The sequence below is a fragment of the Massilia sp. 05N420 genome, assembly GCF_056397205.1.
This window is the reverse complement of sequence record NZ_JBFTMX010000037.1, coordinates 1-55,473: the sequence shown is the minus strand read 5'-3', so window position 1 is coordinate 55,473 and position 55,473 is coordinate 1. Positions and strand designations below refer to the sequence as shown.

47 protein-coding genes and 1 pseudogene are annotated in these 55,473 nt (G+C 66.4%); 18 read left to right on the top strand and 30 right to left on the bottom strand.

Translation table 11 applies throughout. The features are described from left to right. Together AC1DIX_RS20945 and AC1DIX_RS20940 are read left to right on the top strand one after the other, a co-directional pair. On the top strand, positions 1–965 hold a 965-nt coding region (locus AC1DIX_RS20945), incomplete at its 5' end, for an RHS repeat-associated core domain-containing protein (protein WP_477327083.1). 2 nt (positions 966–967) lie between these two features. Next, positions 968–1,441: a hypothetical protein gene (locus AC1DIX_RS20940; RefSeq protein WP_477327081.1), complete on the top strand. Its 474-nt coding sequence runs from the start codon at positions 968–970 to the stop codon at positions 1,439–1,441. Positions 1,442–1,812: 371 nt separating this feature from the next. Here the strand turns inward: AC1DIX_RS20940 and AC1DIX_RS20935 are convergent, their stop codons facing one another. After that, a complete protein-coding gene (locus tag AC1DIX_RS20935; RefSeq protein WP_477327079.1) occupies positions 1,813–2,358 on the bottom strand; it encodes a helix-turn-helix domain-containing protein in 546 nt (181 codons plus the stop codon). Positions 2,359–2,361: 3 nt separating this feature from the next. On the opposite strand from AC1DIX_RS20935, the gene AC1DIX_RS20930 reads away from it, so the two are divergent. From AC1DIX_RS20930 to AC1DIX_RS20905, 6 genes and pseudogenes are all read left to right on the top strand, one after another. Continuing rightward, positions 2,362–2,964: an EndoU domain-containing protein gene (locus AC1DIX_RS20930; protein WP_477327077.1), complete on the top strand. Its 603-nt coding sequence runs from the start codon at positions 2,362–2,364 to the stop codon at positions 2,962–2,964. A gap of 11 nt (positions 2,965–2,975) precedes the next feature. Further along, on the top strand, positions 2,976–3,197 hold the full coding sequence (locus AC1DIX_RS20925; protein ID WP_477327075.1) for a MafI family immunity protein: 222 nt from the start codon (positions 2,976–2,978) through the stop codon (positions 3,195–3,197). Between the two features lie 256 nt (positions 3,198–3,453). Then, positions 3,454–4,074: a polymorphic toxin type 50 domain-containing protein gene (locus AC1DIX_RS20920; protein WP_477327073.1), complete on the top strand. Its 621-nt coding sequence runs from the start codon at positions 3,454–3,456 to the stop codon at positions 4,072–4,074. After that, entirely contained in the window at positions 4,061–4,363 is a 303-nt protein-coding gene (locus AC1DIX_RS20915; protein ID WP_477327071.1) for a MafI2 family immunity protein, read from the top strand. The genes AC1DIX_RS20920 and AC1DIX_RS20915 overlap by 14 nt, the downstream gene beginning before the upstream one ends. 138 nt (positions 4,364–4,501) lie before the next feature. Further along, positions 4,502–5,430 (top strand): annotated as a pseudogene (locus AC1DIX_RS20910) (IS5 family transposase). Positions 5,431–5,694: 264 nt separating this feature from the next. After that, the gene (locus tag AC1DIX_RS20905; protein WP_477327069.1) at positions 5,695–7,305 is read left to right on the top strand and encodes a L,D-transpeptidase family protein; all 1,611 of its coding nucleotides are present in this window, start codon (positions 5,695–5,697) and stop codon (positions 7,303–7,305) included. 52 nt (positions 7,306–7,357) lie between these two features. Here AC1DIX_RS20905 and AC1DIX_RS20900 read toward each other — a convergent pair whose 3' ends face one another. The 3 genes from AC1DIX_RS20900 to AC1DIX_RS20890 form a co-directional block, all read right to left on the bottom strand. Next, entirely contained in the window at positions 7,358–8,038 is a 681-nt protein-coding gene (locus tag AC1DIX_RS20900; protein ID WP_477327067.1) for an NAD-dependent epimerase/dehydratase family protein, read from the bottom strand. 183 nt (positions 8,039–8,221) lie between these two features. Continuing rightward, entirely contained in the window at positions 8,222–11,803 is a 3,582-nt protein-coding gene (locus AC1DIX_RS20895) for a M1 family aminopeptidase (protein WP_477327065.1), read from the bottom strand. Between the two features lie 9 nt (positions 11,804–11,812). Further along, positions 11,813–12,736: an ABC transporter ATP-binding protein gene (locus AC1DIX_RS20890; protein WP_477327063.1), complete on the bottom strand. Its 924-nt coding sequence runs from the start codon at positions 12,734–12,736 to the stop codon at positions 11,813–11,815. A gap of 210 nt (positions 12,737–12,946) precedes the next feature. Between AC1DIX_RS20890 and AC1DIX_RS20885 the strand changes: the two genes are divergently transcribed. Next, positions 12,947–13,390 (top strand): nuclear transport factor 2 family protein, encoded by a 444-nt coding sequence (locus AC1DIX_RS20885; protein WP_477249406.1) that lies wholly within the window; start codon positions 12,947–12,949, stop codon positions 13,388–13,390. Between the two features lie 12 nt (positions 13,391–13,402). Here AC1DIX_RS20885 and AC1DIX_RS20880 read toward each other — a convergent pair whose 3' ends face one another. From AC1DIX_RS20880 to AC1DIX_RS20870, 3 genes are all read right to left on the bottom strand, one after another. After that, positions 13,403–15,037, bottom strand: coding sequence for a Na+/H+ antiporter (locus AC1DIX_RS20880; RefSeq protein WP_441934145.1), 1,635 nt, complete (start codon positions 15,035–15,037; stop codon positions 13,403–13,405). 66 nt (positions 15,038–15,103) lie between these two features. Next, positions 15,104–17,359 carry a hybrid sensor histidine kinase/response regulator gene (locus tag AC1DIX_RS20875; RefSeq protein ID WP_477327061.1) on the bottom strand — a complete coding sequence of 752 codons (2,256 nt, stop codon included), beginning with the start codon at positions 17,357–17,359 and terminating at the stop codon, positions 15,104–15,106. Positions 17,360–17,362: 3 nt separating this feature from the next. Continuing rightward, complete coding sequence (locus tag AC1DIX_RS20870) at positions 17,363–18,508, bottom strand: pyridoxal phosphate-dependent aminotransferase (RefSeq protein ID WP_477249411.1); 1,146 nt, start codon at positions 18,506–18,508, stop codon at positions 17,363–17,365. A 215-nt stretch (positions 18,509–18,723) separates the two neighbouring features. Here AC1DIX_RS20870 and AC1DIX_RS20865 point away from each other — a divergent pair, with 215 nt between their 5' ends. Both AC1DIX_RS20865 and AC1DIX_RS20860 read left to right on the top strand, forming a co-directional pair. After that, positions 18,724–19,059: a hypothetical protein gene (locus tag AC1DIX_RS20865; protein ID WP_477327059.1), complete on the top strand. Its 336-nt coding sequence runs from the start codon at positions 18,724–18,726 to the stop codon at positions 19,057–19,059. A gap of 135 nt (positions 19,060–19,194) precedes the next feature. Further along, entirely contained in the window at positions 19,195–19,800 is a 606-nt protein-coding gene (locus tag AC1DIX_RS20860; RefSeq protein WP_477327057.1) for an isochorismatase family protein, read from the top strand. A gap of 4 nt (positions 19,801–19,804) precedes the next feature. Here AC1DIX_RS20860 and AC1DIX_RS20855 read toward each other — a convergent pair whose 3' ends face one another. From AC1DIX_RS20855 to AC1DIX_RS20845, 3 genes are read right to left on the bottom strand one after another with little or no spacing between them, the layout of a single operon-like run. After that, positions 19,805–21,307: a tetratricopeptide repeat protein gene (locus AC1DIX_RS20855; protein ID WP_477327055.1), complete on the bottom strand. Its 1,503-nt coding sequence runs from the start codon at positions 21,305–21,307 to the stop codon at positions 19,805–19,807. Between the two features lies 1 nt (position 21,308). Then, positions 21,309–23,597, bottom strand: coding sequence for a xanthine dehydrogenase family protein molybdopterin-binding subunit (locus AC1DIX_RS20850; protein ID WP_477327053.1), 2,289 nt, complete (start codon positions 23,595–23,597; stop codon positions 21,309–21,311). Next, complete coding sequence (locus tag AC1DIX_RS20845; protein WP_477327051.1) at positions 23,594–24,082, bottom strand: (2Fe-2S)-binding protein; 489 nt, start codon at positions 24,080–24,082, stop codon at positions 23,594–23,596. Before AC1DIX_RS20845 ends, AC1DIX_RS20850 begins: the two co-directional genes overlap by 4 nt. A 101-nt stretch (positions 24,083–24,183) precedes the next feature. On the opposite strand from AC1DIX_RS20845, the gene AC1DIX_RS20840 reads away from it, so the two are divergent. Beyond that, the gene (locus AC1DIX_RS20840) at positions 24,184–25,026 is read left to right on the top strand and encodes a hypothetical protein (protein ID WP_477327049.1); all 843 of its coding nucleotides are present in this window, start codon (positions 24,184–24,186) and stop codon (positions 25,024–25,026) included. On the opposite strand, the gene AC1DIX_RS20835 is transcribed toward AC1DIX_RS20840, so the two are convergent. The 8 genes from AC1DIX_RS20835 to AC1DIX_RS20800 form a co-directional block, all read right to left on the bottom strand. Further along, the gene (locus AC1DIX_RS20835) at positions 25,008–26,336 is read right to left on the bottom strand and encodes an erythromycin esterase family protein (protein ID WP_477327047.1); all 1,329 of its coding nucleotides are present in this window, start codon (positions 26,334–26,336) and stop codon (positions 25,008–25,010) included. The two genes, AC1DIX_RS20840 and AC1DIX_RS20835, sit on opposite strands and share 19 nt — an antisense overlap. Positions 26,337–26,352: 16 nt before the next feature. After that, positions 26,353–27,615 (bottom strand): SRPBCC family protein, encoded by a 1,263-nt coding sequence (locus AC1DIX_RS20830; protein WP_441934162.1) that lies wholly within the window; start codon positions 27,613–27,615, stop codon positions 26,353–26,355. After that, positions 27,566–28,306: a phosphoribosyltransferase gene (locus AC1DIX_RS20825; protein WP_477327045.1), complete on the bottom strand. Its 741-nt coding sequence runs from the start codon at positions 28,304–28,306 to the stop codon at positions 27,566–27,568. Before AC1DIX_RS20825 ends, AC1DIX_RS20830 begins: the two co-directional genes overlap by 50 nt. Positions 28,307–28,336: 30 nt before the next feature. Beyond that, positions 28,337–28,807: an Hsp20/alpha crystallin family protein gene (locus tag AC1DIX_RS20820; RefSeq protein WP_441934166.1), complete on the bottom strand. Its 471-nt coding sequence runs from the start codon at positions 28,805–28,807 to the stop codon at positions 28,337–28,339. A gap of 122 nt (positions 28,808–28,929) precedes the next feature. After that, positions 28,930–29,787 carry an S-formylglutathione hydrolase gene (fghA, locus tag AC1DIX_RS20815; RefSeq protein WP_477327043.1) on the bottom strand — a complete coding sequence of 286 codons (858 nt, stop codon included), beginning with the start codon at positions 29,785–29,787 and terminating at the stop codon, positions 28,930–28,932. Between the two features lie 78 nt (positions 29,788–29,865). Then, positions 29,866–30,453 carry a chromate transporter gene (locus AC1DIX_RS20810; RefSeq protein WP_477327041.1) on the bottom strand — a complete coding sequence of 196 codons (588 nt, stop codon included), beginning with the start codon at positions 30,451–30,453 and terminating at the stop codon, positions 29,866–29,868. After that, positions 30,450–31,043 carry a chromate transporter gene (locus tag AC1DIX_RS20805; protein ID WP_477327039.1) on the bottom strand — a complete coding sequence of 198 codons (594 nt, stop codon included), beginning with the start codon at positions 31,041–31,043 and terminating at the stop codon, positions 30,450–30,452. Before AC1DIX_RS20805 ends, AC1DIX_RS20810 begins: the two co-directional genes overlap by 4 nt. A gap of 54 nt (positions 31,044–31,097) precedes the next feature. After that, on the bottom strand, positions 31,098–31,274 hold the full coding sequence (locus tag AC1DIX_RS20800) for a hypothetical protein (RefSeq protein ID WP_477327037.1): 177 nt from the start codon (positions 31,272–31,274) through the stop codon (positions 31,098–31,100). Positions 31,275–31,463: 189 nt separating this feature from the next. On the opposite strand from AC1DIX_RS20800, the gene AC1DIX_RS20795 reads away from it, so the two are divergent. Together AC1DIX_RS20795 and AC1DIX_RS20790 are read left to right on the top strand one after the other, a co-directional pair. After that, entirely contained in the window at positions 31,464–31,652 is a 189-nt protein-coding gene (locus tag AC1DIX_RS20795; protein WP_441934176.1) for a hypothetical protein, read from the top strand. Between the two features lie 301 nt (positions 31,653–31,953). Beyond that, on the top strand, positions 31,954–34,059 hold the full coding sequence (locus tag AC1DIX_RS20790) for an ATP-dependent helicase (protein ID WP_477327035.1): 2,106 nt from the start codon (positions 31,954–31,956) through the stop codon (positions 34,057–34,059). A gap of 320 nt (positions 34,060–34,379) precedes the next feature. Here the strand turns inward: AC1DIX_RS20790 and AC1DIX_RS20785 are convergent, their stop codons facing one another. The 6 genes from AC1DIX_RS20785 to AC1DIX_RS20760 form a co-directional block, all read right to left on the bottom strand. After that, positions 34,380–35,210 carry an SIR2 family NAD-dependent protein deacylase gene (locus AC1DIX_RS20785; protein ID WP_477327033.1) on the bottom strand — a complete coding sequence of 277 codons (831 nt, stop codon included), beginning with the start codon at positions 35,208–35,210 and terminating at the stop codon, positions 34,380–34,382. Continuing rightward, positions 35,197–35,808 carry a phosphohydrolase gene (locus AC1DIX_RS20780; RefSeq protein WP_441934182.1) on the bottom strand — a complete coding sequence of 204 codons (612 nt, stop codon included), beginning with the start codon at positions 35,806–35,808 and terminating at the stop codon, positions 35,197–35,199. Before AC1DIX_RS20780 ends, AC1DIX_RS20785 begins: the two co-directional genes overlap by 14 nt. A gap of 79 nt (positions 35,809–35,887) precedes the next feature. After that, positions 35,888–37,117, bottom strand: coding sequence for a CaiB/BaiF CoA transferase family protein (locus AC1DIX_RS20775; RefSeq protein WP_441934184.1), 1,230 nt, complete (start codon positions 37,115–37,117; stop codon positions 35,888–35,890). A gap of 11 nt (positions 37,118–37,128) precedes the next feature. Then, the gene (locus tag AC1DIX_RS20770) at positions 37,129–37,905 is read right to left on the bottom strand and encodes an enoyl-CoA hydratase/isomerase family protein (protein ID WP_477327031.1); all 777 of its coding nucleotides are present in this window, start codon (positions 37,903–37,905) and stop codon (positions 37,129–37,131) included. Between the two features lie 65 nt (positions 37,906–37,970). Beyond that, positions 37,971–39,254, bottom strand: coding sequence for an MFS transporter (locus tag AC1DIX_RS20765; protein ID WP_477327029.1), 1,284 nt, complete (start codon positions 39,252–39,254; stop codon positions 37,971–37,973). Between the two features lie 45 nt (positions 39,255–39,299). After that, on the bottom strand, positions 39,300–40,535 hold the full coding sequence (locus AC1DIX_RS20760) for a pyridoxal-phosphate-dependent aminotransferase family protein (RefSeq protein WP_477327027.1): 1,236 nt from the start codon (positions 40,533–40,535) through the stop codon (positions 39,300–39,302). Positions 40,536–40,698: 163 nt separating this feature from the next. Between AC1DIX_RS20760 and AC1DIX_RS20755 the strand changes: the two genes are divergently transcribed. From AC1DIX_RS20755 to glpD, 3 genes are all read left to right on the top strand, one after another. Continuing rightward, the gene (locus AC1DIX_RS20755; protein WP_477327025.1) at positions 40,699–41,415 is read left to right on the top strand and encodes a GntR family transcriptional regulator; all 717 of its coding nucleotides are present in this window, start codon (positions 40,699–40,701) and stop codon (positions 41,413–41,415) included. A gap of 1 nt (position 41,416) precedes the next feature. Next, complete coding sequence (locus AC1DIX_RS20750; protein ID WP_477327023.1) at positions 41,417–44,440, top strand: FAD-binding and (Fe-S)-binding domain-containing protein; 3,024 nt, start codon at positions 41,417–41,419, stop codon at positions 44,438–44,440. An 82-nt stretch (positions 44,441–44,522) separates the two neighbouring features. Beyond that, positions 44,523–46,070: a glycerol-3-phosphate dehydrogenase gene (gene glpD / locus AC1DIX_RS20745; protein ID WP_477327021.1), complete on the top strand. Its 1,548-nt coding sequence runs from the start codon at positions 44,523–44,525 to the stop codon at positions 46,068–46,070. 91 nt (positions 46,071–46,161) lie between these two features. On the opposite strand, the gene AC1DIX_RS20740 is transcribed toward glpD, so the two are convergent. Continuing rightward, positions 46,162–48,819 carry a M1 family metallopeptidase gene (locus AC1DIX_RS20740; protein WP_477327019.1) on the bottom strand — a complete coding sequence of 886 codons (2,658 nt, stop codon included), beginning with the start codon at positions 48,817–48,819 and terminating at the stop codon, positions 46,162–46,164. A gap of 118 nt (positions 48,820–48,937) precedes the next feature. On the opposite strand from AC1DIX_RS20740, the gene AC1DIX_RS20735 reads away from it, so the two are divergent. Continuing rightward, complete coding sequence (locus AC1DIX_RS20735; RefSeq protein ID WP_477327017.1) at positions 48,938–49,561, top strand: glutathione S-transferase family protein; 624 nt, start codon at positions 48,938–48,940, stop codon at positions 49,559–49,561. 2 nt (positions 49,562–49,563) lie between these two features. Here AC1DIX_RS20735 and AC1DIX_RS20730 read toward each other — a convergent pair whose 3' ends face one another. The 5 genes from AC1DIX_RS20730 to AC1DIX_RS20710 all read right to left on the bottom strand — a co-directional run. After that, positions 49,564–50,016: a RidA family protein gene (locus tag AC1DIX_RS20730; RefSeq protein ID WP_477327015.1), complete on the bottom strand. Its 453-nt coding sequence runs from the start codon at positions 50,014–50,016 to the stop codon at positions 49,564–49,566. Positions 50,017–50,106: 90 nt separating this feature from the next. Next, on the bottom strand, positions 50,107–50,424 hold the full coding sequence (locus AC1DIX_RS20725; protein ID WP_477327013.1) for a helix-turn-helix transcriptional regulator: 318 nt from the start codon (positions 50,422–50,424) through the stop codon (positions 50,107–50,109). Positions 50,425–50,437: 13 nt separating this feature from the next. After that, positions 50,438–51,187 (bottom strand): hypothetical protein, encoded by a 750-nt coding sequence (locus AC1DIX_RS20720; protein ID WP_477327011.1) that lies wholly within the window; start codon positions 51,185–51,187, stop codon positions 50,438–50,440. A gap of 36 nt (positions 51,188–51,223) precedes the next feature. After that, positions 51,224–52,081, bottom strand: coding sequence for a CheR family methyltransferase (locus AC1DIX_RS20715; protein WP_477327009.1), 858 nt, complete (start codon positions 52,079–52,081; stop codon positions 51,224–51,226). Between the two features lie 34 nt (positions 52,082–52,115). Continuing rightward, a partial coding sequence (locus AC1DIX_RS20710; RefSeq protein WP_477327007.1) for a response regulator occupies positions 52,116–55,473 on the bottom strand: 3,358 nt, incomplete at its 5' end.

Below are 55,473 nucleotides of genomic sequence, written 5' to 3'. Positions count from 1 at the left end.
GCCCGTCCACCGTCGCGCCGGGCCAGAACGCCACCTTCAACTTCCAGGTCAGCGCACCGTCGAGCGCCGGCACCTATACCTTCCAGTGGGGCATGGTGTGGGAATTCCACCAGCGCTTCGGCCAGTACAGCACGACCTCTATCACGGTAGGGGGCACCAACGGCGCGGTGACCTATATCCATACGGACGGGCTGGGCAGCCCGGTGGCGCGCACGGATTCCGCGGGCAATGTGATCAGCCGGACGCGCTATGAGCCGTATGGCTATGTGGCCTCGGGCGTGCAGCCGACGATCGGGTTCAGCGGGCACGTGAACGATGTGGATACCGAGCTGACGTACATGCAGCAACGGTATTATGATCCGGTGGCGGGGCGGTTCTTGAGCATTGATCCGGTGACAACCGATTCGAACACGGGCGGCAGCTTTAATCGCTACGCTTACGCCAACAACAGTCCCTACCAGTACATCGATCCGGATGGGCGATTTGCATTTTTGATACCGTTCGTCCCTTATGTCGCCACTGCTACGGTCGCTGTTGTAGGCCACTATGTGCTGCCGGGGCGACAGGGTCGAGAAGAGACGGCTCGGGCAGTAGCTAAGGCGATTCTGAACCAGGGCAATTCTCAAGGAAGTTCGAATGCAAGTGGCGGTGGTAAGAGCACTCCATTACCAGACAAGCTTGTTGGCGTTCAAGATGACAAGAGCGGAACCCAGGGAAACAGAGTTAATAATGGTCCGCTTGCGCCTGAACATGGTGGAACGAACGATGCGGGCAAGGACTTTGACCATCTCACCGGCGGAAAGTCAGGTCCAGCACCCGAGGGCAGCAAGTACCCTGCGGGTACTCAGGTCGGGGACAATGGAGTCGCATTGCGACCTGGAGGTAAAACAGGTCCTCGGATTGATATCCCGGCTAACGGCGAAAAGCCCCACGAGACTCTCCATTACCCCAAGAAGGATCCGTAAAAATGTCAAAGACCTATACCATTAATCGGTCCGGAGACCAGGCCGATTTTGGATTAACGCGAGGAATCGCCCGTATATCTATCCGTACGGCAGCGCATTGTCGGCCCATAGCAGTTACTTTATGGCAGTCGGAGAAGCTCGGGACACGAATTGAATCCGTTATGCATGACGTTGCAGAGAGGATTGAGGTCGGCGTTTTGGTTGCAACGCGCGTCAGCACGCCCTTCGCGGACGAGGTGTTCGTTGAGGCACCGAGCGGGTTTAACGAAGGAATGACGCTAACTAAGCTGTTTATCGAGGTCGAAATGAATCGCTTTGAATCGGGCATTGTCCTAACCGGCCGAGATGGCCGCGAACTTGTGATCGTCGCAGGAGCTTTTCCTTACTCGCTTGCGATCCTTGGTATCGGCGAGGACCCGCACCGGTTCGAACCCGAATATCCTCTTAACTCGTACGAACGAGAAAGGCCCGAATAGAATTCCTGTCGTGCCCACTCCGGTGCCCATTGCAGAACCCACGGCAGAACCCACGGCGTACCCACGGCGTACCCACGGCAGAACCCACGGGTAATCCACTGCTGGCCCAGGTAAGTGCAGGACAGGATGAGAAACGTATAGCCACGACGAGTCGTGGCTATACGGCGCGGCCCGGCGTTTGGTGGCGCAGCCCCCATCACGCCGCGCAGCTTTTCTTTGAACTCAGGGCAAAGCCCCGAAACCCGCGAATGCCACGGCTGCTGGCATCAGTACGAGGCAAGGCCGAATCAGTCTTTTTTAAAACAAAAAAAGCCACTCCCTCCGGTGCCCCGGATGCGAGTGGCTTCTCTTTAGCGGCTGGTTGTTGGCGACTAGGCGCGCTGTCGTTTGGTGCGCTGGCTGCCTGCAGCCTGGCTTTCTTCCTTCTCCTTCTCCACCGGCGAATTGGCCCGCGCCAGCGTGCCCGCAATGGCCCCGCTGACCTGGTTCTTGACGATCATCGCCTCGAGCACGGCCTTGGCCACTTGTTTCTCTTCCGGCGACATCGCCGCCAGCGCTTCGAACTGCAAACGCAGGTCCTCGTCCGGCCCGCGCTCGCCTTCGCCGAACACCAGGTCATCGAGGCTGACGCGCAGCACCTTGGCGAGCCGAATCAGGGCTTCTAAGGTCGGTTGCGCCGTCCCCGCCTCGTAGCGCCGGATCTGGTTGACATGCAGCTCTGCTGCGGCGGCCAGCTCTTGCCGGGCCATTAATAAACAGGCAAAGAAACAGCTTGTCGCGCGCGCGCGCGAGCCAAAATCGCGTCTAGGGAAAAATTCGCTCTTTACGCACAACCCGCCAGCAAAAACCTGCGCCAAGTCCTTGAACGGACTAGGGAAAATCGGCTCGCCTACGACAAACGCATGTCGGGTGGACAATTCTTGAGCATTGATCCGGTGGTGACGGATGCGGACAATGCATCAAGCTTCAATCGTTACGTATATGGCAACAACAGTCCTTACAAATATATCGATCCCAATGGTAGACAGTCCGTAGCCGCAATAGGGGTTGTCGCCACGGTTCTTATAGTCGGGGCTTCAATTTCAAACGATCCTCAGAAGCGTGCAGCACTTATTCGTGCATATAACAATCGGAACAATCATTCTGAGCCGAAGAGGAATGATTCCGAACAGAAGCCTAACCTCGTAGATGAAAAAGGTGAAAAACATATTCTTGATGGTGATAAAACTGGCGGCGGCCATCGTCCTGGCACTGGTAGTCCGGGAAAAAGCGAGTTTCCAACAAACTGGACCGACGAAAAGATACTCGGCGAAATTTCTGAGGTGGCTACAGCACCTGATTCCAAACATAGCCCTGGAAAAGGTGGGCGAACAATCTCAACCGGCACGAGAGATGGTGTGGATATAACAACAGTTACAGAGCCTGGTTCTAAAGGTGGACGCATTGTTACGGGATTTCCTACAAATGTTCCGCGCAATCCGCCGGCAACGCTGCCACCACAAACTCCATCTAGCACTCCATAGGGGACGAAAAAATGCAGTATCAAGAAATAGAAAATTTATTTATTTCGCTTTTTGAGAGATTGTCCGGTCTGCTCTCTGAGGCAGATATGGCGCAACTGAAAGTCTTCTTTGATGCAGGTGAATATGGAATAGCACTTGAAACATTAATGGAAATGGTGGATGAGAATGCAATTGAGAAAACTCCATCATTGGTGAATTTAATTGATAGGTTAAGGGAAATAATGGAAATTTAAAACCGACCCAACCTCGCTTGCCGCCGCGCTTCGCCATCAGTCGGGCGAAATCCACCCAAATGCGATCCCGGCGGCCAAGCCGGGCCATTAATAAACAGGAAAAGAAACAGTTTGTCGCGCGCGTGCGCGAGCCAAATCGGGTCTAGGGAAAAATTCGCTCTTTAAGCGAAAGCCGCCAGCAAAACTTGCGCCAAGTCCTTGTGCGGGCTAGGGAAATCGGCTCGTCTACGATAAACGCACGTAGGGTGGACGGTTCTTGAGCATTGATCCGGTGGTGACGGATGCGAATACCGGTGGCAGCTTCAATCGGTACGCTTACGCCAACAATAGTCCGTATAAATATGTAGATCCCGATGGCAGAAGTTGGGCGCTCGCGGGCCGTGGTGCAATTTTGGGCGTTGAAGGAGGGTTTGCGGTATGCGGCCCATGGTGCAGCGCCGCAGGCGCGGTCATTGTTGGTGGAGCCGCTCTTTATGCTGGTGAGAAAGCGCTCACTTGGATTGCTTCTTCGAGCGAGGGGAAAACGAGTGGCTCTACTGGTACGCCAAGTTCGGGCGGTAATAGTGGTACGAAAATCGAAGTAGGGAAGCAAGATAAACAYGTTCCTGGGCATAACAACTTCGAACCTGGCAAAAGCGAATTAACGCACCCTAATCCTCAAAGCCTTATAGACGAGCATAAAAGGACTGGACAGCATGTCGGCAGCACGCCCGTGGGCGAAGCCGGCTCCGGGGAACGCGTCGATTTCGGCACAAATATTGGTGTGTATGTTGATCCAGCTACTGGGCAAAGAAGCCCTACCACGAATGGGATCATTCACGAGAGTAAGAAGGGTGTTCACATAGTTCCAGCGAGGCCGAACGATGAAAGCAAATGATCTGCGAGCGAGCGTTTTGTTGGGAATGCAAGTTGCGCTCCTGGGATGCATTGGATGTGGAGTTCGCAAAATACTGTGTCGATGGAACGATCATGAGATCAGAGCTCGTGCAATATTCGATGGCGAAATCTTCGAAGCGGATGCGGAAGCGATGCTGGAGGCCGAAACAGAAATAATGGCTAGTTTCCCCGACCATGATGTGTCGATAACGTGCGAGCGGTGTGATGCACCACTGCCAATTCCGAGGGTCGATGGTGAATATGCGGTATTTGCGCGACTCGAAAAATGAGCAACACGGCCGGGATAAGTTTTGACTCCTGACTCGGCCGCCGGTGAACATAATTGTTCACTGTGACGTCCACTGGGCTTTGTTGCACAAACCCAAGCTTGGCCAGCATAGAACGTGCTGGTCTGGTAGCCTGAGCGGATGAAACCAGCTGCGCAGAAGTACCGTACGACCAACTGGAAGGCCTACAACGAAGCGCTGAAGTCACGYGGTTCGCTGCTCATCTGGCTTGATCCGACCATGTGCTGGCACGGCCAGCCGAACGGCAAGCGCGGGCGTAGCCAGACGTTTAGCGACCAGGCGATCCAGTTCTGCCTGAGCATGAAGTGCCTCTTCAATTTGCCGCTGCGCCAAGCCATGGGGATGACTGAAAGCCTGTTGCGCCTGGCAGGGCTTGACTGGCCTGTGCCGGACTACAGCACGGTCAGCCGGCGGCAGAAGACGCTGCAGGTGGCTATCGGCGCGGTGCCGACCACGACGGGTCTGCACCTGCTGGTGGACAGTACGGGCATCAAGATGCTTGGCGAAGGCGAGTGGAAGACGAAAAAGCACGGCGCCGAGTACCGTCGCCAATGGCGCAAAGTGCATCTCGGGATCGACGCATCCACATTGGAGATCCGGGCCATGGAGGTGACCGACAACAGCGTTGGCGACGCGCCTGTCCTGCCGGCGCTGCTAAATCAGATTCCCGCTGACGAGCAGATTGCCAGCGTCAGCGGCGATGGTGCCTACGATACGAAAGACTGCCACGAGGCCATCGCCTCGCGCGCTGCGCATGCCATCATCCCGACCCGCAAGAACGCCAAGCCGTGGAAAACGAACCGCTGCGGTGCCGGTGCGCGCAACGAGATTCTGCAGAGCACGCGCAAGCTGGGCCGGGCAATCTGGAAGAAATGGAGCGGTTACCATCGGCGGAGCCTTGTCGAGACCAAGATGCGCTGTTTTAAACTGCTGGGCGAACGCGTCATGGCACGTGATTTCGACCGTCAAGTCACCGAGCTACAGGTCAGGGCCGCAGTGCTCAACCGCTTCACTCGGCTGGGCACCCGATCACGGTTCCAGTGTTATAAAGCTGGCTATAAATAGCGTCAGCTCGGCCTTTGCTCGATTTACTCAACAAAGCCACTCGGCGCTGGGCTATAAATCGCCACGCATGTTTAGAAAAGAGCGACAAAAGAGCGACCGCGTCAGGCTCTGGAAACTGACGCTAACTAAGCATCAGCCTGTGTCCGGGAATCGCGGGGCAACATCAAACAACTACGGCTGGGCATCCCCGGACCCGAAGAGTATGATGCTGACCGGTACCGTAGTCCTGCCGAAGTCCGAAAGCATCAATGAAGCCCAGCCTGAAAATCGCCGCGCTCGCGTTCTGTGCAGCCGTGGCGCTCGCTCCCCGTCCCACGCTCGCGCAGCCCGTCCCCGCCACCATCCGCAGCCTGGCCGTCCAGGCCGCGCAGTCGCCGGCCACGCCGGCGGGGCCTTACGACGAACGCGGCTGGCTCGACCGTTTCTACGCCCCGCGCAAGTACGCGCCGGCCTGGACGACCTCGACCGCCGCGGCCGCCTTGTGGGTGCTGCGCCAGGCCAGGGTGCAGGGCCTGGACCCGCGCGACTACGGCGCTGATACGCTGCAGCGGCAGCTGCTCGCCGGCGAAGCCGACAGTGCCCGGTTCGACGTCGCGCTCACGGCGGCGATGCTGCGCTACCTGGCCGACCTGCGCGTCGGCCGCGTGCGTTCCGAATATCACACCCGCCTGCCCGATGCGCGCCTGAAGCAGTACGATCCGGTCGAACGCCTGCGTACCGGGCTGGCCGCCGGCAAGCTGCAGGCGGCGGTGCAGGCGGCCGAGCCGCAGTTCGCGCAGTACGTGCAGGTCAGGGCCGCGCTGGCGCATTACCGCGAACTGGCCAGGCAGCCCTGGCCGGCGCTGGCGAAACCCCAGGCCAAGGTCACTCCCGGCGGCGCCTATGCGGATGCGAAGGCCCTGTACAAGCGCCTGGTGCTGCTGGGCGACCTGCCGCAAGAGACGGCGCCGCCGCCCGACGGCATCTACGGCGCGCGGATGAACGAGGGCGTGCGGCGCTTCCAGGCCCGTCATGGCCTGGATGAAGACGGCGTGCTGGGCCGCGGCACCATCGACGCGCTCAATGTGCCGCCGACGCTGCGCGTGCGCCAGCTCGAACTGACGCTGGAGCGCCTGCGCTGGCTGCCGGATATCGGTTCCGGTCCGCTGATCGTGGTCGACCTGCCGGCTTACCGGCTGTGGGCGCAACCGCGGGGCAGCGCCGAGCCGCCGCTCGAGATGCGGGTCGTCGTCGGCACTTCCGCGAAGACGGAAACGCCGCTGTTCGTCGGCCAGATGCGCTACCTCGAGTTCAACCCCTACTGGAACGTCCCGCGCAGCATCCTCGACAGGGAAATCCTGCCCAAATTGCAGCGCAATCCCGCTTATCTGAAGCAGAACGAGCTGGAGACGGTGCCGCCCAACGCCAGCGTCGCCGATCTGCAGGCAGGCCGGGCCAGGCTGAGGCAGCGTCCGGGGCCGAAGAACTCGCTCGGCGCGATCAAGTTCGCGATGCCGAACCCGATGGACATCTACCTGCACTCGACCCCGGCACGCGAGCTGTTCAAGCGCAGCCGGCGCGACCTGTCGCATGGCTGCATCCGGGTCGAGGATCCGGCTGCGCTGGCGCGCTATGTGCTGGCCGAGCAGCGCCAGTGGAATGCCGATGCCGTCGAGGGCGCCCTGCAGCCGGGGCCGACCCGGCATGTGGACCTGGCCCGCCCGGTGCCCGTCGTGCTGTTCTACGCGACCGCCACCGTCGACGGCAAGGGGAGTCCGCGCTTTGCCGCGGATATCTATGGCCGCGATGTCATGCTCGAGCGGGAGCTGGCGGCGCGGCACAGCCAGCTTGTTTCCCTGGTGGGCCGATCGCCGAAATAGCCTGTCGTCACCGGCGGGCGGCGGGTGGCGACGGCGAGCCGGCCTCGCCGGTTCAAGGCCCAGGCTTTGCAGCGCTGCCGATCCTCGCAAGCTCATCGGAAGCAAGTACCCTCAAGCCCCGCGTCAGAGGAAGCGTTCGCACCAGGGCAGCCGCCACGGCGCTGGCTTCGACCGGCGCGTAGCGGCCGGGCACGAAGGGACCGAGCATCCGGGCAAAGGGCATGGCGATCTTTTCGCCCCATCGCGTCGGCTGTTTCAAGCGATCCCGATCGCCAAGCAGGAGAGAGGGGTGGGCGATCAGCAGGTTCGGATACAGGGTCTTGAGCGCATCCTCCAGTTCGCCTTTGACGCGGTTGTAGAACACCGGCGATGCGGCGTCGGCGCCGACGGCGCTCACCAGGGCGGCGCGCGAGGCGCCCGCCGCGATTGCAGCCCGGGCGACGGCAAGGTTGGCTTCCAGGTCGACGGCCCGGAACGCCTGCTGGCTTCCGGCGACCCGGATCGTCGTGCCGAGCGCCAGGTAGACCTCATCCACTGTGGGCAAGGTCGGCAGCCGGGTGAAATCCACGAGTTGGACCTGCACCCTGGGATCGGCTTCGGCGAGCGGCCGCCGGCTGAGCACATGAATGTCGCTCACCGTCCGGTCGTCCAGCAGGGCGCGGAGGATATGCCCTCCGACCAGCCCTGTGGCACCGGCAAGCAAGACCCGTCGAGGTGCTAGATGTTCAGGCATGGTTGTCCAGGAAAGTTCAAGCGCGGATCGTAAGGACGATGCCGGCAGCGATCATGCCGATTGTACAGCGATTGGATGCCGGGCCTGGCTGGCGACCGCGAACCGGCCCTCGGCAAGCAGCTTGCCGACCGGGGCCAGGCGACCGAGCGCGACACCCTGTCCGCAATGCCTGTTCATCATGCCTCAGTCGAATCCGACCTCCTTGCGATTATCRCGCGGCACCCGGTCGATCATCTTGTTATACGGATCGACCCCGACCTCGAAGGGTTTGTCTTTCACCGTCACGGTCAGCACCGGATTGTCGCCCGACAGCTTGCGCTTCTCCAGCAACAGCACCTTCTCGTCCGCCTCCTTCGCCCCCTTGGCGCGCGCAAACACGCCGACCTCCACCGGCTCGTCATAGGCACGCGCGCTTTCCTTGCCCTTGCCGTCGGCTTCCATCTTCGCCAGGTGCAGCTTCATGGTCACGTCCCACTGGCCGTCGGCGCGCCGCTTCGCCTTCGCCTCGAGCACGCGGTTATCGTAGAAGACGATCTTCTCGAACAGGTCGGTGATCAGGGCCTGCTTGTCCGCCGGCGCTTCGGCGCGGATGTAGCCGAGCAGCTCGGCGGAGGTCGTGAACGGCGACTCCTGGTAGCCCTTGTCCTGGAGGAAGCGCTTGAGCGCGCGGTTCAGCGCTTCTTCGCCGATCTCGTCGCGCAGGCGGTAGAAGACCAGGCTGCCCTTGCGGTAGTGGATGTACTGCTGGTTCTCCACGCGCATCAGCGGCAGTTCCTCGATCTTCTCGCTGCCGCGCGAGCTCAGGTAGCGATCGAGTTCGTAGCGCAGGAAGCGGCGCATCTGGCCGCGGCCGTATTCCTTCTCCATCACCATCAGCGCCGAGTACTGCGACAGCGATTCGATCAGCATGCTCGAGCCCTGCACGTTGGCGGCGGTCACCTGGTGGCCCCACCATTGGTGCGCCATCTCGTGGGCCGTCACGTAGAACACGTAGTCGATGTCCTCCTTGTCGCGCAGGTCGGCGATGAAGCCGATCGACTCCGAGAACGGGATCGTGTTGGCGAACGACTGGGCGAAGCTGGCGTAGTTCGGGAATTCCAGGATCCGCACCTGCTTGTGCTGGTAGGGCGTGAACTGGGCCGTGTAGTAGTCCAGCGACTTCTGCGTGGCCGAGATCATGCGGTCCACGTTGTACGCGTGCTTGCGGTCGTAGTAGATCTCGATCGGGATGCCGTGCCAGTCGCCTTTCTTCACCTGCCAGCTGGCGGACAGATAGGCGAAGAAGGGCATCATCTTCCGGTCCATCTTGTACTGGAAGTAGTTGCGGCCGTTTTCCTTCCACGACTTCTGCAGGTAGCCCGGCGCCAGCGCGATCTGGTCGCCGCTGGTCGAGACGGTGGTCTCGAAATTGATCCAGTCCGCATCCGCGCCGAACATCGAGTTCGCCTGCGCCGCCTTGTCCTCCAGCTTGGCCATGCGCTCGGGTTCGCCCAGGCCGCGCTTGCGGCGTTCGTTGCGGTCCCTCAGCTCCTGGTCCGGCTGGTAGCCGATCAGCGGGAAGAAGGCGCGGTTGTTGAAGAAGCTGCCGTTCAGGTTGATCGTGTCGGCCTCGCCGTTGTTCTGGAAGCCGGGACGGCGCACGTCGACGACGAAATCCAGCGGCAGGCGTCCGCCCGGCGGCAGGGCCTGCGCCAGCTTGATGATCCGGAAGCCGAACTTCGCATCAATCAGCTCGACCCGGTGGGCCGGCAGACCGGACAGGGTGGTCTCGACGTCGGGGTTGAGCTGCAAGCGCAGGGTGTCGAGCGGCTTGCCGGTCTTGTTCTCGAGGACGTAGCTGCCCTTGATCCTCACGTGGCGCTGTTCCGGATAGATGTCCACCGCGGCGCGCACGTCCGTGATCTTCGCATGCGGCAGGTCCTTGTACTTGCGGTAGGTTTTTTCGTACTGCGCCTGCTTGTCCATCGCCACGTCGCCGGCCTCGTAGTGCGCCAGGATGTTCGTGTTGTAGAAGATCCAGCCGCCCGCGCCGGCGAAGGCGATGCCGCATGCGGCCAGCGCCGCGCCCAGGGGACCCTTGAGGCGGCGGCCGGCTTCGCGCGCGCGGAAGCGCCACTCGACCGACAGCCCGCGCACCCAGAAGGCCTGGGCGAGGACCAAGGAGGCGACGGTGAACAGGGTCCAGTACAGCGCGAACCAGGCCCAGCCCGTGATGAAGTGGCCGTAGCCGTTCATGTCCGAGTACGGAGTCCGCGGCAGGCCGTCGATGCTGTACAGGTTGTGGTCCAGGTGCATGACGCCCATGACGATCTGCGACACCATCAGCAGGATCATCAGCAGGTAGCCGATGAACTTGTTGTTGGTGATCACCTGCAGCACGACCGCGAACAGGCCCATGAGGATGAAGGGCAGGCCCGAGATCAGAACGCCCTTCAGGTACACCAGCGGCTCGACCGGCGCGCCGCCCTTGACCAGCTGGATCCCGATCGCGGCCAGTACGCCGGCCAGCATGAATGCCAGCACCACGCCCACCACGGCCAGGCTCTTGGCCACCAGCGGCGCCCAGTTCGGCACCGGGGTCGCATCGGTGACGTCGGCAATCTTCACCTGGCGCTCCTTGAACACCAGCTCGCCGGCATAGAAGGTCACGATGATCAGCAGCAGGAAGTTGAAGCTGTTGTTCAGCAGTTCGACCATCAGGTGGGTCATCGGGTAGACCGAGGTGCCGAAGATCTTGCCCATCTGGGAGCCGGAACCGACCATGTTCAATACGCCGAACAGCAGCATCACGAGGAAGGGTACGCTCCTGAACACCGCCACGGCATCGAAGGTAAAGATGTGCCAGCACTGGATCCAGCGGGTGGCGCCGGTAAAGCGAGGCTCGATGCGCGGCAGGGCCAGGTGGGCCGGCATGGCGGCGCTTGGTGCCGGCGCCTTTGCCTTGCCGAACAGGCGCTTGCCGGTGCCGGCGCGCTGCGGCTTGAACAGGACCAGGGTCAGGCCGAACAGCGCCAGCGCGACGGCGGTCCAGAGCAGGCGGTTGGCCAGCATGTAGCCTGTGACGTCGGGCAGGCCGGCATTCGCCTCGGCGGTCGAGAAGTAGCGGGTGGCGCGGCCCAGCGCGCGGATGCCGAAGGGGTCGGTCAGGACGGCGATCCATTCGTTGTCGATGTTGGCGGTGAACTTGCCGGCCACGACCCACAGGACGAAGAAGGCCAGCACGCCGACGTACACCAGCATGATCGAGCGCGTGGTCGAGGCCAGCAGCATCAGCACGGCGCCGATGAAGAACAGATTGGGCACCACCAGCACGCCCAGCGCCCACAGGTAGGCGGCGCCGGCGAAGGGGCCGACGCGCTGCGGATCGACCCAGGGCATCAGCGGCCCGACGATCATGCCGATGACGATCACGGCAAAGATGAACAGGCAGGCCACCAGGCCGGCTCCGAAGCGGCCGACCAGGTAGTCGCTCTTCTTCATCGGGGTCGCGAACAGCATGTCGGCGATGCCGACTTCCGCATCGCGCAGCACGGTGCCGGCGATGAAGATGGTGACGACGAACATCGACATCAGGCTGAAGATGCCGAGCATCTGGGCGACCACGACCGGCGCATTGCGGTTCACGTTGCCGATGCTGCCGCCGACCTGGACCGCGTCCGTGGTGCTGGCGCCGAAGGCCAGGGCGCCAAAGACCAGCGCGCAGACCCACAGCAGGGGCTGGCGCAGCTGGGTGCCCAGCTCGAAGCTGAAGAATTCTCTCAACATGGCCGCTCCTTATGCCGGCACCGCGGCGGCGGGCGAGGCGGCGGCCGGCGCCGGCCCGGCGGTCCGGCCGGCGTTGCGGATCTGCTGGAAGTAGACGTCTTCGAGGTCCGGCTCGACGTTCGTGAAGCCGTCGTCCGGCTGCGCTTCGGCGTAGACGTTGATCTGCGGGCGGCCGGCCACCAGGCGGGTCGACAGCACGTTGAAGCGTTCCTGGTAGTCGGCCAGCGCTTCCTGGCTGACGGTGCGGCGCCACACGCGGCCCTTGAGCGTGTCGATCGCGGCMTGGGGTTCGCCCTGCAGCAGCACGGTGCCCTTGGCGATCATCGCCATGCGCGGGCACAGGTCGGTCACGTCCTCGACGATGTGGGTGGACAGGATGACGACCACCTGCTCGCCGATCCTGGCCAGCAGGTTGAGGAAGCGGTTGCGCTCGTCGGGGTCGAGGCCGGYGGTCGGCTCGTCGACGATCACCAGGCGCGGCGCGCCGAGCAGGGCCTGGGCGATGCCGAAGCGCTGGCGCATGCCGCCGGAATAGGTGCCCAGCAAACGCTTGCGGGCGTCCCACAGATTGGTCTGGTGCAGCAGGGCTTCGACCGCTTCCTTGCGTTCGCCCTTGACGGTCAGGCCCTTGAGCACGGCGAAGTGGTTCAGCAGCTTCTCGGCGCTGACTTTCGGATAGACGCCGAAGTCCTGGGGCAGGTAGCCGAGCTGGCGCAGCAGGCCTTCCTTGTTCGCGAGGACGTCGAGACCGTTGAAATGGATGCTCCCGCTATCGGGATCCTGCAGCGTCGCGATGGTGCGCATCAGCGAGGACTTGCCGGCGCCGTTCGGACCGAGCAGGCCGAACATGCCGTTCGGGATCTCGAGACTGACATTGTTGATGGCTTTGACGCCATTCGCATACGTCTTGTTGAGCTGCTTGATGGATAGCATCGACGTTTCTCCAGGTTATAAAAATTGTTGCCCTAGAGATAATGTACAGTTAACGAAAAGTAAAGTCAGCAATTTGCGATGAACTGCGGATTCCGGCGCCTGAAATGCTGGCTTGACTTCTCCTGCAAGCGTACTAGGCTGCTTTGATCGACCATCCCCGGCATGAGCAGCCGCGATTGCCGTCCGAGGCCGATCTACTGGAGAGACACCATGACCGCGCAAGAAAACAAACAGATGGTCCAGCAGCTCTACCGGATGTTCCAGCAGGGCGACATCGCGGGCATCCTCGCGCACAGCAGCGACGATTCGGACTGGATCAGTCCGGAATCGGAACTGGTTCCCTTCTCGGGACACTTCCACGGCAGGCAGGGACTCGCCGACTTCTTTACCAAGCTGGGCGAGAACATGCAGGCGATCCGCTTCGAACCGCTGGACTTCATTGCGGAAGGGGACAAGGTGGTGGCCATGGGCGAAGCCAGCTGGCTGGTGAGGTCGACCGGACGCCGCCTCGACTCGCCCTGGGTGCATGTGTTCACCATCCGCGACGGCCAGATGGTGCGCTGCCAGGCGCTGACCGATACCGCGTCGACCGTGCAGGCCTTCCTGCCCGAACCGGCCGCCCAGGCCTCGCCGAGGACCGAACTGCACCACTGAAGCCGGCGGCCTTCAGGCCTCCCGGTAGCGCGCCTCCACCAGGTCGATTTCGCGCAGGAGTTTACGCGCCGTCTCGTCGGAGATTTCGCCGCGGCGGCCCAGGCGCAGGATGGTGTCGCGCTCGGCGCGCAGGGCGGTCAGGCGGTAGTCGCGCTCGGCCTTGCGCGCCGCGTGGACGTCGGGACCGGCGCCGTCGCCCAGCTGGATGTTGCGCAGGCGGTTGCGGTAGAGGTTGATCACCGTGGTGCTGGCGTTGGCCTGCACTTCGCTGTCGGCGCCGGTGTGCCGGCGGGCGGCCTGTTCGACCGCGTCGACAGCGGCCAGCACGGCGGCGTGGCGGGCGCGGTCTTCCTCCTGCTCGGCGGAGGTCTCGGGCGGCACTTCCAGTCCGCGCAGCAGGCGCGGCAGGGCCACGCTGGCCAGCAGCAGGGAGACCACGATCACCGCGCTGGCCAACAGGATCGCCAGCTCGCGGCCCGGGAAGGGCGTGCCGTCTTCCAGCACCAGCGGCAGGGTCAGCACGCCGGCCATGGTGAGGGCGCCGCGCACGCCGGCGAAGGAAGTCGCCAGGATCAGGCGCATGCGCGGCTTGAACACCTGCTGGCCCAGCCGGCGCTGGTTCAGGATGGTGAGACGCAGCGAGACCCAGACCCAGATGAAGCGCAGCAGCACCAGGCCCAGGCTGAGCGCCAGCGCGTTCCCGGCCAGCCACCACGGATCGAAGGGCGCGCCGCCGCCGGGCGGGTGCAGGGCGCCTCGCGCGATGTCCGGCAGCTGTTCGCCGAGCAGCACGAACATCACACCGTTCAGGCTGAACTGCAGGGCGTCCCAGATGACGTTGCGGCGGATGCGGGTGGAGGGCGTGGCCGAGCCGCCCAGCTCCACATAGCTCATCGTGACGCCGGCCGCCACCGCGGCCAGGATGCCGGATGCGCCGATGTGTTCCGCCGCCAGGTAGGCGCCGAAGGGCGTCAGCAGGTTGATCAGGATCGGCATGCCTTCGTCCTCGCCGAAGCGGCGCAGCAGGAAGTTGTGCAGGCGCGAGATGGCCCAGGTGACGGTGACCCCGGCGCCGACGCCGGCCAGCGCCACCCACAGGAAGGTGAGGGCGGCCTGGGTCGGCGAGAACACCCCGGTGACGGCGGCCGCCACCGCGAAGCGGAAGCACACCAGGCCGCTGGCGTCGTTCAGCAGGCTCTCGCCTTCGATGATGTGCATCAGGCGCGGCGGCACAGGAATCCGGCTGGTGATCGCGGACACCGCCACCGGATCGGTGGGCGCGACGATGGCCGCCAGCGCGAAGGCGACCGGCAGCGGCAGCGCGGGGATCAGCCAGTGCATCAGGAAGCCGGCGCCGACCACGGTGAACAGCACCAGGCCGAAGGCCAGTTCGAGGATCGTGCCCTTGTCGCGGAACAGGCCGACCTTGGGGATGCGCCAGCCGTCCAGGAACAGCAGCGGCGGAAGGAAGAGCAGGAAGAAGATGTCGGGTTCGAGCGCAACCCCATGGTGAAACATGCCCGAGATGACGGCGCCCAGGGCGATCTGGATCAGCGGCAGCGGGATCGCGAACGGCAGCATCCGTCCCACCCACCCGCTGACGATCACCGCGAGCAGCATTGCCAGGACGACTTCGACCGACTCCATCCGCTTACCTCCTTGTCAAAACCCGATGATAAGGGATGCGGCGGCTGAGCGCCGGACTTTAGAACCTTAGCGCTTGATGTTCGCCTCCGCGGCCGCCCCCAGGATGTCGGACAGCTGGGTCGTATTGACGGGCTTGACCAGGTAGTGGTCGAAGCCGGCCGCCATCGAGGCGTCGCGGTCCTGCTGGCGGCCGTAGCCGGTCATCGCGATCAGGGTCGCGTTGCTGGCCTCGGGCAGCATGCGCAGGCGGCGCGCCAGCTCGTTGCCGTCGAAGTCGGGCAGGCCGATGTCGAGCAGGCAGACTTCCGGCGCCATGGTTTTGGCCAGCGCCAGCGCGTCGCCGGCCGAATACGCGACCTCGACTTCGTGGCCGGCAGAGTGCAGGAACAGCTGCAGGGTGTGGACGGCGTCGACGTTGTCGTCCACCACCAGGATGCGCAGCGGGACGGCGCCGTTGTCCGCGCGCTCGCCGGCCGGTTGCGCGGTCAGCACCACGTCCTGGCTGTAGCGCGGCAGGCGCACCGTGAAGGTCGAGCCCTTGCCCAGGCCCGGACTGTAGGCGGACACGCTGCCGCCGTGCAGCTCGATCAGGCTCTTGACGAGGGCCAGGCCCAGTCCGAGGCCGCCCTGCGAGCGGTCCGGGGTGCGTTCGGCCTGGGTGAACAGGTCGAACACGCGCTCCACCAGCACCGGGTCCATGCCGATGCCGTCGTCCTGCACCGTCAGCACGTATTCCTCGCCGCTGGTGTCCAGGCGCAGTTGCAGCGAGCCGCCTTCCGGCGTGTACTTGGTCGAGTTGTTCAGCAGGTTGGCGATCACCTGCACCAGGCGCTTGTGGTCGCCCTTGACGTGGGCCGGCTCGGGYGGCAGGTCGATCACCAGGCGGTGGCGGCGCGCGGTGACCAATGGGCGGATCTGCTCGGCGGCGTCGTCGACCACGCGGCGCAGGTCCAGTACCTGGGTCGACAGCGACACCAGGCCGCGCGTGACCCGCGAGACGTCCAGCAGGTCGTCCACCAGGCTGGTCATGTGGTCGACCTGGCGCACGATGATCGAGCAGGTCTGGGTGATCTGGGTGTTATCCGAGTGGAGCAGCTTCAGGAGGTGGGCGCCGGTGCTGATCGGCGCCAGCGGGTTGCGCAGCTCGTGCGCCAGCATCGCCAGGAATTCGTCCTTGCGCTGGTCGGCGGCGCGCAGCTCGCGTTCGGCCAGCGAGCGCGCGGATTCTTTTTTCTGCAGCGAGGCGGCCATGCGGTCGAGGGCCTGGGCCAGGTTGCCGATCTCCTCGTTGGCGTAGTCGATGCCGGAGCGGGCGTCGAGGTCGCCGGCGGCGATGCGCTCGGCGGTGGCCATCAGCTTGCGCACCCGCTGCACGATCAGGACGTCGCCCACCAGCCAGGCCGCCAGCAGGGCCAGCAGGGTGGTCGCGGCCAGGCCCAGCAGCGACATCAGCTGGTCGTGGCGCGCGGCCGAGGTGATGGTGTCGGTCGGGATGCCGATCGTGACGGTGTAGTCGGTCAGGGCCGGGGCGCCGACGCGGGCGAAGGTGTGCAGGCGCTCGACGCCGTCGTCGCCGCGGATGGTCACGGCGCGCTGGCCGGCGGTGGACATCGCCTCCAGCGTGGCGGGCGACAGGCGGGTGCCGAAATAGCGTTCCGGRTCGGGACGGCGCGAGATCACGGTGCCGCGCGCGTCGGCGGTCGCCAGCACCGAGCCGGGCGGCAGGTTGATGTCGTTGATGAAGGTGTCCAGGCCTTCCAGGTCCATCGCCGCGAACACCACGGCCAGGACCTTGCCGGTGCGGTCGATCACCGGATAGGTCAGGTTGATGGTGTGCTTCTTGATCACGCGGCCGAACACGTAGTCGCCGGCGATGAAGCGGCGCTCCGAGATCGCGCGGCGGAAGTGGCTGCGGTCGCCCAGGTTGACCGGGTGGAGCAGGGGCACGGCGGAGCAGGTGACGTCGCCGTTCAGCTGGATCAGGCCGAAGTTGACGAAGCCCTCGTTGCGGTCGAGGACATCCGACAGCAGCGAGGTGCATTTGGCGGTATCGCCCATGAGGTCGGGCACGGACGCCAGGTCGACCAGGATCTGGCGCGCGCCCTCGATCGACTGGGCCTCGTTGGCGGCCGCCATGCCGGTCAGGCGGCGCAGGTTTTCCTCGGAAGCCTTGATGGCATGCTCGCGCTCGCGGATGCCCGACAGGATCGTCATCACGGCCAGCGGCATCATCGCCAGCGCTACCAGCAACATGAGCCTGCTGCGCAGGCTGTTCAAGCGAAAACGGCCCTGCGCGAAGCTGCGGCCCAACCCAGATGTCATTATCTATTTCTTCAAATCGCCGAATTCCACAATCCTGCGAATGCCGTCGCGCAGCGTCGCCACGTCGTCGGAAATGTAGCCGAGGCGGATAAAGCCCGGTACGCCCAGCGCGTCGCCGGGCATGATGGCCACTTTCTTGTCTTCGATCAGGCGCTCCGCGAAGCCGACGGTATCCATCGTCAGGCTGCGCACGTCTCCCCACAGGTACGGGCCGGATGCCGGCGCGTGCATGACGATCCAGGGGACCTCGGCAAACAGCCTCACCGCCAGGTCGCGCCGCTGGCGGTAGTCCGCCATCATCTCGTGGGGCGCGCCGGTGGCGAAAGCGGCGACGGCCGCCACCTGCGAGAGGTGGGGCGCGGCGGCCGTGATCGGTCCCTGCAGCGTCTGCATCGCGTCGACCACATCGGCCGGGGCCAGCGCGAAGCCGACCCGCCAACCCATCATCGCGTAGCTCTGCGAGGCGGAGAAGATGGTGATGACACCGATCTTCCGCCAGTCGCACAGCGCGGCAAGGCTGGTGTGTTCGCCTTCGAAGATCAGGTGCTCGTAACTTTCGTCGACGATCACCTTGGCCCCAATACGTTCCACCCAGGCACGAATGTGTTCCAGTTCGTCGCGAGTGTACACCTTGCCGGTCGGGTTGTGCGGGTTATTGATGATGACGACCTTCGGGATTTCCAGACTGTCCAGCAGCTGCGGCGTGATGGCGTCCGGCAGGTCGACCAGGATGGGGCGCAGGCCCAGCAACTGGGAGGTGGCGACATAGGCCGGCCAGTGCGGCTTGAAGATCAGCACGCTGTCCCCCGGATCGGCGATCGTGTACAGGGCTTCGTACAGCGCCTGCTTGGCGCCGTTGGTGACGATGATCTCGGAGGCGGACGCCTCGATGCCGTTCTCCTCGCGCAGCTTGGCGGCCAGGCGGGCGCGCACGTCGAGGGCGCCGACCACGCTGGTATAGGGCATGGTGCGCTCGCGTTCGACCGCGTGGGCGACCGCGTCCAGCACTGGCCGCGGCGCCGGGAAGTGCGAGATCGCGATCGAAAAATCGATGACCGGCTGACCCTCCGCACGCAAGGCTTCCACCCGCCCATGCATGGCAGTCGTGGCAAGTGGACGGGAGGAAGCGATCCGGGCCGATGTGTGCATTCTTGTCTGTCTCCGTAAGCGTTTGAAAGGCTGGGTTTCTTGCCACCCTGGACTCGAGTGTTGCTTGATTGTACTGGTTTTAAAAATCTGTGACGCACGAGACACACATGTAACTTTTTGGCAATCCCTGTGCGCAACCGGCGCTGGCGCGAGCGCCGCGCGGCGGCCGTTTCTGGTACGGTGGACCGGACCGAATCATTTGTTGGAGCTAAGCCATGGCTATGGAAAATGTGGTTGTGCGGACCTTCATCCACACGGGCGCCGCCGAAGAGGCGCGCAATGAGCTGCTCGCCGCCGGCATCCCGGCCGACGACGTCGAGGTCAAGGTCCGCATCGACGAGACCGGCGGCGTGCGGGGCAATTTTTCGGTCGGTGACCCCGGTGTCCGGGGCGACACCGATTACCGCTATACCTATGCGCCGATCGACCAGGCCGACGTGCACGACTGCCAGATCACGGTGAACGCCGGCGACGCCGCCCAGGCCGCGCGCGCGGCGGCGATCCTGGACAGGCTGGGGGCGCTGGATCCGGATCCGGCGCATCGGCATTAATACCGTCGTTCCCGCGAAAGCGAAAAGAGCCCAGCGGGCTCTTTTCCCCATGCCGAGCGGCCGAAGTTGTACTGTCGAATACGCTATAGTGTTGTCGAAGCACGGAATCCTGTGCCTCAAGCCAGTGGAAAAAATATGAGCGCCATCCATCTCGATAACACCGACGCCCTCTTGATCATCGACCTGCAAGTCGACTTCCTCCCCGGCGGCGCCCTCGGCGTCGCCAGCGGACACGAAGTCGTCGCGCCGATCAACCACCTGATCGAACTGTTCCGCGAACAGGGCCTGGCGATCTATGCCTCGCGCGACTGGCACCCGGGCGACCATTGCTCGTTCACGGCCCAGGGCGGCCCCTGGCCGCCGCATTGCGTGGCCGGTACGCCGGGCGCCGAATTCACCGCCGAGCTGGCCCTGCCGGACGACGCCATCGTCGTCTCGAAGGCCGACACCGCGGCGGTCGACGCCTATTCGGCCTTTGCCGGCACCGACCTGGCGGCCCAGCTGCGCGCGCGCGGCGTCGGCCGCGTCACCGTGTGCGGCCTGGCCACCGACTACTGCGTGCTGAATACCGCGACCGACGCGCTGGAAGAGGGCTTCGACACCATCGTGGTGCCGGAAGCGATGCGCGCGGTGGACGTCAGGGCGGGCGACGGCACCCGCGCGCTCGACCGCATGGTGGCGCGCGGCGCCGTGCCGGTGCGGCTGGGCGAGTTCGGGATGATGGCGCTGTCGGTGGCCTGAGGAATCAGGGGCGGCGCAGCAGGAACAGCTTGCCGGCGACGTCGGCCCCATGTTCCTGGCGCAGGACGGCGTCGCGCTGTTCGTGCACCGTCATGCCGGCCGCGGCGGCGCAGGCGCGCACATAGGCCGGTGCGTGCGCGAAGCGGTTCGAGGCCGTGATCGCGTAAGCGCTGCCGCTTTCCTGCGCCAGCGTCTCCACCGAGAACGCGAAGCGCCCGCCCGGCTGAAGGGCGCGCGCCACCCGCTCGAACAGCGTTCCCAGTTCGCCGATGTACACGAGCACGTCGGCCGCCAGCACCAGATCCCATTCCGCCTGCCGGCCGTCCAGCCAGGCGACGATATCGGCGCAGGCCAGTTCGTCGTACAGGCAGGTCTCGCGGGCCTTTGCCAGCATCTTTTCGGACAGGTCGAGGCCGCCAAGACGCCGCGCCAGTGGGCGCAGCAGGGGCGCGCACAGGCCGGTGCCGCAGCCGAGATCCAGCACGGCATCGAAGGGCGTATCCGATCCCGCCGGAAGCATCGAGACCAGCAGCTCCGGTGTCCGGTACCCCAGCACCCCGACCAGGTGACGGTCGAAGTACCCGGCATACTGGTCGAACAGGCCCTTCACGTAATCGGCGGGCGCCGAAGCGGGCAGCTCGCCTTCGCCCAGCGCCGCCAGCGCGAAATCGATGCCGGCGGGGTCGGCGCCCAGCTCACGGGCGCGCCGATAGGCGGCGATCGCCGCTTCGCGCCGGCCCAGCGCGCGCAGCGCATTGGCGCGGTAGTGCTCGGCCATCGCGTAATCGGGGCGGAGCCGCAGGGCGTGTTCGTAGCTGTCCAGCGCCCGGGACAGGTCGCCGGATTTCTTGAGGGCCGCGCCGCGTGCGCACCAGATCTCGGCCTGGCGGGCCGGCGCGGCGCTCGTCAACGCGGCGTCGTAGGCCTCCACGGCCTGCGCAAACCGGTCGAGCGCCTGCAGGGCGTTGCCCAGTGCCTGCAGCGCGTCCGCATAGCCGGGGCGTGCGGCCAGGGCCTGTTCGGCGCTGGCGGCGGCGTCGCCATGGCGGCCGAGATCGTTGAGGACGATGGCGCGGTGGCACCAGGCTTCCGGATAATTCGCGCTCAGCGCGAGGGCGCGTTCGTAGCTGTCCAGCGCCTCGGGAAGGCGGCCGAGGCGGCGCAGGGTGTTGCCGCGGTTGTTCCAGGCCAGGGCATAACGCGGGTCGAGGCGCAGCGCGGTTTCGACGCTCTGCAGCGCGGCCTCGGCCTGGCCCAGGTCCTGCAGGGCGGCGCCGAGGTTGCAGTGGGCGCGGGCCTGCCGAGGGTCGACCTGCAGTGACTGCCGGATCAGCTCGACGGCCTGTGCCGGATCGCCGCACTGGCGTTCGATGACCCCGCTCAGGTGCAGGGCGTCGAACTGGCGCGGGTCGAGCGCCAGCACCTGCCGGTAGAGTTCGCGCGCCTGCTCCAGCCGTCCCTGCTGGTGCAGGGCGACGGCCTGGCGGAGCAGGGAACCCGCATCCAATTCAGCTCCAGCTCAGGTCGGTCTTGCTGAGCGGGAGTTCGCGCACGCGCTTGCCGGTGGCGGCGAAGATCGCGTTGCAGACGGCCGGCGCCAGCGGCGGGAACACCGGTTCGCCCAGGCCCGTGACCGGGTAATCGGTCTTCAGGAAGTGGGTTTCGATCCTGGTCGGCGTGTCCGGCATGCGCAGCAGCGGGTAGTCGTGGAAGTTGCTCTGCACGATGCGGCCCTTCTCGAGATTCAGCGAGGGGTACATCAGCGTCGAAAGACCATCGATCACCGAGCCCTGCACCTGGTTCTCGGCGCCGGACAGGTTGACGATCTGGGCGCCGATGTCGCTCACCACCACCACGCGGTCCACCTTCAACTGGCCTTCCTTCGACACCGTGACCTCGGCCACTTCCGCCACATAGCCGCGGTGGCTGAAGTGGAAGGCCACGCCGGCCCCCTGGCCGCGCGCGAACTTGCGCCTGCCCCAGCCGGACTTCTCGGCCACGGCCTTGAGCACATTGCGCATGCGCGAGACGTTATAGGGCACGCCGCGCTCGCCGGTACCGGCCACCATGTTGGCGTCACCGAGGATCTCGAGGCGGAACTCTATGGAATCGCGGCCGGCGGCATGGGCCAGTTCGTCGATGAAGCTGTGGAAGACCCAGGCGAACACGTTCGAGCCCGGCGCACGCCACGGTCCCATCGGGATGCGGCATTCGAGCGGGGTCTGCTCGAGCAGGCAGTTGGCGACCCAGCGGCCCGGGAACTCGTCGCCCGACAGGCTGGCGCCGCTGCCCGGCCGCAGCACGCTGCCGGTGGTGCCGTCGCTTTCCTTCTGCTCGACGCGGTTGGCGAAGGTGACGAAGTGATCGTGCCAGGCCACCAGCTTGCCGGCGGAATCGACGCCGCCGCGCAGGAAGTGGAAGCCGCCGGCGCGGAAGTGGTCATGCTGCAGGTCGTCCTCGCGCATCCAGGTCAGCTTCACTGGCGCCTTGACCTTCTGGGCGATGGCGACCGCGTCGACGATGAAGTCGGACGACAAGCGTCGGCCGAAGCCGCCGCCGCTGCGCGTGATGTGCAGGGTAATCTTCTCTTTCAGGATGTTGAAGGTGCTGGCGACCAGGGCCTGGCCGGCGCCCGGGTTCTGGGTCGGCGCCCACAGTTCCACGCTGCCGTCCTTCGGATCGATGGCGGCGGTGCAGTTCTGCGGCTCCATGCTCGCATGCGAGATGAAGGGGTAGGTGTAGGCCGACTCCACGGTGCGGGCGGCGCCGGCCAGCGCGGTGTCGACGTCGCCATCGCGGCGCATGGTGACCGTGCCCGGCTGTTTGGCTGCAGCCTGGGCCTGGGCCAGGAAGCCCGCCCAGCTATGGTGCGCGCCTTCGCCTTCGTCCCACTGCACCTGCAATTTTTTACGCGCGCTGATCGCGTTCCAGGTGCTGTTGGCGACGATCGCCACGCCCGGACGCAGGCCGTTCAGGTTTTCGGTGCCTTCGACGATGAAGGCATCCTTCACGCCCGGCATGGCCTTGATGGCGGCTAGGTTGGCGGAGCTTGGTGCGCCGCCCAGCACCGGACATTTCACATACACGGCGTACAGCATGCCGGGCAGCTGGACGTCGATGCCGAACAGAGGCTTGCCGGCCACGACCTTGTCGTTGTCGACGCCGCCGATGCGCGTTCCCAGCAGGCGGTAAGTGGACGGATCCTTGAGCTGGACGCCTTTCGCATCCGGCACCGGCAGCGCGGCCGCGGTCTTCACCAGCTGGCCGTAGCCGAGGCGGCGCTTCGACGCATCGTGCAGCACGGCGCCGCGTTCGGCGCGGCATTCGCCGGCCGGCACGCCCCAGGTCTGGGCGGCGGCCTGGACCAGCATGGTGCGCGCGGTGGCGCCCAGGCGGTGGAAGTTCTCGTAATTGGTCGGGGTCGAGGTCGAACCGCCGGCGCCCTGCGGACCATAGGCCGGGTTCAGGTCGCCCTGGACCACGCGCACATCTTTCCATTCGACGTCCAGCTCTTCGGCGATCACCATCGGCAGCGAGGTCTTGATGCCCTGGCCGATTTCCGGCTGCTTGGACACCAGGGTGACGATGCCGTCCTGGGCGATGCGGATGAAGACGTTGGGCGAGAATTCGGTGGCGGCGCCCGGGGCGGCGGCCTGCCCTTGGGCGAGGGCGGCGATGGTGCCGCCGCCATACAGGCCGAGGGCCAGCAGCGAGCCGCCGGCGGCGGACTGGCGCAGGAAGCTGCGGCGCGAAGCGGAAGCGGGAACGGATTTCAGCTCGTCTTGGCGCGCGCTCATTGCTTGCCCTTTCCGGCGGGTTTGGCGGAAGCGATCTCGGCGGCGCGGTGGATACCGGCGCGGATGCGGACATAGGTGGCGCAGCGGCACAGGTTGCCGGCCATGGCGTCGTCGATCTGGGCGTCGGTCGGTCGCGGATGCTGCTTGAGCAGGGCGCAGGCGCTCATGATCTGGCCGGACTGGCAGTAGCCGCACTGGGGCACGTCGAGTTCCTTCCAGGCCTGCTGCAGCGGGTGGGCGGCGTTCGCATCCAGTCCCTCGATGGTCGTGACCTTGCGCTTGCCGATGGCGGACACCGGCAGCTGGCAGGCGCGCGCCGGCTGGCCGTCCACGTGGACGGTGCAGGCGCCGCAGGCGCCGACGCCGCAGCCGTACTTGGTGCCGACCAGGCCCATGGTATCGCGCAGGGCCCACAGCAGCGGCGTGTCCGCTTCGACGTCCACGGTCTGTGCCTTGCCGTTGACGCTCAAGGTGTATTTACTCATGTCTTCCGTTTCCGAGTTGCCAGAACATAAGGACGCAATCGTAAACCAAAGCGGGGCGTCTGGAACAAGGATTTATCGCACACCGCGTTTTGCGGGCTAAGATGATGCCATTTCGATACTCCGGCTGGCTGTCCGGGCAAGGGGAAGCGATGGTCGAATTGAATCCAGACGTGGTCCGGGCGATCGCCGCCAGGCATGAAGGACGTCCTGAAGACGCACTGGCGATACTGATCGGGCTGTTCGCGCGTGTCTGCAAGGATGAAGCCTTCGCCGGCAAGAATATGTTCATCGTGGTGTTCGAGTGGGAGATGCTGGCCGGGGAGCACGGTCCGGCACGTGATGCCCTGGCCCGCGCGCGCGACGCCCAGGCCCGGCAGCTGCTGGATGGCGACAATGTGTTCCGCTCGGGCCGCGGCTATCCCGGTACGCGCTTCCAGCTGATAGCCGGCATCAACGACACGCTGAAGGATCCGCAGTCGACCGTCGAGCTGTTCGCGCACATGGAAGACACGATGCCCGAGGATGCGCGGCATGCGGCCTGGACGGCCTTGCCGGCGATGGTGGCGGCCGGCGACTTCGAGCGCGCCGAACGCTACCTGCCCGATCCCCTGGCGCGTACCGGCGAGCTGAACGCGATGGCGGCCAGCCTGCCGCTGTTCCCGCCGCTGGGCGCCGCGCCGCGGCTGGCGGCCGAGCTGGCCAATGCGATGAAGGACGTCTGGCTATGCGCTTCGACCTTCGAGGGACTGGGGCGAGGCACCGAAGCGGACGAATTGCGCGGCGCGGCGCTGGCCGGCATCGAGTCCGAAGGAATGCGCGCGCTGGCCGCGCGCGAACTGGCCGACCCCGGAACGATCTTCCGTGAGATCGGCGAGCACCAAGAGGCGCAGGAGGCGCGCGCCGGCCGCCTCCACCTCGTGTCGAATCAGAATCCGCCCGGATAGGTTTCCGGCGGCTCTTCCGAGTGCCAGCCGCCGCCCGGATCGATGGGCGTGACGGCCGTGGTGCGGTCGATGTGGATCACGGCGTCGAACTGGACCGCCATCTGGGCCGAAAAATAATGGCTCTGGCGTTCCGTGCGCGGCAGGTAGATGACGCCGATCGCCCGCTCCAGGCGCTTCTGCATCAGGGCTTCGCGGGCCGGACTGTCTCCGCGCAGAGGCAGCAGGAAGCGCTCGATGCCGGTCTCGTGCAGCAGCTCTTCGTAGCTGCCGGGCATGCCGGGGCGCACCCGCTTGTGTTCGGCCGGGCCATCCCATTCCGAAGCCGCCGTGACGAAGCCTTCGTAGGTCGAAAAGCCGATCAAGCGTGTCTGGCCGTCGTAGGCCTTGCGCGCCAGTTCGCCGACGTTCCATTCGCCCAGCTGGCCGACCTCGGTGGCGCGTGCATCGCCGATGTGGGAATTGTGCTCCCACACGACAATTTTGGACGGCTCCCCGTGCCGCGACAGGTGCTGGGCCAGGGCTTCCAGGGTCTCGGCCATGTGGCTGTCGCGCAGGTTCCAGGACGAGACGCGGCCGCGGAACATGGTCCGGTAGTATTCCTCGGCATTCTTGACCAGGCGCGCATTCTGCTGGGCGTAGAAGAAGCCGTCCTCGCTGCCGTCCTTTTGCGCGTATTCGCAGGCACGCCGCTGCATCTGGTTCAGCTGCTCGATCACGCCTTCCTCGCAGGAAGCCGACAGGTCCAGGTTGGCCGAGTAGCCGTAGTGCTGGCTGTCCTCGTAGTAATGGTCGAAGCAGGCATAGCGTTCGCGCGCGATTCTGGCGGCCTGCGGATCGACCTTGTCGAGATAGGCCAGCACTTCGCGCAGCGAGGTGAACAGGCTGTACAGGTCGAGGCCGTAGAAGCCGACCTGCTTGCCGCCGGCCTGTTTCGCATTGTGCTCGCGCAGCCAGTCGACGAAGGCGGAAACGTCGGTATTCCGCCACATCCAGCTCGGGAAGCGTTCGAAGCCGGACAGGGCGGCGTTGGTATCGGCATCCTCGCCCTGGCCGCGCACGTAGCGGTTGACGCGGTAGGCGTCCGGCCAGTCGGCCTCGACGGCCACGGCATGGAAGCCCTTTTCCTCGATCAAGCGTTGCGTGATGCGCGCGCGCTCCTCGTAGAACTCGTGGGTGCCATGGGTGGCCTCGCCCAGCAGCACGAAGCGGGCGTCGCCCACCAGGTCGAGCAGTTCATCGTAGTCGCGCCGGCCGCCTCCCAGCGGGATGGCGGCGGCGCGGATGGCGGCAACGGGGTCAGGGCTGGCCATGATGCCGGGTTCCGCTTCAGTGCAGCAGGCGGCTCATCCAGCCGGACTGCGCGGCTTCACGCGGCATCGAAGCGCGCTCGATGAAGGCCTTCATGCGCGCCAGGTCCTCGTCCATTGCCGACTTCGGATCGGAGCCGAGCAGCAGGGCCAGGCCGTGGCCGATGGCGCCGGCCGGCGGCGTGTAGGACATGCGCACGGTGACCAGGGTGCCGCCGCGGTGGCGCTCGAACTGGATCGAGCCGGTCTGCGGGATCTCGGCGCCGGGTTCGCTGCGCCAGGCCAGGCGGTTCGGACGGTTCTGCTCGGTCAGGACGGAATTCCATTCAAACTCGGAGCCGCCCGGGCCTTTCACGATCCAGTGCGAGCGGCGGCGGCCAAGGTCGCGCACTTCGACCACGTGGGACATGAAGCGCGGGAAGTTCTCGTAATTCGCAAATTGCTGGTAGACCTCGTCAGGCGACGCGTCGATGTGAACGGTCTTCTCGAAGTCGATGGTCTTGTCCATGCCAAGGCTCAGACCCTTGGCCATGCCGAGACCGGCGGCGCCGCGGCTTGCCAGGCTGCGCAGCGGCTGGTTGGCGACGCCGCGCGCCAGCAGGGCGGCGCCGGCCAGGCCCAGCACGGCGGTCAGCGGCGAGCGGCGCATCAGGCCCATCAGGGCCAGCAGGCCGCCGCCGACCAGGGCGGTGTTGCGCATCCCCGGGTTCCAGGCGCCTTCGCTGTCGCCGTGCACTTCCTGGGCCACACGCTTGCCGAGGCGGCCGGCGGTCTTGCGGGTGTCGTCATAGAAGTCGGCGACGCTGTCGGCGGCGCGGCTGACCGCGCTGCGGGCGCTCGCATAGCCGTCGCTGTCCCGGGCCTGGCTGGCGCCGCTCTTCGCTTTGGAGATTGCGTCGTCGGCCAGGTCGCCGGCGGCGCTGGATGCGCGGGCCATGGCGTCTTTCGCCTTCGAGACGGTGTCGCCGATCATGTCGCCGGCGGCGCTTTTCACGCGCGAGATCGTCGAGCCGATGCCGCCGTCCGGCCTGGCCGATTCCACCAGCTCGTCGGCGGCGGCGCCCATGCGGCTGCCCGTGCCGTGCCAGACATTGCCGATGGCGCCGGATGTGCGTGAGCCGACGTTGCGCACGGCGGCGGCCGACTGCGCGCGGCGTGCGCTGCCGCGGTCGGGGTCGAGCATGTACATCAATAGGGCGCCGGCGGCGGCGCCGCCCAGCCATTTGGCAAGTTCAAGCCCGGTGTCCGTCGTCGTCGTGCTTTGCGTCGGCAGTCGTTGCATGATGTTCGTCCTCCATTGGTTGTTGTCGGTCGGCCGTCCGCGCATGCCAGGCGGCGGCCAGCAGATCCTGTACTTCCTCGTCGCTGGTCTGGTCGAAGGCCTCATACCACTGGCCCACGGAGCGGAACAGCGGCGGCGCCGACAGGCAGACCAGCAGGTCGACCTGACCCTCGAGCGCCGCCAGGGTTTGCGGCGGCGCCACCGGCACCGCCAGCACCAGCTTCGCCGGCTTCAAGCCGCGCGCCACGCGGATGGCCGCCAGCATGGTCGAACCGGTGGCAACGCCATCGTCGACCAGGATCGCGGTCCGTCCGGCCAGCGCCAGCGGCTTGCGGGCGCCGCGGTAGGCACGCTCGCGCCGCTGCAGTTCGGCCAGTTCGCGCACGGTGACGGCCTCGACCTGTTCGGCGCTCACGCCCATCAGGCCGGGCACGCCGGGCTGCAACACCCGTACGCCGCCGCTGCCGACCGCGCCCATCGCATATTCCTCGTGCCCGGGCATGCCCAGCTTACGTACGAGAAGGATATCGAGCTCGATGCCGAGCCGCTGTGCGATAGCGAACCCAACGGGCACTCCGCCGCGCGGCAGCGCCAGCACGACCGCGTCAGCGCGCCCCGCATATTCCCGCAGCTCGCGGGCCAGCAGCTTGCCGGCCTGTCTGCGGTCCTTGAAGTGGCGAAACTCGGTCATGCTGTGCTGCGCCCCCTTGCCGCTTCGGGCCTACTGGATGGTCAGCCGCTTTGCCGCGCCGCCCTGTTTCTTGGGCAGCGTGAGCATGAGGACGCCATTCTCGAGCCGCGCTTCGGCGCCGGCATCGTCGACCTCGGAAGGCAGCGTGAAGCTGCGCTGGTACCTGCGTGTCGAACGTTCAGAATACACCACCTGTTCGCCCTCACGCTGTTCGTTTGCCTGCTGGCATTCCCCTTCGATCGTGACGCGCTGGCCGTCGATCGAGACCTTGACGTCTTCCTTCTTGACGCCCGGCAGCTCGGCCTGCACTTCGAAGGCTTTCTCGTGCTCGCTGACGTCGAGGCGCGGCATGGCCAGGCCCTCGTCGGCCCAGCGCCCGCCCTGGGCCAGGGGCGCGAAGAAATCCTGGAACATGCTCTCGACCATTCGGCCGAACTGGTCTTCCATGGGGCCGCCGCGCAGGGTGGACAGCGGGCTATTGTTTCTGCGGATGAGATTCATGATGACCTCCATTGCAAATGAATGCATCACCATTTATACGGCGGCCGGAAGCCGATTTCAAGGGCCGCACAAGCAGGTTTGATGCCCGCCAGCCGGCGGGCAGGTGGAGGGAATTATCGGACTCAGGCCAGATTGCGGCGATGGAAGCGCAAATGATCTTCGACGAAGGTCGAGATGAAGTAATAGCCGTGGTCGTAGCCGGGGTGGCGGCGCAGTTCGAGCGGCTGGCCGGCGGCGCGGCAGGCTTCCTCGAAGGCTTCCGGATACAGCTGTTCCGCGAGGAATTTGTCGGCCAGGCCCTGGTCGATCAGGATGCCGTCCGGGAACACTGCGCGGCCGGCATCCTTCACCAGCTCGCTCGCGTCGTGGGCGCGCCAGGCCGCCWGGTCCTGGCCGAGATAGCCGCCGAAGGCCTTCTGGCCCCAGGGGCAGCGGGTCGGCGCGGCGATCGGCGCGAAGGCAGAGACCGAGCGGAACAGGTCCGGGTGGCGCAGCGCCAGGGTCAGGGCGCCGTGCCCGCCCATCGAGTGGCCGAAGATGCCGACCCGGCCCGCATCCGCCGGCAGGGTGGCCAGCACCAGTTGGCGCAGCTCGAGGATGTAGCTTTCCATGCGGTAGTGGCGGGCCCAGGGCTCGGCGCTGGCGTCGAGATAGAAGCCGGCGCCCACGCCGAAGTCCCAGCTGTCGGTCTCGCCGGGAACGCCGGCGCCGCGCGGACTGGTGTCGGGCGCGACCAGGATCACGCCGAGCTCGGCGGCGACGCGCTGGGCGCCGGCCTTAATCATGAAGGTTTCTTCGGTGCAGGTCAGCCCGGCCAGGTAGAACAGCACCGGCAGCTTCTTGCCTTCCGCTCCGGGCGGCAGGTAGACGGAAAAGCGCATCGGCAGGCCGATGGCGCTGGAGTCGTGCTGGTAGAAGCGCTGCACGCCGCCGAAGCAGGCGTGTTCGCTGAGTACATTGGCTTGGGCAAGATCGGTCATCGTCTTTCCATCGATAGGTGAACAATTGCATAAGTATGCCCGCTGCGCCGCCGTCTTGCAGTAGACATTGCAGCGAACTCAGACGATGCCGAGCGCGCCGAGCAGGGCGCCGGCCGCCAGCACCCACAACAGGTGCAGCCGGGTACGCCAGATCACCGCGCCGGCGGCGACGGAAAGCAGCCACAGCCGCCATTGTCCGCCGCCGGCCGAACTGCCGAGGATCCAGGCGGTCGACAGCAGCAGGGCGATCACCACCGGCGCCATGCCCTGCTTGAAGGCGCGCACGGCGCGCAGGTCGCGGTTGCGGTGGCCCCAGCGCGCCGCCGTGTAGGTGATGATGGTCGAGGGCGTCATGATGCCGACCATGCAGACCAGCACGCCGAACAGGGCGGCGCCGACGCTGCCGGCATTGATGCCGACGTGCCAGCCCATCAGGGCCACGAACAGCACGTTGGGGCCGGGCGCGGCCTGGGCCAGGGCGATCGCGGCATTGAACTGGTCCTGGGTCAGCCAGTGGTGCTGCTCGACCAGGAAGCGGTGCATCTCGGACGAGGTCGAGATCGCGCCGCCGATCGACATCGTCGACAGCAGCAGGAAGTGGCCGAACAGGTTCAGCCAGTCGGACCAGGCCAGCGCCAGGTGCAGGGTCTCGTGTGCCGGGCTCATGATGTCAGGCGGCGCCAGGTGAGGACGCAGCCGAGGCCGCCCAGGCCCAGCAGCACGTACAGCAGCGGGCATTTCAGCAGCGCCACCAGCACGAAGCCGAGGGCGGCGATGGCCACGCACCAGGACATCGGCAGCGGGCTGCGCTTGAGGGCCGCGGCCAGCCGCAGGCCGGCGACGCCGATCAGGCCGGCCGAGACGGCGGCCATGCCGCGCAGGGCGCCGGCCACCTGCGGGCTGTCGGCGAAGCGGTCGTGCAGCACCGCCAGGGTCAGCACCAGCACCAGCGGCAGGGCCAGCAGCCCGGCCAGGGCGGTCATGGCGCCGGGCAGGCCGAAATAGCGGCCGCCGATCATCAGCGACAGGTTGACCACGTTCGGGCCCGGCATGATCTGGGCGACGGCCCAGTCTTCGATGAATTCCTCCTGGGTCAGCCAGCGTTTGCGCTCGACGAGCTCGCGCTGGACGACGGCGAGCACGCCGCCGAAACCTTGCAAGGCCAGCAGCGTGAAGGAGATGAAGAGGTCGGACAGGGTTTGCGGGCGGGGCGGGGAGCCGGGCTCCCCCGGCAGCGGATGCGGCGAGGTGGTCATGCACCGATTATCGCGCTGCGTCCACCCTCCTGTCCATGTGGCAGTGGCTGGGTTTTAGCCGCCGCCGATGCCGCGCATCACGCGGCCGGATCCTTCGCATTCCGGGCAGATCTTGCCGTCGGTCAGCTTGCCACTGCCGCCGCAGGTCTCGCAAAGGTCCTCGCCCGCGCCCGGGGTGCCCGGTTCGGCTTCGTCGCCCGGTTTCAGGTCGGGATCGGGAGTCATGGTCATGGGGTCCTCGCTGGTGATGGTTGACGGGATCATTCTAGGCCGGGCGGCGCGGCGGCGGCGCACGCGGATGCGCTGCGCCGTCATCTGCGCGTAATATGCGGATGCGATATGTCCTCTTGACTTGCAATTAATCTGGCCGATACTGCATCTGCGGCAAGCGGCCTTGATTCCGATCAAACAGGAGATGCAATGGAGCAAACTAGCCTGACCCAGCGCCTGGATGCGCAGCGCAGCAGCGTCGTCGATCTCGGCGTAGCCTTGCAATCACGCGACGGCACGATCTCGGCCGTGGAATTCCTGCGCTCGCGGGACATCGATCCAGCGGTCATCGAAAGGGTGCTGGGCGAGCCGGAACGCCGCCGCCCGCCCTCCGCTTGAGTGTTTCTGGGGTGTCGTGGTTATGCACAAATTTTTCTGCAATGCATCTTGCAAAAATATTTGAATCGTGCGCCGCTTGACATCGTAAGCCCTTGATTTTGCGTGTTTCACATCCTGCACGCACAATGGGCAAATTGTTGGAAGCCGCATCATTCCTTGCTTCCCGCATGTCAAGGGGGTGCTTTTCCACATGGTTATTCACAGATTTTGTGGATATCTGAACAAGCCTGGCCAGCTTATGGGACTTGCCTAACTCTACTGGATAAATGTACAGTTCTGGCATCTCCAGACCTGTTGCATTATGCCCGATACCGCCGACCCCAGCGTTTCCGCACCCGCGCTGCATGATCCGCTGCCCGACCCCTATGCGTCCCTGAATCCGGAACAACGCGCGGCCGTCGAACACGACGTCGGCCTTACCATGCCGCGGCCGCTGCTGGTCGTCGCCGGCGCCGGCTCGGGAAAGACGAATACGCTGGCCCACCGCGTGGCCCGGCTGATCCAGTCCGGCGCAGATCCGCAGCGCATCATGTTGCTGACCTTTTCGCGGCGCGCCGCCAACGAGATGGCGCAGCGCGCCGGCGGTGTCCTGCAGCGCGTCTTCGGGACCTCGCCCCAGGCGGTGGCGGGCTTGCCCTGGGCCGGCACTTTCCACAGCATCGGTGCCCGCCTGCTGCGCGAGTACGCCGGCCGGACCGGGCTGGAGTCCTCCTTCACCATCCACGACCGCGGCGATTCCGAAGACCTGATGGGCATGGTGCGCCAGGATATTGGCCTCACCGGTGGCCAGAAGCGGTTTCCCTTGAAAGGCACCTGCCTGGCCATCTATTCGCGCGTGGTGAACAGCCAGGACGCGCTCGGCGAGGTGCTGCAGACGACCTTCCCCTGGTGCAGCGAATGGGAGGAGCAGCTGAAACGCCTGTTCGGCGCCTATGTCGACGCCAAGCAGGAGCAGAACGTGCTCGACTACGACGACCTGCTGCTGTTCTGGTCCGAGATGGCGTCCGACCCGGAACTCGGACCGGAGCTGGGCGCGCTGTTCGACCACGTGCTGGTCGACGAATACCAGGACACCAACCGCCTGCAGGCCGCCATCATCCAGGGCATGAAGCCGGACGGGCAGGGCGTGATGGTGGTCGGCGACGACGCCCAGGCCATCTATTCCTTCCGCGGGGCGACGGTGCGCAACATCCTCGACTTCCCGCAAGCCTTCTCGCAGCCGGCCCGCGTCATCACCCTCGACCGCAACTACCGCTCCACCCAGCCCATCCTGGATGCCTCGAACGCCGTTATCGCCGCCGCGCTGGAGCGGCATGCGAAGACGCTGTGGACGGATAAAGTGTCGACGGCGAAGCCGCAGCTGGTGCTGATTCCGGACGAGGCCGAGCAGGCGCGCTGGGTCTGCAACCGCGTGCTGGAACAGCGCGAAGCCGGCACCAGGCTGACCCAGCAGGCGGTGCTGTTCCGCGCCGCCAGCCACAGCGCCGCGCTGGAGCTGGAGCTGGTGCGCCGGAACATCCCCTTCGTGAAGTTCGGCGGCCTGAAATTCCTGGAAGCGGCCCATATCAAGGACATCCTCGCGGTGCTGCGCTTCGCCCAGAACCCGGCCGGACGCCTGGCCGGATTCCGCGTCGCCCAGCTGATCCCCGGCATCGGCCCGGCGAACGCGGCGCGGCTGCTGGATGCGGTAGGCGAGGCCGCCGATCCGCTGGCGGCCGTGGAAGCCTTCGAAGCGCCGGCGCGCGCCCAGGGCGACTGGGAAGCCTTCGTGGCCCTGTTCCGCAGCCTGCGGACGCCCGGGCTACGCTGGCCGATGGACATCGAACTGGTGCGCGGCTGGTACCAGCCCCACCTGGAGCGCCTGTACGACGACGCCCCGGTGCGCGCGGCCGATCTCGAGCAGCTGGTGGCGCTGGCCGGCGGCTACGGTTCGCGCGAGACCTTCCTGACCGAGCTGACCCTCGATCCGCCCGAAGCGACCAGCGACCGCGCCGGTCCGCCGCTGCTGGACGAGGATTACCTGATCCTGTCGACCATCCATTCGGCCAAGGGCCAGGAGTGGCAGTCGGTGCACGTGCTGAACGTGGTGGACGGCTGCATCCCCTCCGACATGGCCACCGGCAGCGGCGACGACATCGAGGAGGAGCGGCGCCTGTTGTATGTGGCCATGACGCGCGCCAGGGAGCAGTTGCACCTGGTGGTGCCGAACCGCTTCTTCATCAAGCAGCAGGCGCAGATGGGCGACCGGCATGTCTACGCCCAGCGAACCCGCTTCATCAGCCCGGCGATGCTGAAGCATTACGAGGAATGCGTGTGGGTGAACGGGGATACGCCGCACAGCCGCAAGCCGATGCCGGACGAAGTAAGGATGCTGGTGCGCGAGCGGGCGCGAAGCCGCTGGAAATGAGCTTGGAAATAATAGTTATCCCCCGTGTCCTACCCTTGTAGGAATTTGCCGCATAGCCATGTCCTGCACAAAACTGGGGCTTGGCTAAGTCCTTGATTTTGCAGGGCTAAGATTTTGCCTGTTGAACGGGCAATTTGTTGAAACCCGCACCAATACTGCCCTCCCGGCTTGTCAAGAGGCGCTTGTCCACAACTTTATCCACATTTCCTGTGGATATGAAAATAAAGGCTGTGGAATCAAGTATTTAGGGCCTGATCTTGAGAAATCCCTTGGCATTTTCGTAAGGTAAATTCTTGCGCCGGGCGATGGGCCCGGCCGGCTCAGTCCAGATGCTCGCGCAGGCGCCGCAAGGCTTCCAGCGCCCCGGCCGGAATGCCGACGTCGCGCGCGGACGGCACCCGCGGCTCGCGCGGATTGATGCGGACCAGGGGCGCGCTCCGGGACTCGCACATGCGCCGCACCGAGGGCACGTCGGTGCCGGCGCCGAGCTCGATCACCACCAGGCGCCGCGCCTGCGCCAGCCAGGCCTCCAGGCGTTCGTACTGCGCTTCGGTGCGCTCGCTCAGCCAGGCGCCGTCGTTGAACATCAGGACATTCGGACGCGCCAGCGCGCCGCAATGCGGGCAGGCCGGCAGGGGCGGGTGCATCAGGCAGTCGGCCGGATCGATCTCGGGGCGGACCGCATCCGCCGGCCAGATCGCCTCGCCGCAGGGGTGGCTGCATTGCAGGTGGTGAATGGAGCCGTGGCATTCGACCAGCCGTTCCTCGGGAAAGCCGGCGCGCTGGAACTGGCCGTCGACATTGCTGGTGAAGACGAAGGCGCCCAGCGGCAGGCGCTCGCCCAGTTCGCGCAGGATCGCAAAGCCTTCGTGGGGCACCGTGTCGCGGTAGAGCGTCAGCCGGTGTCCATAGAAGCCCCAGGCCAGTTCGGGATGGCGGGCGAAGCTGCGCGGGTTCGCGATCTCGACGAAGCGGATGCCGAGTTCGGCCAGCGGCGGATAGGCGCGCCAGAAACCGTGGTCGCCGCGGAAGTCGGGCAGGCCGGAATCGACGCCGATGCCGGCGCCGGCGCCGATCAGCAGGGCGTCGGCCTCGCGGATCAAGACGGCAGCGCGGGCGATGGCGGCGTCGAATGCCTCAGTCACGGACATCTTCGGCATCGATGAGCCGCTTCTGGTGGTCTAGTTCAGCCAGGAAGCGCTCGGCGGCGACGGTCGGCGGCCACGGTTCCCAGGGACGGCAGCGGTAGCGCGCCGCCAACGGATCCTCCTCCAGCACGGCGGCGCGGATCTTCAAGGTAGTGCGCACCTCTTCTTCCTTCCAGCCGACCACGTGGACGGCCTCGCTGGCGGCGGCCAGGCGGTCGGCCTGCTTGTGCTTCGCGTGTTCGGTGGGCGTCCAGGCCGGCAGGCCGTAGCGCAGGAAGACCATGTGTTCGAGTCTTTGCGTGAGCGCCTTGAAGCCCTCGCCGAGGAAGGGTTTGAGCGGCGACACGGCGTCGAAGCCGAGCAGGCCTTCCTCGGCGTCGTGCAGCAGTTCGCGCAGTTCGATCACCGGGGACAGCGGGATGGGCGAGGCGGCGCGCCGCAGCAGCATCACGCAGATCGAGTGCTGGGCCACCGACAGGGGCAGCGGCCAGGCCGAGTGTCCGCCCCAGCGGTAGGTGCGGGCCAGGCCCAGGGCCAGGTCGGCGTCGTCCCAGTCGAAGGGCGTGGGATTCAGCAAATCGAGCCGTTTGCCGGAAGGCATACGAACCCAGGCACGCAGGTCCTGCACCATCAAGGAAGCCCCATCATTGTTTCAGATGGGGGGATTGTACACGCAGCGCCTAATCCAGCCGGGCTTCCTCGATCACCCCGTCGGCCGCGAAACCGTCGATCTCCTCGTCGCCATAGCCGTACTCCCTGAGCAGTTCGCGCGAATGCTCGCCCAGCATCGGCGCGTGGCGGTCGACGCGGGTGGGCGTCTGCGAAAAATGCACGGGGCAGCCCAGCGCGCGCGTGGTACCGGCCTGGGGATGCTCGACCTCGACCACCATGCCGCGCGCCTCCACCTGCGGATGGCTGAGCGCTTCGGCGATCGTATGCACCGGACCGACCGGCACGCCGGCGGCGTCGAAGGCGGCGATCCATTCGTCGCGCGAGCGTGTCTTCAGCACCGCAGCCATCGCATCGGTGAGCACGCTCAGGTTGCGCATGCGCGCGCCGTTGTCGGCGAAGCGCGGGTCTTCGCGCCATTCCGGGTGGCCCAGCACGTCGGCGATGCGCTCCCAGTTGGCCTGGTTGGCGCCGCCGATATTGATCCAGCCGTCGCTGGCCTGGAAGGCCTGGTAGGGCGCGGTCAGCAGGTGGGCCGAGCCGGTCGGGCCGCTGGAGTGCCCGGTCGCGAAATAGATCGCCGCGTGCCAGTAGGTCTGCTGCAGCGCCGCTTCCATCAGCGAGGTGTCGACCACCTGGCCCTGGCCGGTCTTCTGCTTGTGCGCATAGGCGGCCAGGATGCCGACCACCGCCAGGATGCCGGCATTGATGTCGGCGATCGAGTTGCCGGTCTTGACGGGCGGGCGTCCGGGTTCGCCGGTCACCGACATCAGGCCGGCAAAGCCCTGGGCGATGAGGTCGAAGCCGCCCTTGTCGGCGTAGGGGCCGTCGCGGCCGTAGCCGGACACCGAGCAGTAGATCAGGCCCGGATTGATCTCCCTGAGGGTTTCGTAGCCCAGGCCCAGGCGCTCCAGCGTGCCGCGGCGGTAGTTTTCGGTCAGGACGTCGGCTTCCTTCACCATCCGCAGCAGGATCTCGCGCCCCTTTGCATGCTTCAGGTTGAGGGCGATGCCGCGCTTGTTGCGGTTGAGGATCAGGAAGGGCGCCGAGACGCCGTTGATGCGCGGTTCGCGATAGCCGCGCGAATCGTCGCCGCCGGGGAGCTTTTCGACCTTGACGACGTCGGCGCCCATGTCGGCCAGCATCATGCCGCAGGTGGGGCCGGCCATGATCTGCGCGAGTTCGAGCACGCGCATGCCGGCCAGCGGTCCGGGATGGGGAGTGGTGTTTGTGCTTGTCATGGATGTCGTGTTCAGGAGCCGGACCAGGCCGGTTTCTGTTTATCGAGGAAGGCGGACACGCCGATCTTGAAATCGGCACTGCCGTAGCAGGCGGCCACCAGGTCGTCGCCCTGCGGGACGGTTTCCGCCACCACGCGTCGGATCGCTTCCTTCGACACCCGCTGGGTCACCGGCGCCAGCTTTTCGAGGCGGGCGCACAGCTGGTCGGCGGCATCGTCGAGCGCACCGGCGTCGGCGATCTCGGTCAGGAAGCCGCAGTCGTAAGCTTCCCGGGCCGGGAGCAGGTCGGCCAGCAGCAGCATGCGCTTGGCGCGCGCCACGCCGAAAGCCGCGACCACGCGCGCGGTATTCGCCATCGACAGGCAGTTGCCGAGCGTGCGCGCGATCGGCACGCCGAACGACGCGGTGGGGGCGGCGATGCGGAAATCGCAGGCGGCGGCGATGGCGAGGCCGCCGCCGATGGTCCAGCCGTCGAGGATGGCGACGGTGGGCATGGGCAGGCCCTCGATCTGGCCGATGCGCCGGTCGATCACGCGTTCGTAGGCGAGACCGTCGTCGCCGCCTTCGAAGCTCTTGAATTGTTCGATGTCGGTGCCGGCCACGAAGGCGTCGCCGCCGGCGCCGCGGAAGGTGGTCACGCGCACGTCGGCGCGTTCGGCGAGCTCGTCGCAGATGCGGCCCAGCTCTTCGTACATGGCCCAGGTCATGGCGTTGCGCGCCTCCGGGCGGTCGATCAGGATGGATGCGATGCCGTTCCGGACGCTCAGTTGTACACGGCCCTTGTTCATGGATCTCCTTTCGCGGCTTGACTGGGCAGCCGGCCGGCCCGGACGGCGCGGCCGGCTGCCATGGCTCAGATGGCGACGGTCGGCTGCGGCTGCAGCGCGCCGTGCGCGGTTTCGTCGAACTGTTTGCCCGGCTTCATGGCGAAGGCGGTGATCGAACCGACGACCATCAGCGCCATCGAGAAGATGAAGGGCGTGTCCCAGTTGCCGGTCTTGTCGATCAGCCAGCCGCCGAACAGCGGGCTGATGATGGCGGCCAGCGCCGAGCCGGTGTTCATCATGCCGCTCGCGGTGCCGGAGAATTTCGGCGCGATGTCCATCGGGATCGCCCACATCGGGCCGATGGTGAATTCGATGAAGAAGAAGCCGAGGCTCAGGCAGACCGCCGAGATCACCAGGTCGTGCACGAACATCAGCGGCACCAGCGAGGCCAGGGTCAGCAGCATGCAGATCACGACCACGTTGCGGCGCGCGGTGTTCAGGTTGCCGGTCTTCTTCAGCAGGTGGTCGGAGACGATGCCGCCCAGCGCATCGCCGACCACGCCGGCCAGGAACACGCCGGCCGAGAAGATCGCCGACTTCTTCAGGTCGAGCTGGTAGTTGTGCAGGAAGTACTGCGGAATCCAGCTCAGGAACAGCCACAGGATCCAGCCGTAGCAGAAGTAGGTGATCGTCACCGGCGACATGCGGCGGAACAGCGGCATCCACGGGACTTTCGGGCGGTCCTTGAACTGCTTGTATTCGGGCAGGGAGGCCAGCTCGTCCTTCGTGATGCGCGGATGGTCGGCCGGGTTGTCGCGGAAGCTGATCGCCCACCACAACACCCACAGCAGGCTGATGCAGCCGAGGATGATGAAGGAGCCGCGCCAGCTGGTGGCGGCCATCAGCGCCACCACCAGCGGCGGGGTGAGGGCGTTGCCGAGGCGCGCGCAGGCGTGGGTGATGCCCTGGGCGAAGCCGCGCTTCTCGGCCGAGAACCAGCTGGCCATGGCGCGGGTGGCGGTGGGGAAGGTGGCGCCTTCGCCCAGGCCCAGCAGCATGCGGGCGAGGAACAGGGAGACCAGGCCGGTGGCCAGGCCGCTGAGGATGGTGGCGCCGGCCCACACCACGGCGCAGACGGTCAGGGTCTTGCGCGCGCCGAACTTGTCGCCCAGCCAGCCGCCGATGATCTGGAAGACGAGGTAGGGATAGGCGAAGGCGGAAAACACGAAGCCGAGTTGGGTCTTGCTGAGCCCGAACTCCTTGCCGAAGCTGGCGGCGGCGGTACTGACGTTGACGCGGTCGACATAGGTAATCAGGTACATCACGCAGAGTAGTAACAGCACCTGCGTCGTGGCACGGCTTGCTTTCATGTGGTGTCTCCTGTTTGGTTTTTCTTGGATCCGGCGCGGCGCTCGTCAGGCGGCCTTGGCCAGGGTGTCGGCGTGCTTCCCTTGTGGGGCGGTCGCCGTCAGGTACTGCATGGCGGCCAGTACGCCGCCCTTGCGGTGCGGGACGCCCGCCACCTCGAAGCCCATCTCGACACCGGCGAGGGTGCCCATCAGGCTCAGGTCGTTGAAGTCGCCGAGGTGGCCGATCCGGAATACCCATCCGGACAGCCTGGTCAGGCCCTGGCCCAGCGACATGTTGAAGTTCTCCAGCACCGCCTTGCGGAAGGCGTCGGCATTCGCATACTGGCCGGAGGCGTCCTTCGGCATCACGACGGCGGTCAGCACGCCGCTGTACTCGGCCGGGTTCTGGCACAGGATCTCCATCCCCCAGGCCTCGACCGCGGCGCGGGTGGCGGCCGCATGGCGCTGGTGGCGCGCGAACACGTTCTGCAGGCCTTCCTCGAGCAGCATGTCGCAGGCTTCGGACAGGCCGTAGAGCAGGTTGGTGGCCGGGGTGTAGGGCCAGAAGCCGTTCTTGTTGGCTTCGAGGATCTCGTCCCAGCCCCAGTAGGCCTTCGGCAGCCTGGCCTGGCGCGAGGCGGCGATGGCCTTGTTCGATACCGCGTTGAAGGACAGGCCGGGCGGCAGCATCAGGCCTTTCTGCGAGCCGCTGACGGTGACGTCCACGCCCCATTCGTCGTGGCGGTAGTCGATCGAGCCGAGCGAGGAAATGGTGTCGACCAGCAGCAGGGCCGGGTGGCCGGCGCGGTCGATGGCGCGGCGCACGGCGGCGATGTCGGAGGTGACGCCGGTCGAGGTTTCGTTATGCACCACGCATACCGCCTTGATGGTGTGCCCGGGGTCGGCGGCCAGGCGCGCCTCGATGGCGGCGGCATCGGCCCCGCGGCGCCAGTCGCCGCCGAGGAATTCTGCATTCAGCCCGAGCTTGTCGGCCATCTTCTTCCAGAGGGTGGCGAAGTGGCCGGTCTCGACCATCAATACCGTGTCGCCGGGCGAGAGGGTGTTCACCAGCGCGGCTTCCCAGGCACCGGTGCCGGAGGCCGGATAGATCACGACCGGGTTCTCGGTCTGGAAGATCTTGCGGATGTCGGCCAGCACCTTCCTGCCGAGGGCCTGGAATTCCGGCCCGCGATGGTCGATGGTGGGATAGTCCATCGCGCGCAGGATGCGGTCGGGGACGGTGGAGGGGCCGGGGATCTGCAGGAAGTGGCGGCCGGCGGGATGGGAGTTCAGTTTGACCATGTGGGACCCTGTCGTGGTGAGAAAAATGGCGAAAACATTTTGTATACAATATTCAAACTTAAAACGAAGTCAATGCGAATTGCATTCGTACCCATCGTTACCTAGCAGGATTGACAGGATGTGCTGGCATCAAAATTTGTATGTGGTATACAATTTTGGAACTATGAATAATCCTGCAACTCCACCCATCATCGCCAGCATCGACCGCCTCGGCCTGTCCGCCGCAGTCGGTGCGCGTCTGCGCGACATGATCGTCGAGGGCGTCCTCGCCCCCGGCACCCGCCTCAACGAACGCATGCTGTGCGAGCAGCTGAACGTCTCGCGCACGCCGCTGCGCGAAGCCTTCAAGACCCTGGCGGTCGAAGGCCTGATCGTGCTGCAGCCCAACCGCGGCGCCGTGGTCGCCCAGATGTCCGTACCCGAGATCGAGCAGACCTTCGAAGTGATGGGCGCGCTGGAAGGGATGTCGGGCGAGCTGGCCTGCGCCCGCGCCACCGACGCCGAAATCGCCGAGGTCAGGGCCCTGCATTTCGAGATGATGGCGGCCCACGCGCGGCGCGACCTGCCCACTTACTACAAGCTGAATCACGCGATCCACGACTGTTTCAACGCGATGGCGCGCAATGCGGTGCTGACCGAGACCTACCAGCAGATCAATGCGCGCATCCAGAGCCTGCGCTTCCGCTCGAACTTCAACCAGGACAAATGGGATACCGCCGTCAGGGAGCACGGCGCCATGCTCGAAGCCCTGGAGAAGCGCGACGGCGAGGCCCTGCGCCAGATCCTGCTGCAGCACCTGCGCAACAAGCGCGACGCGGTGCTCGCCGTGCTGCGCGCAGCGTCGCAGGCGCCCGACGACACCCCACCCGGAGCCCCATGACATGAACGATTCGGTACCTTCCAGAGTATTGCTTTCCACCGGCCTGCAGGCGCGCATCGACAGCCAGGAACTGGCCGGCCGGCTGCGCAAGGAAACCACAGGGGAGGTACTGTTTGACCGCGGGTCGCGCGGGCGCTACGCCACCGACGCTTCGATCTACCAGATCGAGCCGGTCGGCGTGTTCGTGCCGCGCACCCCCGACGACGTCGCGCTGGCGCTGGCCATCGCCCGCGAGGCGCGGGTGCCGGTGCTGCCGCGCGGGGCCGGCACCAGCCAGTGCGGGCAGACGGTCGGCGCCGCGCTGGTGCTCGACAACAGCAAATACCTGAACCAGGTGATCGCCTTCGACAAGGAAGCGATGACGGTCACGGTGCAGCCCGGGATCGTGCTGGACCACCTGAACGCCTGGCTGAAGCCGCACGGGCTGTGGTTCCCGGTGGACGTCTCGACCGCCGCCCAGTGCACCCTCGGCGGCATGGCCGGCAACAACTCCTGCGGCTCGCGCAGCCTGTATTACGGGAACATGGTGCACAACGTGCTGGCCATCGACGCCTGGCTGGCGGACGGCAGCCAGGCCCGCTTCTGCGAACTGGACGCGATGCGCGCCGGAGCGTCCGCCCGCATCGGCCAATTGGTCGACACGGTGGAGGCGATCGCCGCCCGCGAGCATGCGGAAATCGCCGAACGCTACCCGAAGGTGCTGCGGCGCGTGGGCGGCTACAACCTCGACATCTTCCATCCGCAATCGGAGCGGCCCTATACCCGCGACGGCAGCGTCAACCTGGCGCATCTGCTGGTGGGCTCGGAAGGCACGCTGGCCTACACCGGACAGATCACGCTGACGCTGGCGCCGCTGCCGAAGGCGAAGGCGCTCGGCATCGTCAACTTCACGGACTTCAGCAAGGCGATGGACAGCACCCGGCACATCGTCAAGCTCGGGCCGGTGGCGGTGGAGCTGGTCGACCGCACCATGATCGAACTGGCGCGCGGCAATCCGGCCTTCCGCCCGACCATCGAGAAGGCCCTGATCGGCAAGCCGGATGCGATCCTGCTGGTGGAATTCGCCGGCGAGGACAGGGCCGGGCAGCTGCGCGGCTTGAAGAGCCTGGTGGACCTGATGGGCGACCTCGGGCTGCCCGGCTCGGTGGTCGAGATGCCGGACGAGCAGGAGCAGAAGGCGCTGTGGGAAGTGCGCAAGGCCGGCCTGAACATCATGATGAGCCTGAAGGGCGACGGCAAGCCGGTCTCCTTCATCGAAGACTGCGCGGTGCCGCTCGAGCACCTGGCCGAGTATACCGACCAGCTGACCGAAGTGTTCGCCAGGCACGGCACGCGCGGCACCTGGTATGCCCACGCCTCGGTCGGCACCCTGCACGTGCGCCCGATCCTCGACCTGCGCCGCGACGGCAGCGCCAAGATGCGCGCCATCGCCGAGGAAGCGGCAAGCCTGGTGCGCCGCTACAAGGGCGCCTTCTCGGGCGAGCACGGCGACGGCCTGGTGCGCAGCGAATGGGTCGACTGGCAGTTCGGCGAGCGCATGATGGGCGCCTTTGCCGGGATCAAGGATGCCTTCGACCCGGACGGCCTGATGAACCCGGGGAAGATCGTGCGTGCGACGAAAATGGACGACGCCTCGCTGTACCGCTTCAAGCCCGGCTATGCCGAGCAGCCGCTGCGCACCGCGCTCGACTGGTCGGCGTGGAACGTGCAGACCGACCCGGTCACGGAACAGGCGGGCGCGCCCGGCAGCGGCGGCGATGCGACCGGCGGCTTCGCCAAGGCCATCGAGATGTGCAACAACAATGGCCACTGCCGCAAGTTCGACAGCGGCACCATGTGCCCGAGCTACCGCGTGACGAAGGACGAGCAGCACCTCACGCGCGGCCGCGCCAACACCCTGCGCCTCGCCGTGTCGGGCCAGCTCGGGCCGGACGCCATGAGCTCCGAGACCCTGCACGAGACCCTCGACCTGTGCGTGAGCTGCAAGGGCTGCAAGCGCGATTGCCCGACCGGCATCGACATGGCGCGCATGAAGACCGAATTCCTGTACCACTACCGCAAGCGCCACGGCATGCGCCTGAAGGACAAGCTGGTGGCCAACCTGCCGCGCTATGCGCCGTGGGCGGCGAAGTTCGCGCCGCTGCTGAACCTGCGCGACCGCCTGCCCGGCGCCGCCCGCCTTTCCGAACACTGGCTGGGTCTCAGTGCGAAGCGTTCGCTGCCGCGCTGGCGCGCCGATACCTTCATGGCGGGCCTGGGCGCGCCCTCCGCGGCGCCGGCGGGGGCGGCGGAAGTGGTGCTGTTCGCCGACACCTTCAACAACTATTTCGAGTCCGAGAATGCGAGCGCCGCCCTGCGCGTGCTGCAGGCCGCTGGCTACCACGTGCACGTGGCGCGGGCGAAGGGGGAGTCGCGGCCCCTGTGCTGCGGGCGAACCTACCTGGCCGCCGGCCAGGTCGACCAGGCCAGGCAGGAAGCGCGCCGCAGCATCGATGCGCTGCTGCCCTTCGTGGCGCGCGGCATCGCCGTCGTCGGGCTGGAGCCGTCCTGCCTGCTGACCATGCGCGACGAGTTCCTGGCTTACGGCTTCGGCGAAGAAGCCAGGCTGCTGTCCGGCGCGGCCATGCTGTTCGAAGAGTTCATCGCGCGCGAATCGAAGGCGGGCAGGCTGAAGCTGAAGCTGAAGGCGCTGCCGCAATCGACGGCCCTGTTGCACGGCCACTGCCACCAGAAGGCCTTCGATGCCGTCAAGCCGGTACAGGCCGTGCTCGGGCTCATCCCCGGCCTCGAGGTCAAGCTGATCGAGAGCAGCTGCTGCGGCATGGCCGGCAGTTTCGGCTACGAGGCCAGCCATTACGAGGTTTCGATGAAGATGGGCGAGCTGGCGCTGCTGCCGGCCGTGCGCCAGGCCGGAGCGGATACACTGATCGTGGCCGACGGCACCAGCTGCCGCCACCAGATCCTCGACGGCGCCCAGCGCGAAGCCCTGCATGTGGCGCGGGTACTGGAGGCGGCGCTGGCTTGATATGGCCGAACACCCGGGCCGGGAGGGGCACTAAACTTGTCTGTTGCGGCCATCCGGGGCCGTCCAGGCGAGGGAGCGGCAGATGGCAGACAATCCGAAGCGCATCGATTGCGACGTACTGGTGGTGGGCGGTGGCATCAACGGCGCCGGCATCGCGCGCGACGCCAGCGGGCGCGGCCTGCGCGTGATGCTGTGCGAGAAGGACGACCTGGCCCAGCATACGTCCTCGGCGTCGAGCAAGCTGATCCACGGCGGCCTGCGCTACCTCGAGCAATACCACTTCGGCCTGGTGCGCAAGGCCCTTGCCGAGCGCGAGGTGCTGCTCAAGAGCGGCCCTCACATCATGCATCCGCTGCGCTTCATCATGCCGCATGCGTCTGGCCAGCGCCCGGCCTGGCTGATCCGCATGGGCCTCTTCCTCTACGACCACCTGGCGCGGCGCGACTTCCTGCCGGGCTCCGAGGCGCTCTCGCTGCAGGGCCATCCGGCGGGCGCGCCGCTGCAGCCGCGCTTTGCCCGTGCCTTCGCCTATTCCGATGTGTGGGTCGACGATGCGCGGCTGGTGGTGCTGGCCGCCGTCGATGCGCGCGAGCGCGGCGCCAATGTCCTGACCCGCACCCGCTGCACGGCCCTGGTGCGCGAGCCGCAGCGCTGGATCGCCACCCTGCAGGGACCGGACGGCGAGTTGCGCGTGCATGCGCGCTGCCTGGTGAACGCGGCCGGCCCCTGGGCCGCCGGCTTCCTCGGCACGGCCACCGGCAAGCCCGGCGCCGCGCGCCCGCTGCGCCTGGTGAAGGGCAGCCACATCGTGCTGCCGCGCCTGTTCGAGCACGACAGCGCCTACATCCTGCAGCAGCCGGACGGCCGGATCGTGTTCGCGATTCCCTACGAGGGCCGGTTCACCCTCGTCGGCACCACCGACATCGACTACCAGGGCGACCTCGACCGCGTCGCCATCGACGCCGCCGAGATCGATTACCTGTGCGCGGCCGTGAACCGCGCCTTCGCGCAGCCGGTCGCGCCGAAGGATGTGGTGTGGACGTACGCCGGCGTGCGGCCGCTGATCGGCGAAGAGGGGGCCACCGCTTCGAGCGCCAGCCGCGACTATAGGCTGGAGACGAATCTGGACGGCGCGCCGCTGCTGTCCGTCTTCGGCGGCAAGGTCACCACCTTCCGCAAGCTGGCCGAACAGGCAGTGGACTGGATCGCGCCGGCGCTGGGCCGCCGGGTGCCGGGCTGGACCGACAAGGCCTGCCTGCCGGGCGGCGACCTGTTCGGACGCCAGCCCAGCGCGCGTTCGGTGCTCGAGTTCGAAGCCTGGACCCGCACCCGCCAGCAGCAGTACGCCGGCCTGGCGCCGGCGCTGGTGGCCCGCTATGCGCGCACCTACGGCACCCGGCTCGGCGCCATGCTGGGGCATCGCCGCAGCCGCGCGGATCTCGGCGAGGAAATCGTGCCGGGACTGTTCGAAGTGGAGGCGGACTGGCTGGTGAAGCAGGAATGGGCGCAGACCGCGGACGACATCCTGTGGCGCCGCACCAAGCTGGGCCTGCACATCCCGCCAGGCACGGAGCGCCGCCTGGAGATATGGCTGGCGGCGCGCCGCGGCCTGCCGCTGCCGGCCGCGTAGCGCCTGCATGAATAGCGGCTCACGCCGAATACGACTACACGCTAAAACGTCGTTCCCGCGAAGGCGGGAATCCAAGTCCCAAGCTAAGCTATCAACCTCCATTTTTGCCGAGCCAGGCATCGATCTCCGGCAAGCGCGCCGCATTCGTCTTGATCCGATCCTGAATTGCCGCAATCGCCGCATCGACATCGCCGCGCGAACTCGGCGCCAGGTTGGCCTGGGCATAGGACTTCAACTTGTCGATCATCGCCGGATTTGCCGACACGCTGCCCAGGCGCGCGAAGTAACGGCTGCGCGAACTGGCGTCGACGCGCTGGTTGATCTTGTCCACGTTCGCCAGCGCGAAGTCGACCGCCATGTCCGGGAAGTTCTGGGCCACCGCCGAGATCATCGCGGCGCTGTTGGTCAGGCCGGGTTCGTCGGTCAGCGCAAGCTGCAGGGCGCGCTGGGCCAGGTTCTTGTCCTTGGCGGCAGCGAGCAGCACGTACAGGTGGTCGCGCAGCAGCGGCGTGGTCTCGGCGCGGGCGCGGGCGCGCAGCGCATCCCAGGTCGCGGCGTCGGCATGCTGGGCGACCACCGCCAGCACGGTCTTGCGCAGCGGGCCCGGCACCGCGGACGGATCCTTGTCCATGGCGGCGTAGCGGCGGCGCGCTTCGACGATCACGGTGGTGTCGCCCAGTTCGCTCAGGGAGTCGATCAGGGTCTCGCGCAGGTTGGCCACCGCGGCGGCTTCGCCGTTGCGCGCTTCCCAACCGGTCTGCGCCATCACCGGCGCCAGGCGGGCGATGGCGAAGGCGTCCAGGCGGTGCTGGCGTTCCTGGTCTCCCTGATAGCGCCAGTGCAGGCCATCGAACAGGCGGGCGATGCGGCTCCAGACCTGCGGATCGGCGCTCGCCGGCGTGGCCTTGACCAGCTCCAGCGCGCTCGATGCCGGCTGCAGGCCGGCCAGGCCCAGCGCCGAGCTGTCCGACAGCAGGCCGAGCTGGTCGATCGGCGCCAGGCCGGCGAAGGCTTGTGCCAGCTGGGCGAATTCCTTCGGCGCGTACAGGGTGCGGTAGTAGCCGCTCTGGCCGGCGTTGACGATCACCGCGCCGCAGCCCGGCAGGGTGACCGTAGCCTTGCCGCCCGAGACCAGGGTGGTCGCCTGTTTCGAATTTCCCGCGACTTGCGCGATCACCGGCACGCGCCAGGCCAGCGGCTTCTTCTCCGGCAGGTCGCGCGAAAACTCGCCCTGGACCAGCGGAACACTCGTGCTGCCGTTGCGGCACACCGGTTCGCCGACGCGGATCAGCGGCACCCCCGGCTGCAGCGTGAAGTCGTGGGCGATCGCCGTCACCGGCTTGCCGGCGGCCTTCTCGATCTGCTTCCACAGGTCGTCGGACACGGTATTGCCGTAGGCATGGGCCTTCATGTAGCTGCGCACGCCGTTGCGCCAGGCGTTCTCGCCCACATAGGCTTCCAGCATGCGGATCACCGCCTCGCCCTTCTGGTAGGTGATCTCGTCGAAGGCCTGGTTGGCCTGCTCGACGGTCTCGATGTGCTGCACCACCGGGTGGGTGGTGGCGACCGAGTCGCGCTGCATGGCGCCGTCGCGGCTGCCGACCGCGCCCAGGTGGGTATTCCATTCCGGGTGCAGGCGCTGGGTCATGCGGCTTTCCATCCACGAGGCGAAGCCTTCGTTGAGCCACAGGTCGTCCCACCAGCGCATCGTGACCAGGTCGCCGAACCACTGGTGCGCCATCTCGTGGGCCGCGGTGGCGAAGATCTCCTGGCGGTCGTGCTGGGTCGAGCTGGCCGGATCGAAGAGCAGCGCGTATTCGAAGGTGAAGATCGCGCCCCAGTTTTCCATCGCGCCGAAGAACTGGCTGCGGCCGGGGCCGGCGATGTTGTCGAGCTTGGGCAGCGGATAGCGCACGCCGAAGTAATCGTTGTACTCGCGCAGGATGTCCTTCGAGGAGTCCAGCGCGAACCTGGCCTGGTCGATGGCGCCGCGGCGGGTGACGACGCCCAGCTCGGTGCCCTCTACTTTGGTGGTGGCGCGCTCGAAGTCGCCGGCGCCGAAGAACAGCAGATAGGTCGACATCTTCGGCGTCTTCGCGAACACCACGCGCTGGCGGCCGTCCGGCAGTCTGGTGACGCTCGACGGCGGCATATTACTGACCGCCATCTGGCCGGCCGGGATGGTCGCCTCCAGCGAGAACGTCGCCTTGTAGGCCGGCTCGTCCCAGGACGGGATCATGCGGCGCGCGTCCGAGTTCTCGAACTGGGTATAGATGGCGCGCTGCTGCTTGCCCTCAAGCCCCGGGTAATCCAGCGAGAACAGGCCCACGGCCTGGGTGCCGATCACGCCGCTGTAGTCGAGGCTCAGCTTGTACAGGCCGGGCGCCAGCGGACGTTCGAAGCTGAAGGTGGCGGTCTGGGCGCCGGCGTCGACCTTGACCCTGGCCGCCTGCGCGCTGCCGCCGGCGGCCGGGACCAGGCTCACGCTGTTGAAACTGAGGTCGGCGGCGTTCAGGGTGATGCTGTCGGTCGCCTTCGTGATATTGACGGTGATGCCGGCCTTGGCCGTGAAGCGTCCGCCGGCGGCGTCCGGCGTCAGCGCGATCTCGTAGTGGCTGGGGATCACGCCGCGCGGCAGCTGGGTGGTCGCTTCCTGGACCGCGGCCGCTTTCGGCGCGGCGGCGGCATGCTGGAAGGGGAGGGCGGCGAAGGCGAGTGCGACGGCGGCGGAGATCAGGCTGCGATGCATGGAAAATCCTGTGTGGAAGGGGACCAGTCAGCGAATCTACGTTCAAGATGCATGCCTGTCAATCGGCGTTCGTGATGCGCTATGATCGTCCTTGCAAGCATAAAACCGGAGGAGACACATGAAGTTGTACACCAGCCACCGCACCCCGAATCCGCGCCGGGTCCTCATGTTCATCGCCGAGAAAGGCATCACCGGCATCGAGCTGGTGCCGGTCGACCTGTTCAAGGGCGAGCACAGGGATGCTGTATTTACGGGGCTGAATCCGATGGCCCAGGTCCCGGTGCTGGAGCTGATTGATGGCCGCCGGCTGGCCGAGACCCGCGCCATCTGCACTTACCTGGAAGGACTTTACCCGCAGCCCAACCTGATGGGCGAGGGCTTCGAGGAACGCGCCTTCATCGAGATGGCGGACCGCCGCGCCGAGCTGCAGCTGTTCCTGAAGGTGGCCAACTGCATCCGCCACACGCACCCTGGCCTGGCGCCGCTGGAGCAGCCGCAGTTCGCCGACTTCGGCGCGTCCCAGGGCCGCAAGGTGCGCGACACCGCGCGCTGGCTGGACGGCGTGCTGGCGCAGCAGGAATACGTGGCGGGCGGGCGCTTCACGATCGCCGACATCACCACCTTCTGCGCGCTGGAGTTCGCGCGCGGACTGATGAAGTTCAGGCCGGGCGAGGAGGGTTTCGGTCACCTGCAGGCATGGCGCGACCGCATCGCGGAGCGGCCGAGCGCGCAGGTGGTGTGACTCTACCTTACCGCGATCGCCGAGATCTCGACCGCCACGTCCTTCGGCAGGCGGTCGACCTGGACGGTGGCGCGGGCCGGCGGTTTGTCGGTGAAATACTTGCCGTAGACCGCGTTCAGCTTGGGGAAGTCGTCCAGGTTCTTCACGTACACCGTGGTCGAGACCACGTTGTCCATCGACATGCCGTCGGCCGCCAGTACCGCCTTCAGGTTGTCGAGCACCTGGGCGGCCTGTTCCTCGATTGGCCCGGTGCGTGCCTGGTTGGTCTTCGGATCGATCGGCAGCTGGCCCGCCAGGAACACCAGGTTGCCGGTCCTGACCGCCTGCGAATACGGCCCGACCGCGGCCGGGGCGTCCTTGGTGGCGACGATGTCCTTCGCCGGCGGCGCGGCCACAGCGCTGCCGAGCGTAGCGATGGCCAGCAGCGCAAGCACTGCCCGTGGCGTGGTCCTCATGATGTGTCCTCCATTCGTGGAAAAAGACCGGCATGCAGGCAGTCTAGAGGCCGCCACGGCCGATTTCATCACCCGATCGGGTGAAAGGGCTCATGCAAGCAGGTCAAGGCTCGACACCAGCCGCGTCAGCGCGGTCTGGCTGGCGCAGCCGGTCTTGCGGAACACCGACTTGAGCTGGGTGCGCGCCGTTTCCGGACTGATGTCGAGGCAGGCGGCGGCGTCCACCAGGCTGCCGCCGGCAGACCAGGCCAGCACCAGCCTGACTTCGGCCTTGCTCAGGCCATACAGTTCGCGCAGTAAGCCGAGGGCGGCACGGTGCGCCTGCTGCGGGCGCAGCACGGCCAGCATGCCGACCGGTTCATGGAACACCCCGGACAGCGAATGCGCGGGCGCCAGCGGCAGGCCCACCAGGACGGCGGCGCTACCGGCCTCGGTCAGGCGCAGCGCGGCCGGCGTGGCGGGGCCGTTGCCGGCGCAGATGGTCCGCGCCAGGCGCTCGAGCTCGAGCCGTTTGAGCCCGCTGCCGGCCGTCTTCCGCCAGCCACTGCTCGGCCGCCGCATTTCCGATCAGCACCTGGGCGCGCGCGTTGACGACCATCAGCGGCATCGTGAAGCGGTCGAGCATGCGCCTGCCGAGGTCGGCGTGGCGGGCCAGCTCGCTGAAGCGGGCCCGCAGCCTGGCGGCGCAGCGCAGATGCGGGATCAGTGGCTGCAGGCGGCGTGCCTTGGCGGTGCCCGGCTCGCGGTCGCTCAGGTGCGACTGGAAGGCCAGACCGGCCAGCGTCGGGCCGGCATTGATGAGGGGTGTGCAGATGATGGCGCCGAGGCCGTAGGGCCGCAGGAAATCCTGGTAGAACTCGCTGTGCCGCTTGGTGCTGGCGCCGAGTTCGCGTTCGTCGATGAACCATTCGCCTTCCGGCATCGCGTCGGCGACCGGACGGACCGGATCGAGGGCGGCGTAGCGGGTCTCGTACTGGCGCACGAAGTCGAGGTCGAGCTGGGCGACTTCGGCGATCAGGGTCTGCTGGCTGCCGCGGTCATGCACCAGGTAGGCCGACTGATCGCAGCCGAGTTCCAGCCGCAGTGCGGCCAGCACCGGCTGCCAGCCATCCGGCGCCAGCACGCCTTCGTAGATCGAACGGACCAGACTGTCGAAGCGCCGCGCGTCCATATCGCCTCCCGCATTGCACTGCAATGATTTCTGTCGTCAACCCACCCTTTTGTACCAGGGCCGGTCGCCCTCGATCGCCTGGTAGGTCCCCGCATACGCATCCGCCACCGACATCTGCTGGTCCAGGCACAGCACGCCGAAACGCGCGAGGCTGTCGTGGAACAGGCGCAGCACGCGCTGGCGCAGCACCGGACCGAAATCGGCCAGCGTGTGGCAGCACAGGATGGCCTGGAACTCGTTGAAGGAGGCGTCGGTCACCAGGCTGTACTGCGACCAGGTGACGCGGCGGCGCAGGTCGGCGCGCAGCCGTGCGCGCCGTTCGCCGTTCGCACCAATCTCGATCTCGAACCAGGACAGCAGGTCGCCGCGCCCGCCGCTTTCTTCATGGCGTCCGCGCGCTTCCTCCAGCGCGGCCAGCGGCAGGCAGGCATCCTGCATGTCCGCGAGCAGCTCCTCGTTGGCGAGGGTGGCGTGGATGTCCAGCTTGCCCAGCACGCCTTCCTCGGCCAGCACGATCGCCAGGGTCCAGGCTTCGCCCACGCCGGCGCACTCGGCCAGCCAGACCCGCGGCACCGGCCAGCCGCGCAGCGACGGCGCCAGCACCCCGCGCAGCCTGGCCGCATGGCCGACGCAGTCGAACAGCGGCGCCGGTGGCGGCGACAGCGCACGCAGCAGCTTCGATGCCGCGCCCGCATCGTGCAATGCCTTCTCCTGCAGCCCGGACAGGGTGGCGGCGCCGCTGGCGTGCACCGCCTGGCTCAATTTTTGCCGCACGGCGGCGCGGTCGTAGGCGCGGAAGTCGTAGCCGAAGCGCTGGAAGATCGCTTCCAGCAGCAGCTCCGTTTCCAGCTCCTCGACCGCGAGGCCGGCGGCGAGGCCGGTCCACGCATTCATGCCAGCCCCCTCGATGCAGCCATCAATGGAGCCATCAATGGAGCCAAACCCGCATCATCGACAGCAGCTGGGCCACGTCGACCGGCTTGGTGATGTAGTCCGAGGCGCCGGCGGCGATGCACTTGTCGCGGTCGCCCTTCATCGCTTTCGCGGTCAGGGTGATGATGGGCAGCGACTTGAACCTCGGGATCCGGCGGATCGCCCGCATGGTGTCGTAGCCGTCCATCTCCGGCATCATGATGTCCATCAGGACGATCTCGATGCCGGGGTCCTTCTCCAGCACCTCGATGCCGTCGCGGCCGTTCTCGGCAAACAAGACCTGCATCTGCTGGCGCTCGAGCAGCGAGGACAAGGCAAAAATGTTGCGCAGGTCGTCGTCGACGATCAGCACCTTGCGTCCGGCCAGGCCGGAATCGAGGGCCTGGATCTCTTCGAGGATGYGGCGCTGCGTGTCCGGCAGGCTGGCATGCGAACGGTGCAGGAACAGCGCGGTCTCGTCCAGCAGGCGCTCGGGCGAGCGGGCGTCCTTGACCACGATGGTCTTGGCGTAGCGCTTGAGCTTCGTGACTTCCTTGCGGCCCAGTTCCGCAGCCGTGTAGATCACGATCGGCAGGTCGCGCAAGGCCGGCTGCTTGCCGATCTGGTCGAGCAGTTCGAAGCCCGAGATGTCCGGCAGGGTCAGGTCCAGCACCATGCAGTCGAAGTGCTGGCCGGCCAGCGCCGCCAGCGCGGCCTCGCCGGTTTCGGCGGTGACGATGCGGACGTCGGAATCGCCGATCAGCGAGACGATTGCCTCGCGCTGGGCCATGTCGTCCTCGACCACCAGCAGCGAGCGTTTGCCGCCCATCAGGAACTTCTGGATGCGCGTGAATTCTTCCTGCAGCGTCTCGCGGCTGACCGGCTTGTTGATGTAGCTGATCGCGCCCTGGCGCAGCGCGCGTTCGCGTTCGCGCATCGCCGACAGCACGTGCACCGGGATGTGGCGGGTGCCCGGGTCGCGCTTCAGGCGTTCGAGTACGGTAAGGCCGTCGATGTCGGGCAGGTCGATGTCGAGCAGAATCGCGGCCGGCTGGAAGTCGCGCGCCAGCGACAGCGCGGAGTCGCCGCGGTGGGTCACGATGCCCTTGAAGTTCTTCTCGCGGGCGAAGTCGAGCAGTGTTTTGGCGAAGCGCTCGTCATCCTCGACGATCAGCACCGAGGGATCGCCCGGCGCGATCAGGCCGCGGTCGTCCAGCATGGCCGCATACTCGACCAGGTTGTTCGCGGGATCGGGCACGGCGATGCTGGTGGTGGTGGCTGCCGTCTCGGCGTCCAACTCGGCTTCCAGCGAGGCGGGCGACGCCGGCGTCGCGGCCGGCGCGGACTGCGGCGGCGCCAGGCGGGCCGGCTGGGGCTGGCGGGTCTGCTCGTAGTTGATGAAGCCGGCGCGGTTGTAGGGCAGGTACAAGGTGAAAGTGGACCCGACGTTGACCGTGGACTCCACGCGAATCTCGCCGCCCAGCAGGCGCGCCAGTTCGCGCGAGATCGACAGGCCCAGGCCGGTGCCGCCGTATTTGCGGGCGGTCGAGCCGTCGGCCTGCTGGAAGGCTTCGAAGATCAGCTGCAGCTTGTCGGACGGGATGCCGACGCCGGTGTCGCGCACCGAGAAGGCCAGCACCGCGTCCGCGTGCAGCAGGTGGGGGTGGTCGGCGGTCCAGCCGCTCGTGACCAGGCTGATGGTCAGGGCGACGTTGCCGTGGCTGGTGAACTTGAAGGCGTTCGACAGCAGGTTCTTGAGCACCTGCTGCAGGCGCGTGGTGTCGGTCATCAGCGCGGTCGGCAGGTTGTCCGCCAGGTCGACCTGGAAGCCGAGGTGCTTGGCTTCGGCCATGTGGCGGAAGGTGCGGTCGACGTAGTTGCGCAGCGCCGAGAAGCGGTACTCGGACACGTCCAGCGTGACGGTGCCGGACTCGATCTTCGACAGGTCGAGGATGTCGTTAATCAGGGTCAGCAGGTCGGAGCCGGAGCCGTGGATGGTCTTCGCGAATTCCACCTGCTTCATCGACAGGTTGCCCTCGGGGTTATCCGAGAGCTGCTGCGCCAGGATCAGCAGCGAGTTCAGTGGCGTACGCAATTCGTGCGACATATTCGCCAGGAACTCGGACTTGTACTTCGAGGACAGCGCCAGCTGGGTCGCCTTTTCCTCGAGCGCCAGCTTGGCCTGTTCCACCTCGCGGTTCTTGCGCTCCACCTCGATGTTCTGCTCGGACAGCAGGCGCGCCTTTTCCGCCAGCTCCTGGTTGGTCTGCTGCAGTTCCTGCGCCAGCGACTGCGACTGGGTCAGCAGCGATTCGGTACGGCTGTTCGCCTCGATGGTGTTGAGCACCACGCCGATCGATTCCATCAGCTGGTCGAGGAAGGATAGGTGGGTTTCCGTGAAGCGGTCCAGCGAGGCGATCTCGATGACGGCCTTGACCTGCTGTTCGAACAGGATAGGCAGCACCACGATATTGGTCGGCGGCGCCGCGCCCAGGCCGGACGAGACCTGGATGTAGTCGCGCGGGACGTCGGTCAGCCAGATGCGGGTCTTCTCCAGCGCGCACTGGCCCACCAGGCCTTCGCCCGGCAGGAAGGAGGTCGGCAGCTTGCGGCTGGAACGGTAGCCGTAGGAGGCGATCAGGCGCAGGCGCGCATCGCTCTCCTGCGAGTCCATCATGTAGAACACGCCGTGGTGGGCGGTAATCAGGGGCGCCAGTTCGGACAGGATCAGCTTGGTCACGGCCTGCAGGTCGCGCTGGCCCTGCAGCAGGCGGGTGAAGCGCGCCAGGTTGGTCTTCAGCCAGTCCTGCTGCGCGTTCTTCTGCGTGGTTTCCTTCAGGTTGCGGATCATCTCGTTGATGTTGTCCTTCAGGTAGGACATCTCGCCGCGCGCTTCCACGGTAATCGAACGCGAAAGGTCGCCGCGGGTCACCGCCGTCGCCACCTCGCCGATCGCACGCATCTGGTTGGTCAGGTTCGCCGCCAGCTGGTTCACGTTCTCGGTCAGGTCCTTCCAGGTACCGGCCACGCCGGACACGTTCGCCTGGCCGCCGAGCTTGCCCTCGGTGCCCACCTCGCGCGCCACCCGGGTCACTTCGGAGGCGAAGGAGGACAGCTGGTCCACCATCACGTTGATGGTGTCTTTCAGCTCGAGAATCTCGCCCTTCACGTCCACCGTGATCTTCTTCGACAGGTCGCCGCGCGCCACCGCGGTGGTCACCGCCGCGATGTTACGCACCTGGCCCGTCAGGTTCGACGCCATGAAGTTCACGTTGTCGGTCAGGTCCTTCCAGGTGCCGCCGACGCCAGGCACGTAAGCCTGGCCGCCCAGCTTGCCTTCCGTACCCACTTCGCGCGCCACGCGGCGCCACGCG

Bases quoted from the DNA above. Each gene is read 5' to 3' on its own strand.
- AC1DIX_RS20750 (WP_477327023.1), top strand. From the start codon at position 41,417: ATGAACGATTCGGTACCTTCCAGAGTATTGCTTTCCACCGGCCTGCAG.
- AC1DIX_RS20735 (WP_477327017.1), top strand. From the start codon at position 48,938: ATGAAGTTGTACACCAGCCACCGCACCCCGAATCCGCGCCGGGTCCTC.
- AC1DIX_RS20720 (WP_477327011.1), bottom strand. From the start codon at position 51,187: ATGGACGCGCGGCGCTTCGACAGTCTGGTCCGTTCGATCTACGAAGGC.
- AC1DIX_RS20790 (WP_477327035.1), top strand. From the start codon at position 31,954: ATGCCCGATACCGCCGACCCCAGCGTTTCCGCACCCGCGCTGCATGAT.
- AC1DIX_RS20880 (WP_441934145.1), bottom strand. From the start codon at position 15,037: ATGGAGTCGGTCGAAGTCGTCCTGGCAATGCTGCTCGCGGTGATCGTC.
- AC1DIX_RS20915 (WP_477327071.1), top strand. From the start codon at position 4,061: ATGAAAGCAAATGATCTGCGAGCGAGCGTTTTGTTGGGAATGCAAGTT.
- AC1DIX_RS20820 (WP_441934166.1), bottom strand. From the start codon at position 28,807: ATGAATCTCATCCGCAGAAACAATAGCCCGCTGTCCACCCTGCGCGGC.
- glpD (WP_477327021.1), top strand. From the start codon at position 44,523: ATGGCAGACAATCCGAAGCGCATCGATTGCGACGTACTGGTGGTGGGC.
- AC1DIX_RS20730 (WP_477327015.1), bottom strand. From the start codon at position 50,016: ATGAGGACCACGCCACGGGCAGTGCTTGCGCTGCTGGCCATCGCTACG.
- AC1DIX_RS20835 (WP_477327047.1), bottom strand. From the start codon at position 26,336: ATGGCCAGCCCTGACCCCGTTGCCGCCATCCGCGCCGCCGCCATCCCG.
- AC1DIX_RS20800 (WP_477327037.1), bottom strand. From the start codon at position 31,274: ATGACCATGACTCCCGATCCCGACCTGAAACCGGGCGACGAAGCCGAA.
- AC1DIX_RS20850 (WP_477327053.1), bottom strand. From the start codon at position 23,597: ATGAGCGCGCGCCAAGACGAGCTGAAATCCGTTCCCGCTTCCGCTTCG.
- AC1DIX_RS20885 (WP_477249406.1), top strand. From the start codon at position 12,947: ATGACCGCGCAAGAAAACAAACAGATGGTCCAGCAGCTCTACCGGATG.
- AC1DIX_RS20760 (WP_477327027.1), bottom strand. From the start codon at position 40,535: ATGGTCAAACTGAACTCCCATCCCGCCGGCCGCCACTTCCTGCAGATC.
- AC1DIX_RS20905 (WP_477327069.1), top strand. From the start codon at position 5,695: ATGAAGCCCAGCCTGAAAATCGCCGCGCTCGCGTTCTGTGCAGCCGTG.
- AC1DIX_RS20785 (WP_477327033.1), bottom strand. From the start codon at position 35,210: ATGTCCGTGACTGAGGCATTCGACGCCGCCATCGCCCGCGCTGCCGTC.
- AC1DIX_RS20865 (WP_477327059.1), top strand. From the start codon at position 18,724: ATGGCTATGGAAAATGTGGTTGTGCGGACCTTCATCCACACGGGCGCC.
- AC1DIX_RS20825 (WP_477327045.1), bottom strand. From the start codon at position 28,306: ATGACCGAGTTTCGCCACTTCAAGGACCGCAGACAGGCCGGCAAGCTG.
- AC1DIX_RS20715 (WP_477327009.1), bottom strand. From the start codon at position 52,081: ATGAATGCGTGGACCGGCCTCGCCGCCGGCCTCGCGGTCGAGGAGCTG.
- AC1DIX_RS20770 (WP_477327031.1), bottom strand. From the start codon at position 37,905: ATGAACAAGGGCCGTGTACAACTGAGCGTCCGGAACGGCATCGCATCC.
- AC1DIX_RS20925 (WP_477327075.1), top strand. From the start codon at position 2,976: ATGCAGTATCAAGAAATAGAAAATTTATTTATTTCGCTTTTTGAGAGA.
- AC1DIX_RS20845 (WP_477327051.1), bottom strand. From the start codon at position 24,082: ATGAGTAAATACACCTTGAGCGTCAACGGCAAGGCACAGACCGTGGAC.
- AC1DIX_RS20765 (WP_477327029.1), bottom strand. From the start codon at position 39,254: ATGAAAGCAAGCCGTGCCACGACGCAGGTGCTGTTACTACTCTGCGTG.
- AC1DIX_RS20900 (WP_477327067.1), bottom strand. From the start codon at position 8,038: ATGCCTGAACATCTAGCACCTCGACGGGTCTTGCTTGCCGGTGCCACA.
- AC1DIX_RS20830 (WP_441934162.1), bottom strand. From the start codon at position 27,615: ATGCAACGACTGCCGACGCAAAGCACGACGACGACGGACACCGGGCTT.
- AC1DIX_RS20780 (WP_441934182.1), bottom strand. From the start codon at position 35,808: ATGCCTTCCGGCAAACGGCTCGATTTGCTGAATCCCACGCCCTTCGAC.
- AC1DIX_RS20940 (WP_477327081.1), top strand. From the start codon at position 968: ATGTCAAAGACCTATACCATTAATCGGTCCGGAGACCAGGCCGATTTT.
- AC1DIX_RS20810 (WP_477327041.1), bottom strand. From the start codon at position 30,453: ATGAGCCCGGCACACGAGACCCTGCACCTGGCGCTGGCCTGGTCCGAC.
- AC1DIX_RS20795 (WP_441934176.1), top strand. From the start codon at position 31,464: ATGGAGCAAACTAGCCTGACCCAGCGCCTGGATGCGCAGCGCAGCAGC.
- AC1DIX_RS20840 (WP_477327049.1), top strand. From the start codon at position 24,184: ATGATGCCATTTCGATACTCCGGCTGGCTGTCCGGGCAAGGGGAAGCG.
- AC1DIX_RS20870 (WP_477249411.1), bottom strand. From the start codon at position 18,508: ATGCACACATCGGCCCGGATCGCTTCCTCCCGTCCACTTGCCACGACT.
- AC1DIX_RS20860 (WP_477327057.1), top strand. From the start codon at position 19,195: ATGAGCGCCATCCATCTCGATAACACCGACGCCCTCTTGATCATCGAC.
- AC1DIX_RS20805 (WP_477327039.1), bottom strand. From the start codon at position 31,043: ATGACCACCTCGCCGCATCCGCTGCCGGGGGAGCCCGGCTCCCCGCCC.
- AC1DIX_RS20755 (WP_477327025.1), top strand. From the start codon at position 40,699: ATGAATAATCCTGCAACTCCACCCATCATCGCCAGCATCGACCGCCTC.
- AC1DIX_RS20740 (WP_477327019.1), bottom strand. From the start codon at position 48,819: ATGCATCGCAGCCTGATCTCCGCCGCCGTCGCACTCGCCTTCGCCGCC.
- AC1DIX_RS20775 (WP_441934184.1), bottom strand. From the start codon at position 37,117: ATGACAAGCACAAACACCACTCCCCATCCCGGACCGCTGGCCGGCATG.